This window comes from Streptomyces sp. NPDC002825 (genome assembly GCF_040295385.1).
GTDB lineage: Bacteria > Actinomycetota > Actinomycetes > Streptomycetales > Streptomycetaceae > Streptomyces.
Genome location: NZ_JBEOVH010000001.1, coordinates 381987 through 437994, shown reverse-complemented (window position 1 = coordinate 437994; position 56008 = coordinate 381987). Strand labels below are relative to the sequence as shown.

Genomic DNA, 56008 nt, shown 5'->3' with positions numbered 1-56008 from the left:
GCGCTCGTGATCCTCGACGAGCCGACCTTCCCGGGCTGCCTGATCAAGTGCCGCGCCATCGGCATGTTCCGCATGACGGACGAGGCCGGCGGCGACGACAAGCTGCTGTGCGTGCCGGCGACGGACCCGCGCATGGAGCACCTGCGCGACATCCACCACGTGGCCGAGTTCGACCGCCTGGAGATCCAGCACTTCTTCGAGGTCTACAAGGACCTGGAGCCGGGCAAGTCCGTCGAGGGCGCCGACTGGGTCGGCCGCGCCGAGGCCGAGGCGGAGATCGAGAAGTCCTTCGCGCGCGCCAAGGAGCAGGGCGGCCACTGAGCCCCCGCTCTCGTGATCGTGTGAAAGGCGGTGCACCTCTTGGGGTGCACCGCCTTTCGTACGTCTGTCCCGCCCTCATACTGGAATCCACGATTCCCTGGGGATGAGGCGGAGAGAGTGGTGGCGGAGCCGGAGGGTCCCGAGGAGGCTCCTGAGGACCGGAAGCCGCAGTCGGACGAGGCGCGGAGCGCGTTCGTGCCGCCGGCCGGGGTGGAGCAGCCCGCGCCGCCCGAGGAGGAGCACGCGACCTCCGAGTTCGCCCTCCCGTCCGGTCTGGTGCCGGAGCCGCCGCAGGAGCCGGAGGGCTCGGCGTTCGCCCCGCCCGCCACGTACTCCGCGAAGACCTCCCCGCCGGCGTTCACCCCGGCCTACGGGGTGCCGCTGGTGCGGCTGCCGCAGGACGCTCCGTGGCAGGACCGGATGCGGACCATGCTGCGGCTGCCGGTGGGTGAGCGGCCGGTGCCGGAGTCGCCGCGCAAGGAGGACGAGTCCGGGCCCTCGGTGCCGCGCGTGCTCGACCTGACCCTCCGCATCGGCGAGCTGCTGCTCGCGGGCGGGGAGGGCGCGGAGGACGTCGAGGCGGCGATGTTCGCGATCTGCCGCTCGTACGGTCTCGACCGGGTCGAGCCGACGGTGACCTTCACCCTGCTGTCCGTCACCTACCAGCCCTCGCTCGTGGACGACCCGATCACGGCGAACCGGACGGTACGGCGCAGGGGCACGGACTACACGCGGCTCGCGGCCGTGTACCAGCTGCTTTCGGACATCAACGCGCAGGCGCACGAGGTGACGCCCGAGGAGGCGTACCGGCGGCTCGCGGAGATCCGGCGCAACCGGCACCCCTACCCGGGCTGGGTCCTGACGGCGGCGGCGGGCGTGCTGGCCGGTGCGGCCTCGGTGCTGCTCGGCGGCGGTCCGACGGTCTTCTTCGTGGCGGCGCTCGGCGCGGTCCTCGGCGACCGGCTCGCATGGCTGTTCGCGGGGCGCGGGATGCCGGAGTTCTACCAGTTCCTTGTGGCGGCGATGCCGCCGGCGGCGATGGGCGTGCTCCTGACGATGCTGCACGCGGACCTGCGCCCCTCGGCGGTGATCACCGGTGGCCTGTTCGCGCTGATCCCGGGGCGGGCGCTCGTCGCGGCCGTGCAGGACGGTCTGACCGGTTTCTACATCACGGCCTCGGCCCGGCTCCTGGAGGTCGCGTACTTCTTCGTCGCGATCGTGGTGGGCGTGCTGTCGGTGCTGTACATCGCGGTGCAGTTCGACGCGCAGCTGAACCCGGAGGGGGCGCTGCGGGCGGTGGAGCGGCCGGTGACGCAGATCCTTGCGTCGATGGTGCTGTGCGCGACCTTCGCGATCCTGCTGCAGCAGTCGCGGGGGACGGTGCTGTTCGCGACGCTGAACGGCGGGGTGGCCTGGGTGGTCTACGCGTCGATCGCGGTGACCGCGGAGGGTTCGGCGGTGATGGCGACGGCGGTGGCGGCCGGTCTGGTGGGCCTCTTCGGGCAGCTGATCGCCCGCTACCACCACACCTCGTCGCTGCCGTACGTGACGGCGGCGATCGGGCCGCTGCTGCCCGGTTCCGCGACGTACTTCGGGGTGCTCGCGATCGCCCAGAACAATCTGGACCAGGGCTTCGCCTCGCTCGCGAAGGCGTCGGCGCTCGCCCTGGCGATCGCGATCGGCGTGAACCTGGGAAGCGAGCTGGCCCGCCTCTTCATGCAGGCCCCGGGCGCGGCGGCGGCACGGCGCGCGGCCAAGCGCACCCGGGGTTTCTAGCCTCGGTTCCTACCGCTTGGCGTGGCGGCCGCGGGCGGACTGCGGGTTCGGGACGCCGGGGGCGTCCTGGTCGCTGTGCGGCGGGTTCTTCTTCGCCTGGGAACGGGCCCGGAGGAGCTCGATCGCGACCGGGATCACGGAGATCAGGACGATCCCGACGAGGATCATCTCGATGTGCTTGTGGACGAACTCGATCTTGCCGAGGGAGGCGCCGAGCAGGGTCACGCCCGCGCCCCACAGCAGACCGCCGATGACGTTGAACGTGATGAACGAGCGGTAGTTCATCTTGCTGACGCCCGCGATGATCGGCGTGAACGTCCGGACGATCGGGACGAAGCGGGCCAGGATCAGCGACTTCGGGCCGTGCTTCTCGAAGAACTCGTGCGCCTTCTCGACGTTCTCCTGCTTGAAGAGCTTGGAGTCGGGGCGCTTGAAGAGGGACGGCCCGACCTTCCGGCCGAAGAGGTAGCCGACCTGGTCGCCGAGGACGGCCGCGGCCACCACCAGGGTGCAGACCAGCCACAGCGGCGTGTCCAGCTTGTTCGTGGTGACGAGCAGGCCGGTGGTGAAGAGCAGCGAGTCGCCGGGCAGGAAGAACCCGATGAGGAGGCCGGACTCGGCGAAGACGATGACCAGGACACCGATCAGACCAAAGGTCTGGATCAGATAGTCCGGGTCCAGCCAGCTCGGTCCGAGGGCAAGCGTGTTCACGGGTTCCGGGCTCCTGCGGTCGGTGGGGGCTTGGGGGACGGCTGGCCCCAAGCTATCAACGCGGGCCGGAGGCCCCCGGTTCCACCCGGTCCCCACGGGATGCGGACCCGGCCCGCGCCCCCGAGGGTGGGGGCAGGAGGTGCATGCCGATGGGCATCGACGAGTACGGGGGCGGCCAGGGGCCCCACCCCGAGGTCCTGGTCGTGACGACGAACGACGTGCCGGGCTACGAGGTCCGGCAGGTCATCGGCGAGGTCTTCGGACTCACCGTGCGCTCGCGCCATCTGGGCAGCCAGATCGGCGCCGGCCTGAAGTCCATGATCGGCGGTGAGCTGAAGGGCCTGACGAAGACCCTCGTGGAGACCCGCAACCAGGCGATGGAACGCCTGGTGGAGCAGGCCAGGGCGCGCGGCGCGAACGCCGTGCTCATGTTCCGCTTCGACGTGACGGAAGCCGCGGACGTGGGCACGGAGGTGTGCGCCTACGGCACGGCGGTGGTGATCGGGCCGCGCGCCTGAGGGTCACCCCGTCCGACGTGCGGCGTTCGCCCGGACCGCCTCCCTCAGGTGCTCGGGGAGGCCCGGGTGGATCGACTCGTAGAACGCGTGGAAGTTCTCGTCGGCGACGTACATCTCGGCGAGCTCCACATGGGTCCTCGGGTGGCACTCGAAGAACCAGGTGGTGAGGTGGCGGCGGTGGGCCTCGGCGAGGTCCATCGCCTCCTCGGACCCGGGGTCCGCGCCCCCGGCCATGAGGGCGGCGTAGGCGGCGCCCCAGGCGTCCACCTCGTCCTTCATCCGCTGCCACTCCTCCTTGCCGTACCCGGCGGCCCGCGCCCGGGCCTGCTCGTGGGTGGGGGTCCCCCCACGCCCTCCAGGGCGTAGGGGGAGCGAGCCGCCCCAGCGGCGGGCGGTCTCCTCCGCGAACCGTTCGGGGTCCTTGTCCCCGAAGACCTCGAACTTCTCCTCGGGGGTCAGGTTGATGCCCATCTTCTTCGCCTCCATGGCGTGCTCGACGGCCGCCGCCATCCTCTGCAGCTCCCCGATCCGCGCCGTCAGCAGCGTGTGCTGCCGCCGCAGGTGTTCCTGCGGGTCGGCGTGCGGGTCGTCGAGGAGGACGGCGACCTCTTCGAGGGGGAAGCCGAGCTCCCGGTAGAACAGGATCTGCTGGAGCCGGTCGAGGTCCGCGTCGTCGTAGCGGCGGTGCCCCGCCGTGCTGCGGCCGCCCGGCGAGAGCAGCCCGATCGCGTCGTAGTGGTGCAGCGTGCGCACCGTGACCCCGGCGAAGCCGGCCACCTGTCCCACGGAGTAGCCCATCGGCCGTCCGCCCCTTCTCTGTCGGTACGCCGTTCAGCCTGGGTCCTGACGCGACGTGAGGTGCAAGTGCCGATCCGGGAGTTGCCACCCACACCGTTCGGGATGTTGTGTTCCTTTTGCTCACATATGGTGGGGCGGTGGCCACCGATCAAGCTCCGCCTCCCGCCGCACCCGTGGAGGCGTCCGCCCGGCTCCTGCTCCCCCAGATCCTCCCGGCACTCCTCGTCGGCGTGGCGACGAGCCTGCTCTTCCTCGGGATCAGCGCCCTCGCGGAGGAGTTCCAGCACGTGCTCTGGAACGACCTGCCGGACGCGCTCGGCATCGGGAACTACTCCTCCCTCTGGATGATCACCATGCTCACGGCGACGGGCGTCGCCGTGGGACTCGTCGTGTGGAAGGTGCCCGGCCACGCCGGACCCGACCCGGCCTCCGAGGGGCTCGGCGGAGCACCGCTCGCCCCGGGCGTGGTGCCGGGGCTCCTCGTCGCGAGCACCCTCTCGCTGGCCGGCGGCGTCAGCCTCGGCCCCGAGAACCCGATCATCGCCGCCAACATCGCCCTCGCCTTCTGGCTCGGCAGCAAGGTGGCCCCCGTGGTGCCGGGCGCGGCCTGGGTCGCCCTCGCCTCGGCCGGCACCGTCGGCGCCCTCTTCGGCACCCCCGTGGCGGCCGCCCTCGTCCTCTCCGAGGCCCTGACCGCGCAACCGGGCCGCGGCTCCCTCTGGGACCGGCTCTTCGCCCCGCTCGTCGCCGCCGGCGCCGGCGCGGTGACCACCCAGCTGCTCGCCGAACCCAGCTTCGACGTGGGCCTCCCGCCCCTCACCGACCCCGGTTACGGCGACGTTCTCGCCGCCCTGGTCATCGCCTCCGCCGCGGCCCTCTTCGGCCTCGCCTCCTGCTACCTCTTCCCCCACGTCCACGCCGCCTTCGGGCGGCTGCGGCACCCCATGCTGATGCTGCCGCTCGGCGGCCTCGTCCTCGGTCTCCTGGGCGCCCTCGGCGGGCACCTGACGCTGTTCAAGGGCCTGGCGGAGACCAAGGACCTCACCGCCGGGATCGGCGGCTGGTCCTCCGGCGAGCTCGCCAAGTTCGCCGTCGTCAAACTCCTCGCCCTCGTCGTCGCCGCCTCCTGCGGCTTCCGGGGCGGCCGGATCTTCCCGGCCGTCTTCATCGGCGCCGCCTTCGGACTGCTCATCCAGGCCCTCGTCCCCGAGATCCACCCGGCCGTCGCCGTCTCCTCCGCCGTCCTCGGCGTCCTGCTCGCCACCACCCGGCAGGGCTGGATCAGCCTCTTCACCGGCGCCGTCCTGGCCTCCTCCCCGGCGATGCTCGCCCTCCTCTGCCTGGCTTCGCTCCCCGCCTGGCTCATCGTCACCGGCCGCCCCCAGCTCGAACTCGACCACCAGGGCAACGCCCTGCGCTGACCCCCGCCGCATGCCGCCGCTGTACTGCCGGACGGGCTTGCGGCCGGTGTCCCCGAGGCCGAAGCGCTCCAGGAGCTCGTCGGCCCGGGTGCCGGCGCGCCGGGCGCCGAGGTGGTGGAGCCTGCCGAACATCTCCAGGTTCTCCCGGCCGCCGAGCTCCTCGTCGAGCGCGGCGTGCTGCCCGAGGAGCCCGATCCGCCGCCGTACCTCCCGGGCACCCGTCCGTACGTCGTGGCCCGCGACGCGCACCAGGCCCTCGTCGTGCCGCAGCAGGGTGGCCAGGATCCGTACGGTCGTGGTCTTGCCCGCGCCGTTGGGGCCGAGCAGACCGTGGACGGTGCCCCGTCCGACGGCGAGGTCGAGCCCGTCCAGGGCGCTCTTCTCCCCGTACCGCTTGCGCGCGCCCTCGACGAGGACCGCTTCCGATGTCATCGGCTTCCTCCCCAAAAAGCTTAGTCAAGTTTGACTAGTATTTGCCGACGGAGGACCGCATGCCCTTCCGAGGCACTAATCAAACTTGATCAGCTCGCGTACGGGTTCTCCTGGCCCTCCGCCAGCACCCCCACGAACGGGTCGCCCTCGCCCGCGAACACGTACGCCCCGCCCTCGATCCGCTCGATCAGGCCGAGCGTCCACTCCTTGCCCGCGTCCGCCGAGTGGACCCACATGTGCATGATCTCGCCGATGTGCCCGAGCTGCTCCGGGCCGCCCTCCGGCGTGTAGTACCCCGTGACCGCCGACCGCCACTCGTCGAGCGCCCGCACCCGCCGGCGCAGCAGCTCCGCCGCCTCCTCACGGGGCAGGTCCACCATGAAGCCGATGGCTGCCGACAGGACGTCCATCTTCTGGTCGTACGTCGTCAGCGCCTCGCGCAGCAGCGCGAAGTACTCCTCCGTACCGGCCTCCGTCAGCTCGTACTCGACGCGCGGCGGCCCGCCCACCGCGCTCGGCGCGACCTCGTGCGCGTGCAGCAGCCCCTGCTTCGCCATCTGCTTCAGCGCGTGGTAGATCGAGCCGGGCTTGGCGTGGGACCACTCGTGCGCGCCCCAGTACTCCAGGTCGCCCCGCACCTGGTAGCCGTGGGCGCGGCCGTGCTGCTTGACCGCGCCCAGGACGAGAAGTCGGATGGCTGACATGCGTCGATGTTAGTCAGCCGTGACCGGGCGGCGCCGATCCGCCCTGCGCCGCACAGCGCCGCCGCGCCCGGCCTACGCGGCGCCGTTCTCCTCGGCGATCAGGTCGAAGGAACCCTTGCCGTCCAGGGACTCGCGGATCACGTCCGCGTGGCCCGCGTGCCGGCCCATCTCCTGGACCAGGTGCAGCAGCATCCAGCGGACCGAGACCCGCCCGTCCTTCGGGAACCAGGGCGCGGGCGGCAGCGGGAAGGTGTCGTCCAGGCTGGGCGCCGAGCGGACGAAGGCCTCGGTCTGCTTCGCGACGTCCTCCCAGAACGCGAGGACGTCGGGGATCGACTCCCCGTCCACGAGCCGGAAGGCCTCGCCCCAGGTCTCCTCCGTGCGCTGCCGCTCGTTCGGCCGCTCCTGGGCGAGCCGCAGCCAGTTCAGCTCCACCTCGGCGACGTGCTTGACCAGCCCGGAGAGGCTGAGTTCGCTGGCGCTGGGGCGGCTCGCCGCCTGCTCCTCGGTGAGTCCGAGGAGCGAGCGGCGGAGCGCGGCGCGCTGGGCCTCGACGAAGTTGAGGAACGCGCCGCGCTCGTCGCCGGGGGCTTCCGCGGGAACAAGGGCAACCATGGTGTCCGCCTTACGTAGCTGGGCTTCTTTCGACAACCACCACGCTACGGAGGCTTGCGGACAACTACTGTCCTAGAAGGGGAAGCGGCTTCGGCCGTGCTGGATCGAGATCCACTTCTGGGTGGTGAAGGACTCCACCATCGCCTCGCCGTTGAGCCGCCCCACGCCCGAGTGCTTCTCGCCGCCGAAGGGCACGATCGGCTCGTCGTGCACGGTGCCGTCGTTGATGTGGATCATGCCGGTGTGGATGCGCTTGGCGACCCGTACACCCCGCTCGATGTCCCCGGTGTGGACGGCGCCGCTGAGCCCGTACGGGGTGTCGTTGGCGATCCGTACGGCCTCCTCCTCGCCGTCGAAGGGGATGATCAGCGCGACCGGGCCGAAGATCTCCTGGCTGAGGACCGGGGCGTCGGCGGCGAGGCCGGTGAGGACGGACGGGGAGACGACGTTCCCCTCGACCGTGCCGTGCAGCAGCGCCGTCGCGCCGGCCGCCACCGCCTGGTCGACGACCGAGGAGACGGACTCCGCCTGCTGGGAGTTGATGAGCGGACCGATGTGGGTGGCGGGGTCGGCGGGGTCGCCGACGCGCAGGGTCTTCACCTTCGCCACGAACTTCTCGGTGAACTCCTCCTCCAGGCTGCGGTCCACCAGGACGCGGTTGGCGGCCATGCAGACCTGGCCCTGGTGCACGAAGCGGCTGAAGACGGCCGCGTCGACCGCGTAGTCGACGTCGGCGTCGTCGAGGACGATCAGGGCGCTGTTGCCGCCGAGTTCGAGGACGGCGTGCTTGAAGTTCTGCGCGCAGACCGTGGCGACGTGGCGGCCGACCTTGTCGGAGCCGGTGAAGGAGATGACCTTCGGGACCGGGTGCGTCAGGAGCGCGTCGCCGATCTCGGCGATGTCGGTGACGACGACGTTCAGCAGGCCGGCCGGGAGACCGGCCTCCTCCAGGACCTTCGCGACCAGCGTGCCGCCGCAGATCGGGGTGTTCTGGTGCGGCTTGAGGACGACGGCGTTGCCGAGCGCGAGCGCCGGCGCGACCGACTTGATCGAGAGGAGGAAGGGGAAGTTGAAGGGGGAGATGACGCCGACGACGCCGACCGGGACGCGGTAGACGCGGTTCTCCTTGCCGTCGACCGGGGAGGGCAGGATGCGGCCCTCGGGGCGCAGCGCCAGCTGGATCGCCTCGCGCAGGAACTCCTTGGCGAGGTGCAGCTCGAAGGCCGCCTTGAGACGGGTGCCGCCGAGCTCGGCGACGATCGTCTCGGCGATCTCCTCCTCGCGGTCCTCGATGATCCGCAGCGCGCGCTCGAAGACCAGCCGGCGGGTGTACGGGTTGGTCTCGGCCCACGCGGTCTGGGCGCGCTCGGCGGCGCGGTAGGCGCGGTCGACCTCATCGGCGGTGGCGACGGTGATGGACGCCAGCTTCTCCCCGGTGTACGGGTTGAAGTCGATGATGTCCCACGAACCACTGCCGGGCTTCCACTCGCCGTCGATGTACTGGTGGGCCAGGTCGGTGAAGTGCGACATGGTTGAGACCCCTCTACCCGCTACCTGCAGTGCGACTGATGTGGCGTCATCGTACTGATGTATCAGGAGAGTTGAAGGAGGCCTCGGAGAAGGTCACGGCTTTCGGCCGGATCCGGCCCGTCCTTCTGGAGCTTCTCCATCACCCGCTGGTACTGGGCGACTTCCTCGCGCTTGTCGAGGTAGAGGGCGCTGGTGAGCTGTTCGAGGTAGACGATGTCAGAGAGGTCGGACTCGGGGAAGCTCAGCATCGTGAAGGTGCCGCTCTCGCCGGCATGACCGCCGAAGCTGAAGGGCATGACCTGCAGGGTGACGCCCGGGTGTTCGGAGATCTCGATGAGATGCCTCAACTGCCCCTGCATGACCGACCGGTCACCGTAGGGGCGGCGCAGCGCCGCCTCGTCGAGGACGGCGTGGAACTGCGGGGCGCGTTCGGAGACGAGGACCTTCTGGCGCTCCAGGCGCAGGGCGACGCGTCGGTCGATCTCGGAGCGCGGGGCGTCGGGCATGCCCCGGCTGACGACGGCGTGGGCGTACGCCTCGGTCTGCAACAGGCCGTGGACGAACTGCACTTCGTAGACGCGGATCAGGGAGGCGGCGCCTTCCAAGCCGATGTACGTCTGGAACCAGCCGGGCAGGACGTCGCCGAAGCTGTGCCACCAGCCGGCGACGTTGGCCTCGCGGGCGAGTCCGAGGAGCGCGCCGCGCTCGGTCTCGTCGCCGACTCCGTAGAGGGTGAGCAGATCCTCGACGTCCCTGGCCTTGAAGCTCACCCGTCCCAACTCCATACGGCTGATCTTGGATTCGGACGCACGGATCGAATAACCGGCAGCCTCACGGGTGATCCCGCGCGACTCGCGCAGCCGCCTCAGCTGGGAGCCCAGCAGGATGCGCCGCACCACGCTCCCGCTCGCTCCGCTCGATTCGCCTGCGGTCACGGCTCTTCGCCTCCCCTTTACGGTGTCGAGCCCCCGTCGAGCCCCGGATTCTGCCATCAAACGCTTCAGCGCGTACACATTCGATTACGGAAAGGCGGCGACTTCCGGGCAACCAGGCGCACATCACGGGCACAGTGCGTGCGGATCCGGGGAAGTTCCCCTCATCGTGTGGACGACTTATGCACAGATTCGGCACGTGGACGGACAGGTCCGGCGCGTGCACGTGCATCTGCCCTTGCATCCCGTGGGCGCATTCGGAACCATGGAGCCCGCGCAGCCGCGTACTCGTTCGTGTTGTCGTGTTGTCGCACCACAGTCGCGATTCCCGGGAGTGCCTCGCATGGGGACGAATGGATCGACCGTGCTCGAGCCGTTACGGCAGGGCCTTCCGCCGATCGATCCCGGCGCCGTCTCCACCTCCGCCTCCTGCGCCCTGCCCGCCCGGTACGAAGCCGTGCGCGGGGCCCGCAAGTTCACCAGCACCACGCTCGACCGCTGGGAACTGACGGAGCGCTTCGACGACGTGGCCCTGGTCGTCTCCGAGCTCGTCACCAACGCGCTGCGTCACGCGGTGCCCGCCGACGCGCAGCAGGAAGAAGGCCTGAACCCGCCGGTCCGGCTGCACCTGATGCGCTGGGCCTCGCGCCTGGTGTGCGCCGTGCGCGACCCCAGCCGGGAGAGCCCGGAGGCGCGCGGCGGCGAGGAGGACTTCGCCGCCGAGTCGGGGCGGGGTCTGTTCCTGGTGGACTCGTTCAGCGACAGCTGGGGCTGGCACCCGCTCGCCGGCACGCTCCAGGGCAAGGTGGTGTGGGCGCTGTTCCGGATCGGACCGGAGTAGCGCGCACGACATGAGGAAGGGCCCCGACGGAAACCGTCGGGGCCCTTCTCGCGTCTCAGTCACCGTCACACCAGGTGGTCGAACTCCCCGTCCTTGACGCCCAGCAGGAGAGCCTCGATCTCCGCGGGCGTGTAGACGAGAGCGGGGCCGTCGGGGTGGCGCGAGTTGCGCACGGCGACGTCACCGCCCGGCAGCTTGGCGAACTCCACGCACGATCCCTGGGAGTTGCTGTGCCGGCTCTTCTGCCACACGACTCCTCGCAGCTCCGTGGCCGCCATGCCGTTGTACGCGTGATGCGCATGATGCACTGGTAGCTCCCCGAGTTGCTTGGTGCAGGTGTCAACTTCCTCGGATCATAGCTGTGTTCATATGCGGATGCATGAGCAGATGCACGTGCACGGGGGGTGGCGTAGCGACTACGCGACGGAGCGTGCTACCGACTGGTGGAGCGTGCCTGACGGGCCATCAGCGGAGGTCAGGCGTCCAGGAACGTGTCGAAGGCCGACGCGAGACCCCTCCAGGAGTCCCGGCCCGCCGCGTACTCGGCGTCCGTGAGGAGGCAGGAGCCGAGCAGCTCGGCCAGGCCGTCCCGGTCCAGGCCGGGCGAGGTGAAGACGAGGTGCTGGCAGCGGTCGCCGTGCTCCGGGTGCCAGTCGAGGGCGGCGGCCGCCCTCCGTACCGGCGGGACCATCTCCCAGGCCGCGTCGGGCAGCGCGGCCAGCCAGGGCCCGGCGCTCTCGACGCAGAGCGCGCCGCCGGCCGCGTCCCAGGCGAGCAGGGTGTCGGGGCGGTCGGCCAGATAGAAGCGGCCGCGGCTGCGGGCCGCGGCGCAGGTCAGACCCTCCAGGGCGGCGTAGAGCCGGCCCGGGTGGAAGGGCCGGTGGTGACGCCAGACGTACGTGGCGACCCCGTGCTCGTCCGCCTCCTGCGGCAGCAGCGCGCAGGCCGGATGCTGGGCGGCGGCCGCGGCCTCCACGTCGAAACCGGCGAACACCGCCCGCGCCAGGGCCGCCCCGTCCTCGACGGGGACGCGCAGGGCGGTGGGGTGGAGCTGGTCGAGCAGCGCGCGGTCCTCGGAGTCGGTCTCCGGGCTCTCGGCGACGGCGAGCACGGGCGCGTACTCCAGCTGCCGGGCCCAGGTGTCGGCGACGGTACGGCGGTCGGTGGCGGCCGCGGCGAGGCCGGCGTCGGCGAGGTCGTCGCCGTTGCCGAGGTACGGGAGGAGCAGCGCGGGGTCGACGGCGGTGACGACGGCGCCGATCCGGAAACCGGCGGCCGCGACGACCTCGGCCATCGCCTTGGGCTCGACGGAGTCCCAGAGCTCGACGACCGCGAGCCGGGTGAGGCCGGAGTCGCGGAGCCGTTCGAGCTCGGGCACGAGGTCCTCGCGCAGGGCGCAGCAGGCGCAGTCGTCGACGAGCGGCGCCTCACCGGAGGACAGGACGCCGGTGGCGTCCCGGACGGTACGGGCGACGGTCCCGGTCTCCGGGGCCGTCGCGAGGTCGTGGTGGAGCGCCACGCTGCCGGGGACGACGGCCAGGAGCCGGTCCACGGCAGCGCGGCGGGCGTCGGAGTGCAGGCCTCCGACGAGGGCGACGGAGAGCATCAGGGCGCCTCGCGCCGTCCGTAACGCTTCTCGAAGCGCTCGACGCGGCCCGCGGTGTCGAGGACGCGCGCGGTGCCGGTGTAGAAGGGGTGGCTCGCCGAGGAGATCTCGACGTCGACGACGGGGTAGGTGCGGCCGTCCTCCCACTCCACGGTCCTGTCGCTGGTGAGCGTGGACCGGGTGAGGAAGGCGAAGCCGCCGGCCTTGTCGCGGAAGACGACGGGCTCGTACGCGGGGTGGATGCCGGGCTTCATGGGGTGGTTCAGCGCTCCTCTCGGAAGTCGACGTGACGGCCGGCGACCGGGTCGAACTTGCGCAGGGTGAGCCGGTCGGGGTCGTTGCGGCGGTTCTTGCGGGTGACGTAGGTGAATCCGGTTCCGGCGGTGGAGCGGAGCTTGACGACCGGGCGGAGTTCGTTGCGTGCCATGGTGTGTAGAGTAAATGAAAATGAATCCCATTGCCAACAACTCTGTCGGCGTCCCGAGGAGAGGTAGGTCACCCTTGTCCGCCCACTGCCAGCTGACCGGCGCACAGCCCGGATTCGGCAACCGGATCTCGCACTCCCACCGGCGCACCTCGCGCCGCTTCGACCCGAACATCCAGAGCAAGCGGTACTGGCTGCCGAGCGAGCGCCGGTACGTACGGCTGACGCTGAGCGCCCGGGCGATCAGGACCGTCGACACCATCGGCGTCGAGGCGGCCGTGGCCCGGATCCGCGCGCGCGGAGGGAAGGTCTGATGGCCAAGCGCAGCAAGATCGCCCGCAACGAGCGGCGGAAGACGGTCGTGGCGCGGCACGCCGAGCGGCGGGCCGAGCTGAAGGAGATCATCCGGCGCCCCGCCACTCCGGCGGCCGAGCGCGAGGCGGCGGTCCGCGAACTGTCCCGCCAGCCCCGGGACGCGAGCGCGACCCGCCTCCGCAACCGGGACGCGGTGGACGGCCGCCCCCGCGGGCACCTGCGGAAGTTCGGCCTGTCGCGGGTACGACTGCGGCAGCAGGCGCACGCGGGGTTCCTGCCGGGGGTACGGAAGGCGTCCTGGTGACGGGAGGCTTCTGCAGGGTGGCCAGGACCGTGCGGCCCCGGCGCCGGTGAGCTCGACGCGGCCCGCCGCCCGGGTCCCGTGACAGAGGCCCGAGTGGAACGCCCCCGCATCCTCAACTCCCGCCCACGCGTGCGGATGCCATGCCGTCGAGGTCAGTGGCCGCGCCCCGACTCCGTCAGGGCCGTCGTGAGTTCCTCCAGGGTGTCCAGGAGCAGGACGGCGCCCTTGTCGAGGAGGAAGTGGTCCGGCGGTTCGGCGGACCAGGCGGTGACCGTCCCGCGCAGGTCGTCCCAGTGCGGCTCCCTGCGCTCCCGTACCTGCTTCGCGCCCCGCTCCGTCGACCGGTGCAGGGACTCCGCGAGGGTCGCGGCGGCGGGTACGGGCGGGGCGCCGCGCTCCGGGAGGTGCGCCTCCAGGAGCATCGCCACCCGGCCGAACTCCGCGAGCGCGTGCTCGGCCTGCTCCACCGCCGCGTGCGAGAGGCCCCGGTGCCGGACCGGTTCGTGGGTCGCCCGGGCCACGGCCTCCTGCCAGGCGACGCGGGCGGCGCGGGTCTTCAGGAGCGCTTCCCGTACGTCGGGGCTGGCCGGCCCGGCCGGGTCGGCGTACCCGGCGGCGACGACGGCCGCGTACGCCCCGACCGACGCCAGCCAGTCCGCGAGCCGGCCGCGCAGCCGAGGCGTCTCCCAGGCCGGGTAGACGGCGTACGACAGCATCGCGAGGGCCCCGCCGAGGAGGGTCAGCAGGACCCGTTCCCGTACGGTCTGGGTCAGGCCCGCGCCGTCCATGCCGAGCAGGAAGACGACGTACGCGGAGACGAAGACCTGGCCGGCCGCGTACCCCGTCCGCATCAGCAGGTACATCCCGAACGCACAGACCACCGCGAGCGCGGCGGACAGGTACATGCCCGGGTGCGCCGACCGCACCACCGCCGTCGCCAGGGCCACGCCGACGAGGGTGCCGCCGAAGCGGGCCACCGAGCGCGCGTACGTCTGCGAGAAGTCGGGGCGCATCACCATCACCGAGGCCATCGGGGCCCAGTAGCCGTGGCCGAACGGCAGCCACGTCCCCAGCAGGTAGCCGGCGGCCGTGACCGCCGAGACGCGGACCGCGTGGCGCAGGACCGGGGAGTCGGGGCGCAGTTCGGCGCGTACCTTCGCGAGGACGACGGGGGCGAGACGGAGCAGGGTGGGGCGGCTGCGGGCCCCCTGGGCGTACGGCTCCGACGTCTCCGTACGCGGCTCCGCCGTCTCGACGACATCGCCGAGCAGCGCCGCCAGACGGAGCGCCGCCCGGCGCGACGGGCCCCTGAGGATCGCGCCGGTGTCCGGGGTGCGGAGGGCGGCGAGCGCGGGCGGGGGCAGGGTGACCGGTTCGCCGTGCCGGATCGCGTGCGCGGCGGCGTCCAGGACCTCGGCCGCCGCGCCCAGCAGCTCGCGGACCCGGGCCCGTTCCGGCCCCTCCTCCGGCACGCCCACCGCCGGGTCCGCGAGCGAGGCCAGGACCGGGCGGATCCGCTCCGCGAGGCCGCGCGCGCCGTGCAGCTCCGCCGGGCGCGTACGGGCCTGGCGGGGCGTCACCGCGGCGGCGTTGCGGGCCGTCATGAGCGGTACGGGGTCGAACGGGGCGACCGGGTCGTGGCGGAGCCGGCGGGCGTAGTCCGCCTCGGCGGCCAGCGCGTCCGCGAGGGCGTCGCGCTGGGCGCCCCATCGGCGGACCGGGAGGAGCACCACCAGGGCCGCCTGGACGACACCGCCCGCGAAGATCATGACGGCGTGGCCCGCGGCGGTGGCGACGGAGGTCGGGAGGGTGACCGTGACCAGCATGATCGCCACATTGGAGGAGGCGATGATGCCGGCGGTCGGGCCTGCGGCCCAGGCGAGGCCGGAGAGGAACGTCCAGAGGAGCAGCAGGGCGAGGAAGAAGGCGGTGTGGGCGCCGGTCAGATAGCCGAGGAACGTCGACACGGCGAGGCTGGCGCCGGAGGCGAGGGCGAGGGTGGGGCGGGGGCGCCAGGAACGCTGGAAGGTGGCGATGGCGGCCTGGAAGGCGCCGAAGGCGGAGGAGGCGGCTACGGCTGGGCCGAAGAGGGCGAGCGAGAACCCCACGACGAGGGCGAGGCCGAGGGCGCCTCGGGCGGCGATGGCGGGTTCGAGTCGCCGCCGCTCTACGGTGAGGCCGGAGCGGGCGGTCTCCTTCAGCGCCCGGAGCCAGCTCATACGCAGAGCGTATCCACGAACCGGACATTTCCCCGCCCGTCGTGGGCAGGCGTTCCGCCGGGCGGTACCCACCCCCGTTGTGGGCAGGCGTTCCGCAAGGGGCGAAGGCCGGGGCACCGCCCAGCCGGGCGCGGGCCCACACGGGGCGTGGGGCGGAAGGGCGTGCCTACGGCAAGTGGGGGCGGTTCGGGTGGAGGCCGGCGTGGTCGGCGGCCGTCGCGCCGTGCGTCCAGCCCGCCTCGTCCCACGCCGCCCGCACCCGCGTCGTCCGCGTCTCCGGGAAGAGCTCGTCCGTGCGCGCCGTCACCGCCAGCTCGCGCGACGCGAGGGCCGGCAGCAGCGTCGGCGCCTCGGCCGTCACCCGGCGGGACGTCGCCGCCAGCCGCGCGCCGAGACGGTTCGCGTACGCGAGGAAGAACGACTGCCGGAAGGACTTCGTGCGCTTCCGCCCGCCCGCCCGCTGCTCCGCCTCCGCCCGCGTCATCGCCGCCGTCCCCTGCACGAGCAGCGAGGTGTACAGCAGCTCCACCGGTTCCAGGTCCGCCTCGAAGCCGACGACCGTCGAGAAACCGTACGTCTCGTTCCAGACGGCCCGGCAGTGGTTCGCCGTCGCCACCGCGTCGAGCAGGATCGCCTTCGCCTGCTCGTACGGCGGCTCCACCCCGACCCGGATCGCACCCGGCGTCTCCGGGGACGGCGCGCCCGCCGCGAGCGTCGCCTCGTCCAGGCTGTGCCGGGCCATCAGCTCCTGGGCCTTGGCCGTCAGCGCCTCCGCCTCCTCCGGATACCCCGTCGCCTCCGCCTTCGCGAGCAGCGCCCTGATCCGGCTCAGCATCCGGGGCTCGCCCGCCACCGCCGGCGGCAGCGCCTCCCCCGGCACCGGGCCGACCGCGTCCAGGCGCGGCAGCCGGACGAGCAGCCGGTACAGCTCCAGGACGGTCGTCGCCCGGGAGAAGCGGTCCGTCGGGCGCCCCTCCGCCGTGTCCAGGTCGTCCAGCTGGGCCTGCCAGCGGTGCGGGAGCCGTTCGTAGCCCGCGGTCTCCGCCCTGATCAGCCCCGCGAGCAGCCGTACGTGCTCGTCCGCAAGCTCGCGCCGCGCCATCCGCACCAGGTCCGCGGGCTGCCAGCCCCGCACCCACAGCGTCCGGACGAACTCCTCGCCCCGGCGCGCCAGCTCCGCGTCAGCGCCCGGGGCGGCGGCCAGGAGCGAGGCCGCCATGTCGAGGGAGCCGTCGTCGGTCGCGTACAGCGCCTCGAAGGCCTTGTCGATGGTGGTGCTCACGCCGTGCCCCTCGTGTCCCGTTCCTCGCGCGACCGGGCGATCACCGCGCAGAAATCGGCGCCGCTGTCCAAGGGCTCGGTGATTGCCTCCGTGTGCCCCTCTGACATCACTGTGCCTCCTTCCGCACGCCTGGCCGCCCGGTCGCGATGCTCTTCGACCGGTCGCGATCGTCCCCGATCGTTCCCGATGGTCTCAGCCTTCGCTCCACCTGGGGGAATCCCTGGCGCCCTCGGCTCACTCGGCGTGAGCCGAGCCCGGGGGTAGGGCCGGCACCACCCCCGGGACGCCCCTTGGTGGTCGTGATCGGCGCGCGCCGGGACGGTTGGCTCGAACCATGACTTCGCATGCCGCCGTACGGCTCCGCCGACTGACCCGGCACCACCGTGACGTCCGCGCCCTCGACGGCGTCGACCTCGACTTCGCCACCGGGACCTTCACCGCCGTCATGGGGCCGTCCGGCTCCGGCAAGTCCACGCTCCTCCAGTGCGCCGCCGGACTCGACCGGCCCACCTCCGGGACCGTGGAGGTCGGCGGCACGGCACTGGAGGGACTGAGCGAGCGGCGCCTCACGCTGCTGCGGCGGGACCGGATCGGTTTCGTCTTCCAGTCCTTCAACCTGCTGCCCTCCCTGACCGCCGCGCAGAACGTGGCCCTGCCCCTGCGGCTGGCCGGCCGGCGGCCGTCCCGTACGGAGGTGCGGGAGGCACTCGCGCGCGTGGGGCTCGCCGGCCGGGAACGGCACCGGCCCGGCGAGCTGTCCGGCGGCCAGCAGCAACGGGTCGCGATCGCCCGGGCGCTGATCACCCGGCCCGCCGTCCTCTTCGGCGACGAACCGACCGGCGCGCTCGACTCGACGACGAGCCGCGAGGTGCTCGGCATGCTGCGGGAGCTCGTCGACCGCGACGGCCAGACGATCGTCATGGTCACCCACGACCCGGTGGCGGCGTCCCGCGCGGACCGGGTGGTCTTCCTGGTTGACGGCAGGGTCGCGGCCGAACTGCCGGACCCGACGGTGGAGACGGTCGCGGCGCGGATGACGGCGCTGGAGACGGCGGACCGGGCCGCCGGTGCCGGTGCCCCCGCGGGGAGGGTCTCGTGCTGACCGTCGTCCTCTCCGGGCTCCGGGACCGCTGGGCCTCCTTCCTCGGCGGGTTCGTCGCGCTCGCGCTCGGTGTCGGGCTGCTCGCCACCACGGGGCTGGGGCTCTCCGCCACTTCTCACGCGCCCGAGCGTTCTCCCCAGCGGTTCGCGTCCTCGCCCGTCGTCGTCCAGGGCCAGGACCGGCTGACGCTCGACGTGCGGCGCGGGCCCGACACCGTGCCCGTGGAGCGGCGTCTCGACCGTCCACAGCCTGTGGACGACGGACTGCTCCACGAGCTCCGCGCCCGCTGGGCCGTCACCACCTCCGGCGGCCCCGACGCCGTCGGCGTCGACGCCCCCGCCGCCGAGGTCCGGGCACTCGTCGGCGACCGCGCCCGGGTCCTCACCGGGAGCGGGCGCGCCCAGGCCGACGCCGACCCCGAGCGGGACGCCCGGGCCCTCGTCGGCCTGGCCGCCCTCCTCGGCACCTCCGGCGGCGTCACCGCCTTCGTCTCCGTCTTCGTCGTCGCCTCCACCTTCGCCTTCGCCGTCGCGCTGCGCCGCCGCGAGTTCGGGCTGCTCCGGACCGCGGGGGCCACCCCCGGCCAGGTCCGGCGGCTCCTCCTCGCCGAGGCGGCGGTACTCGGCGCGCTCGCGTCCGCCGCCGGGTGCGCGCTCGGCGCCCTCGGCGCGTCCCTCCTCGCCCGGACCCTCGTCGACGGCGGCCTCGCGCCCGCGTGGTTCACGATCGGCGGGCCGTCCTGGCCCTACCACGCGGCCTTCTGGACGGGCGTGACGGTCGCGCTCGCCGGGGCCGTCGCCGCGTCCCGGCGGGCCGGGAAGGTCGGTCCCACGGCGGCGCTGCGGCAGGCGGACGTCGACGCCGACGCCCTGCCCCTCGGCCGGGCCGTGCTCGGTACGGGCCTGCTGGCGGCCGGGCTCGGACTCCTCGTCTGGACCTGCGCCACCGAGCCGTCCGCTCTGCTGAGACGGAAGACGTACACGACCCTGCCGATGCTCCTGATCACCGGCCTCGCGCTGCTCTCCCCGCTCCTCGTCCGGCCGGCGGCCCGGCTGCTGCGGGCGCGCGGGGCGGTGGGGACGCTCGTACGCGAGAACAGCGCGGCCGCCGTACGCCGTACCGCCGCCGTGGCCGGGCCCGTCCTCGTGACCGTGGCGCTCGCCGGGACGCTGTTCGGCTCGGCAACGAGCGTCACGCGCGCGAAGGAGGTCGAGGCGCGGGCGCAGACGGCGGCGGAGTACGTGGTGAGCGGGGAGGACCTGCGGCCGGTGACGGCGCCGCCCGGGGCGGTCGTCTCCCCCACCGGGGCGACCTCCCTGTTCGTACGGGACGGGGACGAGGCCGTCGTGAAGTACCGGGCGCGGGCGGTCGCCGACCCGGCGGCCTTCGCGGAGCTGGCCCGGCTGCCGGTGACCGCCGGGGACCTACGGGACCTGGACGACCGGTCGATCGTCGTGAACGAGGAGTTCGAGCGGCACCGGGTCGGCGAGACGGTGGAGGTGTGGCGGGCGGACGGGAGCGGTCCGGTACGGCTCCGGGTCGTGGCCGTCCTCGCGCTCGGGACCGGCGGCAACGGGCCGTACGTCACCCTGGCGAACGCGCCGGGTGCCTCCGTCGACCGGATCGACGCGCGCGGGACGGGGCGGGCGGCGCTGAAGGCCGGCGGGGGAACCGTGCACGCCGACGCCTTCGAGCCGCCCGCGCCGGGGAACCCCCAGAGCCGCCTGGGCATGCTCCTGGTCCTGGGCATCGCCCTCGTCTACACGACGATCGGCCTCGCCAACACGCTGCTGATGGCGACGGCGGTACGGGGCGGGGAACTGGCCTCGCTACGGCTCGCCGGCGCGACCCGGGCGCAGATCCTGCGGGTGGTGACGGGCGAGGCGACGCTGGCGGTCGCGATCGGGACGCTGCTCGGGCTGGCGGTCACGGCCCTCGTCCTGGGCGCCCTGGGAGCGGGCCTGGCGGCCCTGTCGGCCCCGGTGGCCCTGGCGCTGCCGTGGGCGCAGGTCGGGGCGGCGGCGGGCGTGTGCGCGGCGGTCGCGGTCGCCGCGTCGGCGGTCCCCGCGTGGCGGCTCACGCGCTGAGCGGCGATGGTGGGACGACGGGACGGTGACCGGGGTCGGAGCCGGGTCACCGCCCCGCCCTCGCGCCCGGTGGACGCCCGGCTGCCGTCGTGCGCGGCCCGCCTGTCTGGTCGCCCCGCTACGCGCGCCCCGCCCTCGCGCCCGGTGGACGCCCGGCTGCCGTCGTGCGCGGCCCGCCTGTCTGGGCGCCCCGCTACGCCGCGCCCGTGCGGGCTGCCCTGGGGAACGGCGCCCCGGTCCACCCCCGTGCGACCGGCGCCCCGCTCCGGGCCTCCCCCCGGCGTGTGCCCGCGCCCCGGCTGGGCGGCGCCCCACGCGCCGTGTGGGCCCGCGCCCGTGTGGGCGGTGCCCGCTGCCGTGTGGGCAATCGTCCCGCCCGAGCAGGGGGACCCCCATCGCCCCGGCGGAGCGCATGCCCACAACGGCGGGGCACGGCCCGCCCGGGCGCAGGTCACCGCGTGGGCGTGGCGCCCCAGTCCCTGGCCAGCACCGACCAGATCTCCTCGTCGTGGCGCCTGCCCCGGTACTGGTAGCTCTCCCTCAGGACCGCGTCCCTCGTCATGCCCAGCCGTCGCGCCACCGCGATGCTCGGTCCGTTGTCCGAGGAGACCACCCACTCGACCCGGTGGACGCCCCGTACCGTGATCGCCCAGTCGATGAGCGCCCGTGCCGCCCTCGTCACCAGGCCCTTGCCGACGCCCGCCGGCTCCAGCCAGCAGCCCGCCTCCGCCGTGCCGTCCGTCAGGTCGAGCTTCCGGAGGATCACCGCGCCGACGAGCGTGCCGTCGGACCAGATGCCGTGGATGCGGCCGGTGTCGGCCGCCGCCCTCTCCGCGTACGCCCGGAGGAAGGCCCGGCTGGACTCCAGGTCCGTCACCACGTCCGGGAGCCCGTTCCGCGCGCCGATGAACTCCCGTCCCCGGTCCATGTGCGCGAGGAACTCCCCGGCCTGCCACGGTTCGAGCGGGCGCAGCTCCGCGCCGTCGTCGCCCAGGGACATCGCGTACATCGGCATCGCCTTTCTCCGTCACGAAGGGATCAGGACGATCTTCCCCCGCACGTGCCCCGACTCGCTCAACTCCTGCGCCCGCGCCGCCTCCTTCAGCGGCAGCGTCTGCGCCAGGCGGACCGCGAGCGCGCCCTCCGCCGCCAGCCGGGCCTGCGCCGTGAGCCCCGCCCGTACCGCCTCCGGCTCCCCCGCGACGCCCGAGAAGACGATGCCGTGCTCCTCCGCGTCCGTCGCCGCGATCGTCACGATCCTCTCCTTCGCCGCGTCGCCGCCGCCGAGCAGCTCGATCGCGACCGGCAGGACCCCGTGCCCGGCCGCGTCGAAGACCGCGTCGACGCCCTCCGGGGCGGCGGCCCGCACCCGGTCGGCCAGCCCGTCCCCGTACGCCACGGGGATCGCGCCGAGCTCCCGCAGGTACGCGTGGTTGGACTCCGAGGCGCTGCCGATCACGGTGACCCCGGCCGCGACCGCGAGCTGGACGCCCACCGAGCCGACGACGCCGGCCGCGCCGTGCAGGAACAGCGTCTCGCCCGCCCGCACCCCGAGCAGGTCCAGGACCCGCTGGGCGGTCTCGCCGGCCACCGGCAGGCTCGCGGCGGCCTCCCAGGACAGCCCGGCGGGCTTGGGGGCGACGGTGCCGGCGATGGCGTACTCGGCGTAGGCACCGGTCTTCGTCCAGCCGAGGACCTCGTCGCCGACGGCCAGGCCGGTGACGCCCTCGCCGAGCGCGTCGACGGTGCCGGCGAACTCCAGGCCCGGGACGGCGGGGAAGGTCGTCGGGTAGAACGCCTCCATCCAGCCGTAACGCCGCTTCCAGTCCACCGGGTTGACCCCGGCCGCCGCCACCCTGACCCGCACCTCGCCCGGGCCGGGCTCCGGCTTCGCGACGCCGGCCTCGTGGCGCAGCACCTCGGGGCCGCCGAACTCCTCGTACACGATCGCTTCCATCTCAGCCTCCGCTGCTGCCCGTTCGGACCTCGATCACTTCGACGCCCTCAAGACTGCGCCGGGGGCCGACCTTCCCCCGCCCTCCCAACGGCCAGTCCCACCTGGCCGGAAGACGGGCCGTCAGCAGGCCCGCCCGCACTACGCTGAACCGCATGGACGCGCTCACCCTGACCACCGCGTACGAGATCATCCGGCAGCCGCTCGGGGAGATCCTTCCCAAGGTCTCCGCCGCCCTCGCCCCGCTGGTCCCGCACGCCGACGCGGCCGAACTCTCCACCCACTGCGCCCACTCGCCCTTCAAGGCACTCGGCGGTACGGAGCTGATGACCGCCGCCGAACTGACCCCGCTGCTCGCGGCCGGCGTCCCCGGCGCGCCCTGGCAGGGCCGCGCGACGATCGGCGGCCGGGAGCGCGAGGTCGTCGCCGTCACCAGTCACGCGACCCGGCGAGGGGCGGTCCTCGTGCTCGTACGGGAGGACGGCGCCGCCCCCGTCGACGCGGACGTCCTCGACGTCGCCCAGGCACTGTGGGACCTGGTCACCGGGCACTTCGACCGGTTCGCGACGGAGGCGATGCCGGGCGCGCTGGCCCGCTCACGGGCCGCGGCCGACACCCGGGCCCGGGTCATCGCCGAACTCACCGGCGCGCACGCGGCGGCGCTCTCCGGGGTCCTGGGGGTGCTGCGCAGCCGGGCCCTCGACGACACGACGGCCCGGACCACCGCCACCGACCTGGCCGCGTCCGCGCTCATCGAGATGCGGGCCGAGCAGCGGCGGGACCGGGCGCTCGCCGAGGAGCCCGCGGAGGACGCCTTCGAGCGGCTCGCGGGCGAACTGCGGCCCATGCTCCGGCACAGCAAGGTCCGGCTCGAGCTCGGCGCGCCCGACTCCGACCGGTCGCTCGCCGCCGACGTCGCGCACAGTGCGCGGGCCATCGTCCGGTCGCTGCTCCTCATCGTCCTCGAACAGGACTCCGTGCGGCGTGTCCACGTCGGCTGGCAGCTCACCGAACACGAACTGCGGGCCACCGTGCGCGACGACGGCGCGGGCGCGCTCGCCCCCTGCGACCTGGGCGCCGGAACGATCCGCGACCGGCTCGACGTGCTCGGCGGGCGGCTCGACATGGACGCGGTGCCCGGCTGGGGCACGACGATCACGGCGGCGATCCCGCTCGCGACGCCGGAGGCCCCGGTCGAGGCGGCGCATCCGCTGACCGGGCTGGGCGGGCGGGAGGTGGAGGTGCTGCGGCATCTGGCGCTGGGGCATCGGAACCGGCGGATCGCGGAGGAGCTGCACATCAGTGAGTCGACGGTGAAGTTCCACGTGGCGAACATCCTGAACAAGCTGGGTGTCGACTCCCGTGGCGAGGCGGCGGCCCTCTTCCACGCAGCGGCGTAACCCCCGCCCCGTTGTGGGCAGGCGTTCCTCCCCCAGACTTCGTCCGGGAGGTGCCCCCAGGGCGGAACGGGTGGGCACAACGGACGGCGCCCTTGCCGGCGCCAGAGGCTCCCGCGCCTGAACCCGCACCCTCTTGTGCGGCGCGCGGTCGGTGCGGGTCAGGGCGCGGAACGCGGAGGCGCCGCTGAGGGCGCCGTCCCGTGTGCCCACCCGTCCCGCCCAGCGGGACGATTGCCCACACGGGCAGCGGGGCACCGCCCCGGGCGTGGCCTGGGTTCGCTGTCAGTGGCGGCTGTCAGACTCGCGCGTATGAGCGAGAGGTGGGCCCTGGGGCCCGACGGCGAAGGGGACGGTGCGGTGCTCGTGCCCCTGGGGGCCGACGGGCAGCCCCAGGGGCCCGTGCGGCGCGAGCCGGATCTCGTGGCGGCCGTGCGGGCGCGCCCCGAGGTCGCCCGCTGGGTGTGGCGGTCGACGGCCGAGGTCTACCCCCGGCTTCTCTCCGCCGGCGTCCGCGTCGAGCGCTGCTACGACATCGAGGACGCCGAGCAGCTCCTCCTCGGCCACGAGGGCCGGCTCGGCGAGCCGCGATCGGCGACGGCGGCCCTGGCGCGCCTGAGGAACGAACCCGTACCCCCCGATCCGCCGCAGCGCGCCGCCGAGCCCGGTTCGCAGGACTCGCTGTTCGAGCCGCGTCCCACCGCCTCCGTATCCTTCGACGGGCTCCTCGCCGTCTATGCCGAGCAGCTGCGCCGCCATGACCGGGCCGAGCACCCCGGCCGGATGCGGCTGCTGACCGCCGCCGAGTCGGCCGGGATGCTGGTGGCCGCGGAGATGCACCGGGCCGGGCTCCCGTGGCGCGCGGACGTGCACCGGGACCTGCTGAACGAGCTGCTGGGCGAGCGGTACGCGGGCGGGGGCGAGCCGCGCCGTCTGGCGGAGCTGGCCGACGAGGTGTCCGCCGCGTTCGGCCGCCGGGTCCGTCCCGATCTGCCCGCCGACGTGGTGAAGGCCTTCGCGCGGGCCGGGATCCGGATCAGGTCGACGCGCCGCTGGGAGCTCGCCGAGATCGACCACCCGGCGGTGGAGCCGCTCATCGCGTACAAGAAGCTGTACCGGATCTGGACGGCCCACGGCTGGTCCTGGCTGGCCGACTGGGTCCGCGACGGCCGCTTCCGGCCCGAGTACCTGCCGGGCGGCACGGTCAGCGGGCGCTGGACGACCAACGGCGGCGGCGCCCTGCAGATCCCCAAGGTGATCCGGCGGGCGGTCGTCGCCGACGAGGGCTGGCGGCTCGTGGTCGCCGACGCCGACCAGATGGAACCGCGCGTCCTCGCGGCGATCTCCCGCGACCCGGGTCTGATGGAGGTCGCGGGGCACCCAGACGACCTGTACACCCGGCTGTCCGACCGCGCCTTCTCCGGCGACCGCGACCACGCCAAGATCGCGCTGCTCGGCGCGATCTACGGGCAGACCAGCGGCGACGGTTTGAAGAACCTCGCCGCCCTCCGCCGCCGCTTCCCGCGCGCGGTGGCCTATGTCGACGAGGCCGCGAAGGCGGGCGAGGAAGGCCGGCTCGTACGGACCTGGCTGGGCCGGACCAGTCCGCGGGCGGTCGGCTCGGGCGAGGACGAGGAGGCCGGGATCCCGCAGGAGAGCGCCGAGCCGGAGCCGGCAGGCGGCGAGTTCGTCCCCGGGTACGCCTCGGGGAACGCCCGGGCCCGCGGCCGGTTCACCCGTAACTTCGTCGTGCAGGGCAGCGCCGCCGACTGGGCGCTCCTCATGCTGGCTGCGCTGCGGCGCTCCCTCTCGGGGATGCGGGCGGAGCTGGTGTTCTTCCAGCACGACGAGGTGATCGTGCACTGCCCCGCGGAGGAGGCGGAGGCGGTGACGGAGGCGGTCCGGGCGGCCGGGGACGAGGCCGGGCGGATCGCGTTCGGGGACACACCGGTCCGGTTCCCGTTCACGACGGCGACGGTCGAGCGCTACTCGGACGCGAAGTAGGGCCTGCGGCACGGATCCCCCCGGTCCGTACCGCAGGCCCTCCCGCCGCCCCTACTGCAGCGGCAGCTTCCGCCACTTCGGGCTCAGCGCCAGAGCCTGCAGCTGCTCCATGGTCAGCGCGGGCTCGGCGCGCGTGGCGGCCTCGTGCTGGGCGCCCGAGTTGAAGGCGGAGACCCCGACCCGGAAGCCCTCCGGGCTCAGGGTGTCGACGCTCCACCACACGACCCCGGCGCCGCCCTTCTCGCCGGGCTGCTGCGTGGCCCTGACCTTGGTGCCGTCGGGCAGGGTGACGACCCCGGCGCCGGTGAAGAGCTCGGCGACGGCCTTCCCGGCGTCGGGCTGGACGTCGACCCCGACGAGGCTCTTGCCCTTGCCGTCGTCGACGACGACGTAGCCGTGGCCGTCGCCCCCGCCGTGGGACGTCACGGTGACGCCCTTGGGCAGCAGGGAGCGCAGGGTGGCCTGGACGGCGGCGGCGCTCGGCACGGCGGGCAGGCGGACCGCCCCGGGGGCGGGCTTGTCCTTCGGGACGCTCAGCTGCTTGAGCAGCGGCCGCCAGCCCTCGGCCGTGACGAGCTCCTTCAGCTGGGTGCCGCTGAAGGGCGGGTTCTCGCGGGTGATCGCGGCGCCCTTCTCGGCGGCGGCGTTGTACTCGTTCGCGTCGACGACGAAGCCGTCCTTGGTGAGCAGCACCGCCCGCCAGTTCTTGGTCTCCTCGCTCCTGTCGGTGTACTCGTACCCCTCGATGAACATGAACCGGTCGCCACCCGACAGCCGCCCGTCGGTGCACCTGTCGTAGCGGACGACCACCTTGTCGGGGCAGGTGACCTGGTCCGAGCCGGCCTCGCCGGCCTCACCGACCCGGGAGAGGGCGACGCTGACGCCCGCCTTGCCGTGGCCGTCGTCGTAGACGCCGGTGACCGACTGGCCCCGCCCGTCCAGGTCGGTGAACTTCCACTGGCCGGCCGGGGTGTTGGCCTTGAGGACGGCGGCGAGGTCCTTGACCGCGAGCTGCTCCCCCGGCTGCTCCTTCCCGGAGCCGGCGGTGCCGTTCGTCTGCCGGAGCTGCGGGGGCGCCGCCACCGAGGTCGTCGTCGCCGACCCGTCGGGGCCGAGCAGCGCGCCGCCGTACACGCCGCCGATGCCGACGGCCGCGAGCGCGAGGCCGCCGCCGGTCACCGCGAGGCGGCGGCGCACCAGGCGGCGCCGGCCGCGCTGGAGCCCGCCGGCGATCAGCTCGCGCCGGTCGTCGGCGGAGAAGCCGTCGCCGGCGCTGCGCAGGACCGCGCCGAGCTCCTCCTCGAAACGCTGGGTTTCTTCGTTCTGGGGCATGCCGAGATCACCGTCTCCGGTCGGTAGGAAAAGCGGGGAAAGTACGTGGTCAGCGGGCGGCGAACTCGGCGACGCTGCCGCCGAGCCGTTCCCGGAGCTTCGCGAGCGCGCGCACCGAGCGGGTGCGTACGGCGGCGGAGCTGACGTGCAGGGCCTCGGCGGTCTCCTCGATGCTGCGGTCCTCCCAGTACCGCAGGACGACGACCGCGCGGTCCTTGGGCGCGAGGCCGGCGAGCGCGTCGAGCAGCGCGATCCGCAGGGCCGGGTCCTCGCCGTACTCGGGGGCGCGGTCGGGCAGCTCGCCGAGGGGGCGCTCGGTGGCCGAGCGGCGCCGCTGGTGGCTGAGGAAGGCGCGTACGAGCACGGTCTGGGCGTACGCGGCGGGGTTCCCGATCCGCGCCATGCGGCCCCAGAGGGCGTACATCCGGCCGAGGGTCTCCTGGGTGAGGTCCTCGGCGAGATGGGTGTCGCCGCTGGTCAGCAGACAGGCGGAACGGAACAGGTGCCCCGTGCGTGCGGAGGCGAACTCCAGGAACTCGTCCGCGCGGGACTTTCTCATGCCCCTCCTTCCCTCGCGGTCACGTGGTGTGGCCGGCGTACACCTCACTGACGCGATGGGGGGACGGAAATGTTTCAGTCCGACGTATCCGAAGAAGCGGAACCGGGTAATCCTGTTGGTATGAACACTCTCAGCGCAGCAGAGAACCTGGCCGCTGGGGTTTGGCAGTCAGGTCTGGCCCAGGTCATCGGCGGGCTCGTCGTCGTCTTCGTCCTCATCGGCGCCTTCTGGCTCGGCATCCGGATCAACGCACGCGAATCGAAGACGCCGAAGCCGGAAGAACAGCCGCACCGGCCCGACACCGGGGCACTGCCCGGCGAGGTGGCCGAGTACCGCAGGCCGGCCGAGATGCCGCAGACCGACGGCGAGCACCGGCTCATGCCCTACCAGCTCAAGGATTCCGGCACCGAGACCTCACCGGACCCGCCGTCCGAGGAGAAGCGCAAGTGGGGCGGCATCTCCAGCGGTGGCTTCGGCAGCGGAGGCACCGGGCACGGCGACTGACCGACCCCGGACCCTGACACCTGGCCCCTGACCCAGAAAAGCCCAGCCGTACTCGGCTGGGCTTGGTCCGGCTCCGGTTCCGGTTCCGGCTCCGGCTCCGGCTCCGGCTCCGGCTCCGGCTCCGGCTCCGGAACACCAGCTCTGGTTCCGGTTCCGGCTACGCCCGGGCGGGTTCACCGCCCAGGATCCGCCCCGCCCGCTGCGCGATGTGCGCCGGCGGGGCGAAGTCCGGCGCGAGGACCGGGTCGACGACCGGCTCGCCGAAGGTGGTCACCACCGGCAGCACCCCCGCCCACAGGCCGAGCGCCGCGTCCTCGGAGTCGCCGTCGTCCGGCGGGCCGGCGGCGGTCTTCACCGAGGCCTCGGTCAGGTCGAGCGCGAGGAGCGAGGTCGCGGCCAGCTCCTTGCGGCTCGGCTGCCGCGCGTACTCCCACTGCCCCGGGGTGCTCTGCTCGGTCAGGGCCCGCAGGCCACGGAGCTTCTCCTCCGGGTCGGTGACGATCTCGGGCACGCCGTAGACCATCGCGCACCGGTAGTTGACCCCGTGCTCGAAGACGGAGCGGGCGAGGACCAGGCCGTCGACGTGCGTGACCGTGACGCAGACGGTGGTGTCGGGGGCCTGGACCAGGCTGCGGCTGGCGACCGAGCCGTGCACGTAGAGCCGGTCGCCGTCCACGCCGTACACGGTGGGCACCACCATCGTCGTGCCGTCGACGGTGACGCCGAGGTGGCAGAGGAAGCCGGCGGCGAGGACGGCGTCCAGGTCGGCGCGCCGGTGGCTGCCCTTGTGGCGCATCCGGCGCAGCCGGGTTCGCTCGGTGACGGCCAGCTCGTCGTCGAGCCCTGCGGTGGTGCTGCTCATGAAGACCTCTCGTTCCGTGCGGGTGTACGTGTTGTACGGGGGATCAGCCCGTCACCGCCACCGACTTCCGCCTGTCGGAACGCCGGCCGTCGCGACGGCTCGCCACGAGGGAGTCGCAGATCTCGCCGGCCCGCACCGCGGCCATCGACAGCAGGTTGGCCGTGATGCCGTGCGAGTGCTCGGTGCCGCCCATCAGGTAGATCCCGGCCTCCACCTCGGGCGCGGTCTCCACCCGGTAGTCGCGGCGCACCCGCAGCCGGCCGTCCTCGTCGCGCGCGCAGGCGGCGTCGAGCGCGCCGAGCAGCCGGCCCGGGTCGGGCTCGGAGTAGCCGGTGGCGTAGACGACGGCGTCCGCCTCCATCGTCTCCGTCTCGCCCGTGGCCAGGTTCCGCACCTGGACGCGGACGCCGTCGGGACCCTCCTCGACCTCGGTGAGCCGGGTGACGCCGAGGATCCGCAGCCGCTGCTCGCCGCGGACCTTCTCCTGGTACGAGCGGCGGTAGAGCTCCTCGATGAGGTCCATGTCGACGACGCCGTAGTTGGTGTTGCGGTGGTAGTCCATGAGCGTGCGGCGGACGGCCGGCTCGGCGCCGTGGTAGAGGTCGACGGCCTCCGGGTCGAAGATCCGGTTCGCGTACGGGCTGTCGTCGGCCGGGCTGTAGCCGTACCGCGTGTGGACGGCGACGACCTCGGCCCCCTCGTAGGTCCGGTGCAGGTGGTCGGCGATCTCGGCGGCGCTCTGCCCGGCCCCGGCGACGACGAAGCGGCCCGGGTTCTCCGTGGGCAGCGCGGCGAGCCGGTGCAGGAACTCGCTGCTGTGCCAGAGGCGTTCGGAGGAGGAGACGCCCTCGGGGAGCCGCGGCACGAGGCCGGTGCCGATGACGAGGTTCCGCGCCCGGTACGTCACGGCCGCGGCCTCCCCGACGGCGGCGACGTCGACCTCGACGACGGGACCCGCCGCGCCGGCGGGCCGGATCGCGGTGACCTCCAGTCCGTAACGGACCATGTGGTCCACGCCGTTGGCGGCCCACTGGAGGTAGTCGTGGAACTCCTCCCGGGTCGGGAACAGCATCTTGTGGTTGATGAAGTCGACGAGCCGGCCACGGTCGTGGAGGTACGGCACGAAGCCGAAGCGGCTGCGCGGATTGCGCATCGTGGCCAGGTCCTTCAGGAACGAGACCTGCATCGTGGCGTCCGGCAGGAGCATGCCCCGGTGCCAGCCGAAGTTCGGCTGCTTCTCCAGGAAGACGGCCGTGAGCCGCTCGTCGGGCGCGGCCTGCTCGTTGTACTCCTCGATGGCGATCGCGAGGGCGAGGTTGGCGGGCCCGAAGCCGACACCGACGATGTCGTAGACGGGAGTGGTCTCGTTCGTGGTCTCGTTCATGACTGACTGCCTTTCGGTGGACGGAGGTTCAGGAGGTGCGGGCGCGGCCGGTGAGGACGGCGCAGCCGGCGGCGAGGAGCAGGGCGAGCAGCAGCCCCGTACCGGCGAAGGAGAGGAAGACGGCCGCGATCAGCAGGGTCACGACGGCCGTCGCGCGCAGGGCGCGGCCGGTGCCGCGGGCCCGCAGGGCGGCCGCGGCGGCGGCCACGTACAGGAGCAGGAAGGCGCTGCTGGTGACGACGAGCACCAGTTCCTCGCCGGTGCCGGTCAGGGTCAGGGTGCCGAGGACCGCCGCGTACGCGAGGGCCAGGGCGACGGTCGCCGGCACCGGGCGGTCGGCCAGGGCGCGCGGCAGGATCCGCTCCCGGGCGGCGGCCCGGACGACCCTCGTCGCGCCGAGGACCCAGGCGTTGGTGGCGACCACCGCGAGCCCGAGGGCGAGGAGATCGCCCGCGATCGCTCCGGCGTCGCCGAGCGAGGCGCCGAGGAGGGCGGTGATGACGACGGGCTCGTCGCCGGGCACGGCCAGGTAGGCGGCCGTCACCGCCGCGTACAGGAGTCCGACGATCGGCACCGCCCAGCGGATCGCCCGCCGGTAGCTGCGGGCCGGGTCGTCGACCTGCTCGGCGAGGGTGGAGACGTTCTCCCAGCCGAGGAAGGAGAAGAAGGCGGTGACGACGGCGATGCCGACGCCGCCCCAGCCGTGCGTGAGGAACGGTGTGTACTCCCCCGCGTCGAACCGCGGCACCGCGAGCACCACGGCCCCGCCGAGGCCGAGCAGCAGCACGACCAGGGCCGCGGCCTGCACCCGGGCACCGGCCGTGAGGCCGAGCAGGGTGAACGCGGCGGACAGCGCCATGAAGCCGATCGCGATCGGGTACACGGGGCCGTCGGGCTGGCCGATGAGCCCCAGCAGGCAGCGGGCGGACACGATGCCCATCACCGGATTCCCGATGACGTACGTGGCGACGAGCAGCAGCGCCGCGGCCCGGCCCGGGCGGCGGCCGAAGCCGGCCTCCACCATCGCGGCGAGGCCGGAGGCGTCGGGGCGCCAGGCCGACATCTCCGCGAAGAAACGGGCGAAGGGGTACGAGCTGAGCGCGAGCGCCAGCCAGGCGAGCAGCGCGGCGGGGCCGGCCTGCCGCTCGGTCAGCCCCGGCACCAGAAGGATGCCGGTCCCGACGAGACTGCTGACGTAGAACACGACGAGTGCGCGCACGCCGAGGGCGGTAGGGGTGTGCGCGGCCTCGGGCCGCCGCAGCAGATCGGTCATGGTGTCACCTCCAGTTGATTACGGGCATGCGCCCCACCCCGTTGTGGGCATGCGTTCCTCCCCCAGACTTCGTCCGGGAGGTGCCCCCAGGGCGGAACGGGTGGGCACAACGGAACGGCGCCCCTGCCGGCGCCAGAGGCTCCCGCGCCTGAACCCGCACCACAGGTGACGGCGCACGGTCGGTGCGGGTCCAGGCGCGGAACGCGGAGGCGCCGCTGAGCGCGCCGTCCCGTGTGCCCACCCGTCCCGCCCTGCGGGACGATTGCCCACACGGCAGCGGGGTACCGCCCGCCCAGGGCGCGGGCCCACACGGGGCGGGGGCACCGCCCGCCCCTGGCGCGGGGCCCACACGGGGCGGAGGGGCGCCGCCCGGCCGGGCGTGGGGTCCACACGGGCCCGGTCACTCGCCCCCCAGCACGTCCAGCGCCTCCGCCGCCGCCAGTTCCGCCGCCGCCGGGGCCGTCTTGAAGCCCGCGCCCGACCAGCCCGTCGCGAGGACGATCCGGCTGTCGGCACGTTCGCGGCCCAAATGGGGGCGGGAGTGCGGGGTGTAGAGGTCGACGCCCTGGCGGCCGCCGAGGAAGCGGGTCGCGGGGTCGGCGAGCCAGGGCCACCGCGCGGCCCCCCCTTGGCGTATGTACGCCACGTGCTCGTCGGTCAGCGTGGCGAGCCCGCCCGGGGGTAGGTCCCACTCGTCGACCGGCCGCCCCGCCATGTAGCCCCCCGCCGCCTCCCCGGTGAGCTGCGGCCGCCCCCACACCCCGCTCACCATGTCGACGACGGTCGGCAGACCGGCCGTGGCGGGGTGGTGGAAGAAGCCGTACCGGATGGCCTTCGTGCGTCCGGCGTCCGCGCCGCTCAGCCGGTGTCCGGCGATCTCCCCCGTACCGCCGCCGGCCGCGAGCACGACGGCGTACGCCTCGACGGGCCCGCCGGGTTCGAGGAGGACGCGGACCCGGTCGGCCCCGGGCGGGGCGTCGAGTGCGCGGACCCGGGCCGGCAGCAGCCGGGCCCCGTGGGCGAGGGCGCGGTCGCGGTAGACCCGCGCGGTGCGGGGCGGGTCGGCGTACCCGGCCTCGGGTTCCCAGACGGCGGCGGTGACGCCGTCGACGGAGAGCCCGGGGAAGCGGGCCCCGAGGACGTCCGGCTCCAGCAACTCGGCCGGCACACCGGCCCCGTTGAGCTCCGCCACGCCCTTCTCGGCCTGCTCCAGATCGGCCTCGCCGCACAGGACGAGCGACCCGGTCGTCATGAAGCCGTACGGTCCCGGCGCGAGCGCGGCCGGTCCCCAGGCGAGGTGGTGGCTGCGGAGGGCGAGGCCCCGCAGGTACGGGTCGGCCTCGAAGGACCGGACGAGCCCGCCGGACCAGGCGGTGGCGTGGTCCTGGCGCCCGTCCATGGGCGCGACGAGCGCGACCCGAGCCCCGTGCCGGGCGAGCACGGACGCCGTGGCCGCGCCGACGACCCCGGCGCCGACGACGATGACGTCATAGGCCCGCCCGTGCCGCCCGGCGGTACGGGGAGGAACCACGGAAGCCTCCGGCACCGAGACCGCCGGCACCGGCACGAAGTCCCAGCCCACGCTCCCCGCCTCGGGCTCCCCGAGCGCGGTGAACCCCCGGTCGGCGTGGGCCCGTACGGCCGCGAGGAGGGTGCGCCCGGTGCGCCCGGCGTCCTCGGAGAGCGCGGCGGTGGCGGCCGCGAAGGCCGCGTCCACGTGCGCTTCCGGCCCGCCGCGCATCCGGGCCACGGAGGCGGCACCGGCAGGCGGGCCGAGCAGTTCCGCGAACTCGTCCACCGCGCAGTCGTCGGTGAACCAGAACGTCCCCTCGAACCCGGCCGCCCGCCACTCCCGCCCCACCCGCGCGGCCCCCACATGGGTCCCGCAGACGACGAGCGCGGTGACGTCCCGGGCACCGGGCCCGTCGACGTCGAGGACGTCGAGCAGCGGGGCCTCGGCCAGGGCGGCCGGCACGGGCACGGCGCCCGTCGCGGGCCCGCTCCCGTCGGACACCACGGCCCCCGACGGGAGCGCGGGCCGCGCGACCGCCGACGCCTCCCGTACGAGAAGCGCCAGCCGCTCCCCGTACGCGCTGCCGTCGTGCGTCACGGCGGCCCTGGTGTGGCCCGCCTCCCGTACGGACGCGAGCAGGTCCGCGGCCTGGGCCCGGTCGTCCGGGCACCAGCGCAGCAGCGTGCCGGCGCTGTCGGCGAGCAGGTCGGGCGTGGTGGCCAGCGGAAGGAGGACGGGGAGTCCGGCCGCCCGGTAGACGGGGAGGGCCGCCGCCGCGCCGGCGCTGTTGAAGTGCCCGACGACCAGCGCGTGCCGGCCCTCGGCGACGACCGCCTCGGCGATCTGCCGGGCCGTCTCGGCCTCGCCCCGGTCGTCGTACAGCTCCCAGTTCACGGCCGTCCCGTACCGTTCTGCGGCCCGCTCCAGGTGCTCGCCCCAGGCGGCCCGGGGCCCCGAGAAGGGCCCCACGACGGCACCGCGGGGCAGGACCTCCGGCGCCTCAGGCACTGAAGACCGCCCCGGGCCAGGCCGCCACCGGCGTCCCCGGGGCGAGCGGCGCGAGGGCCTCCGCGTCGACCCGGCGCGGTTCCGGCGCGAGGCCGAGGAGCGCGGCGAGGCGGGCGGAGCCGTACGGGAGGGCGGGCGCGGCCCAGGCGGACAGGGCGGCGGCGACGGCGAGCTGCGCGGAGAGCGCGGAGCGGTAGCCGGCGGCGCCGTCCGGACGCTCGCCCTCGAAGCCGTTCACGTACCCGAAGTCCTCGGCGAGGCGGACCACTTCGTCGAGCAGCGCGATCGCGCGCCGCGCGTCGTACCCCTCGATGCCGTACGCCTCCCGCAGCTGTGTGACGGTCTCGGTGAGCCGACCGCGCAGCCGCTCCCAGGCCGGTCCCCGGGGCGCCTCGGCGGGGGCGGCGCCGCCGGACTCGGCGACAGCGGCGAGCAGCCGGCCGAGCCAGCCGTCCCAGTGCCCGGCGAGCCGCTCGCGGCTGATGGCGAGTGCGGCCGAACTGAAGCTGGTCTGGCGGCCGTTGGGGCGGTCGGAGAGGACGTGGTAGCGCAGGACGTCCGCGCCGGTCCGGGCGAGCTCTTCGTGCGCCCAGATGGCGTGGCGCCGGCTGGTGGAGAACTTGAGCCCTTCGAGCCGGTAGAACTCGTTGACGACGAACGCGCGGGGCAGCGCGATCTCCGGGTCGTACGCCCGGAAGGCGGCGGGGAACAGCAGGGCGTGGAAGTAGCCGTTGTCGAAGCCGAAGAACTGGACGGGCGCGGGGGCGGGTCCGGTCTCGCCGGCGCCGGTCCACTCCAGGAGGTAGCCGGGGGCCATCTCGAACCAGACGTAGATCCGCTGGTCGGTGAAGCCGGCGACGGGCACCGGCACGCCCCACTCGGAGGGGTGGCTGACGGCGATCTCGGGGAGCCCGTCGGCGCGCATCCGCTCGCAGAGGGAGCGCAGGTGCGGCGGCATGTCGACCTGGTCCCAGAAGGCGGTGAGTTCCTGCTCCCAGGGGGCGAGGGGGAAGTAGAGCCGCTCGCAGTCGCGGAGTTCGGGGGTGGCGCCGCAGCCGGTGCAGACGGGGTCGGTCAGGTCGGCGCAGTCGTTGGGGCGGCCGCAGGGCTCGCAGGCGTTGCCGTTGGAGCCGGATCCGCAGTGCGGGCAGTCGCCCTTGAGGTAGGCCTCGTACAGCCAGCGCTCGCAGCCGGTGCAGTACGGCAGCGGTCGCGTACGGGCGACGATGTGCCCGGCGTCGTACAGGCGGGCGAAGAAGTCCTGGACGGCCGCCTGGTAGCCGGCGTCGCGGCGCGGGCGGACGATCGCGTCGAAGTCGGCGCCGGCCTGCCGCCACACGGACTCGATGGAGGCGCCGTAGCCGTCGGCGACCTCGTCGCCCTTGCGTCCGCCGTCGTTCAGGCCCCGGACGGGCACGTAGCTCTGGTGGTCGTCGAGACCGGTGGTGTAGCGGACGGGGCCGGTGCCCTCGGCGGCGAGGAAGCGGCGCAGGACGTCGCCGGCGAGGTAGGGCCCGGCGAGGTGACCGATGTGGAGGTCGCCGTTGGGGGTGGGCGGGGTGGCGGTGATCCAGTGGGCGGTGGTGTCGCTCATGCCGCGACCTCCTCGGTCTCGGTCTCGGTCTCGGTACGGATGGCGGGCTCGCGCAGCGGCCAGTAGAGGGAGACCCAGCTCAGCTCGGTGTCGCCGGCGTTGTGGACGACGTGCTCCTGGTTCCTGGGCAGCACGACGATGTCGCCCGCGCGGAACGGCGGCTCCAGCGTCCCGTCGAGGGTCACGCTGCCGGTCCCGGACAGGATGATCATGACCTCGTCCTGGTTGTGGCAGTCGGGCTCGGAGTCCCCGCCGGGCTGCAGGAAGCAGGCCATCGCGCCGACGGGCGGCTCGGCGTCCCCGCCCGGCCACGGGACGAGCCGCTGGCAGGCGAGCCCGAACTCCTCGGTGGCGGCACTGCGGTCGATACGGAAACGGCGCTCGGCCATGGGGGCGGCTCCGGGGCTCGGATTCGGGTTCGGGTTCGGGTTCGCGTTCGGGGGGCGGTCGCGGTACGGAGTGGGGGCGAGGGCCGGTTCTCCCGGCGGCAGGATGGGCGAGGTGAAGGGCATACGGGTCTCCTGGAAGGGCGGGTGAGGAGGGCGACTTCAGGAAGGAGAGGGCGGTCAGAAGGCGGTGTGCGACCCGAGACCGGTCACCGGCACCGGCCCGAGACCGGTCACCGATGTCACCGGGATGCGGGCGAGGCCGGCCATGACCTGGCGGGGGCCGGCCCCCCACCCGTACCGCTGCTTGAGCGGCGCGACATGGGTGGCGATGAGCGTGAGGAGCGGCGCGAGGTCGGCGGGTGTGGCGCCGAGGAGGGCGAGCAGTTGCTCGGTACGGGTCAGGCCGGCGCCCGGGCCGATCCCGTGCACGGCGGCGTCCTGCCAGGTGGCTCCGGCGCTCCGGGCGACGACGGTGTTGTGCAGGGCGAAGCCCTGGTTGTCGCGGGCGTGGATGCCGACGGGGGCGGACACGGCGGCGCGGGTGGACTGGACGAGTTCGATGACGCGCTCGGGGCGGAGCGAGCCGAGGGAGTCGACGAGGAAGACGGCGTCGAGCGGGCCGAGTGCCGCGCTGTCGCCGAGGCAGCGGTCGAGTTCCGGGTAGGAGGCGAGGTCGATGTGGGTGAGGAAGAGGCAGACGCCGAAGCCGGCGTCCCGCAGCCGGTGCAGCGGGGCCGCGGCGCGGGCCACCCGGTCGTACCGGACGGCGAGGCGGACCAGGCCGACGGGCAGGGGCCCGGTGGCCAGCGTGTCGGCGATCCGCCCGGCGGAGGCCGTGGCGGCGGCGTCCGTGGCGGGCAGGCCCGCCGTGTCGAGGAGGACGGAGAAGCGGGGGCCGTAGCGCTCGGGGAGCGGGACCGGCAGCAGCGCGCCGGGCGGGGCGGAGCGGTCGGCGGGGTCGTGGACGCTGCCCAGCTCGATGACGTCGATGCCGAGCCGCGCGCAGACCGCGAGGTAGTCGGCGGCCAGCGCGGGGGGTACGGGTCCGCCGGTGAGCCGTCCGCCGGTGCGCAGGGTGCAGTCGAGCAGGGTCATCGGGGTCACCCCCAGCCGGTGTCGTTCGTGCCCGTGCCGGCGGCGGGGGCGCCCCAGCCGGTGTCGTAGGTGCCGGTGAGGACGGCCGCGCCCCAGCCGGTGTCGTCGGTGCCGGTGGTGACCTGGTCGGTGGTGACGGTGGCGAGGCCGGCGAGGCCGACGACGAGGGTGGTGAGGAGGGTGCTGCGGATCCGCCGCTTCATGTCGCTGCTCTCTTTCCGCTTCCGCGAGGAGTGAGTCGTGGGTTCTCAGGGGGGTTTGCGCGCTTCGCGGGCTGTGCGAGCTTGGTGCGCTTTGACCTTGTGGGCGGTGATACGAACGTAGCGAGGGCTGCATGGCTATGGGGCGGACCGCATGGCTCATTAGGCTGCATGGCAGCAAGAGGACGCCGTCATAAACGGGGGAAAAGGTGGCGATAGAAGACATAGAGCAGGCCGAGGGCGACGCCGAGAGCCCAGAAGTCACCGCCCTGGCCGCGATCGCGGCGGCGGCCCCTCCGCCCCCGGCACCGCCCTCGGAGCCCACCGGGCACGCCGGGGACTCCGCCGGCTCCGACGCTCCCGACGACCCCCTGACCCGCGTCTACACCACCCTCCTGGCCCGCGACCCGGCCCTGGAGCCCGCGCACCCCGCCGACCTCGCGGCCGAACTGGCCCTGCCGCCCGCCCGGGTGGAGTCGGCCGTCTCGTCCCTGCTCGACATGGGCCTGCTGCGCCGGACGCCTGAGCGGGCCGTGCTCCCGGTGGCGCCGGACGAGGCCGTGCAGCGCACCCTCGGCCCGCTGGAGCGGGAGATGCGCGCCCGCCGCCAGCACATGGAGCGCACCCGCGAACAGCTGATGGCCTTCATGCCGCTGTACGAGTCCCACCTCCTCCGGCTGACGCACCTGCGGCAGGCGGAGTACGTGGAGCTGCTCACCGATCTGCGTGCCGTACGGGAGGCCATCACCGAACTGGGCCGGACCTGCGAGCGCGAGGTCATGACGGCGCAGCCGGGCGGCGGCAGGCGCGCCGAGGTCCTGGAGGAGGCGGTGGCCCGCGACGAGGAGCTGCTGCGCCGCGGGGTCCGGATGCGGGTCCTCTACCAGCACACGGCCCGCTTCTCCTCGGGGACGTGCGCCTATGTGGAGCGGGTCGGCAGGCTGGGCGCCCAGGTCCGCACCCTGGACGACGAGTTCCCGCGGATGCTCGTCTTCGACCGGGCGACGGCGGTCATCCCGGTCCCGGACGACCCGCACGCGGCGGTCCTGATCCGGGAGCCGCACGTGGTCGCGTTCATGGTGGGCGCGTACGAGCGGCTGTGGCTGGAGGCCCTGCCGTTCGAGACGGAGTGGGACCGGCAGACCATCATGGACATCTCCGACGAGCTGAAGCAGACGATCGTGCGACTGCTCACGGAGGGCCTGACGGACGCGGCGATCGCCCGCCGCCTGGGCCTGTCGGTCCGCAGCTGCCGCCGGCACGTCGCCGACGTGATGGCCGCACTCGGCGCCGAGAGCCGCTTCCAGGCCGGCTACCTGCTCGCCCAGCAGGAGCGTGAGCAGCCGAGCGCCTGAGGAGGAGCGCGGGCCGCTCGCCGCCGCCGAAGGAGGCCTCCGGCCGCTTGCCCGGCAGGAGCGCGAGCGGCCGGCCCCGAGGGGGCCTCCGGGTCACCCGTACGTGGTGAAGAGCGGCTCGCGGACACCCGCCGTACACCGTCGGGGCATAGGGTCCGTGCAGACGACACAGAGACGACGAAGTCAGGGTGGACATGAGCGACTTGGCGACCGGGGAGCGATCCGACGGGGCGGGCCCGGAGGGAGGCACTCCGGACGAGGACGCCCCGGCGTCCGGCCGCGCCCCGAAACGGCGCCGCCCCTTCTGGATCGAGCTGCCGTTCCTCGCCGGGATCGCGCTCGTCCTGGCCTTCCTGATCAAGACGTTCCTGCTCCAGGCGTTCCTGATCCCCTCCGGCTCGATGCAGAACACCCTCCAGGTGGACGACCGGGTCCTGGTCGACAAGCTCACCCCGTGGTTCGGCTCGGAACCGGACCGTGGCGAGGTCGTGGTCTTCCGCGACCCCGGCGACTGGCTGGCGGGACAGCCGGTGAAGCGGCCCACGACGGTCCAGAAGGCCCTGGGCTTCGTCGGGCTGATGCCGGCGGCGGACGAGAAGCACCTGATCAAGCGGGTCATCGGGGTGGCCGGCGACACGGTCGAGTGCGCGGGCGAGGGCCCCCTCAAGGTGAACGGCAAGCCGCTGACGGAGCCGTACGTCTTCGCGGGGAACACGGCGTGCAGCACGGACCCGGGCGGCCAGTTCAAGGTCACGGTGCCCGCCGGCAGCCTCTGGGTGATGGGCGACCACCGGCAGGCCTCGCAGGACTCCCGCTACCACCAGGAGGACCCGCGGGGCGGCATGGTGCCCCTGACGGACGTGGTGGGCCGCGCCGTCGTCGTGGCCTGGCCGATCTCCCACTGGTCGACCCTGCCGGTACCGGACACCTTCGAGCAGCCGGGCCTCGCCGACTGACGGAGCCGCAACGGCAGGCTGTGCAGGGGACGTTCCACATCACGGGACACACCCTGAGGGGAGCCCCTCGGCGATAGCCTGACGTCCGGTCAGTTCACCTGTCCCGGGGAGGGGGTTCCGCATGGCCGTGGCCATGTACCAGGCCGTCCAGCTCGCGCGGAAGAACGAGAAGCGGTACGAGAAGCTGCGCGCCCGCCGCGGAAAGCTCGACCGGCACATCGTGCAGGAGAGCGCGGCGCAGGAGGCGCAGCGGCAGGCCGCCTACGACCGGGCGCTCGTCCCCTTCCGGGACGCCTTCGAGCGGCTCAAGCGCGTGGACCTGGCCGAACTGTCCCCGGTGGAACCGGCCGGGCACGCGACCGCCGACGTCGAACTGCGGGAGATCCAGCGGCTCGCCGTGTCCGCGATCGGGTCGATCGTCGGCGGCGGAGCCACCGGAGCGGGCGTCGGCGCGGCCACGTACATGGCCGTCGGGGCCTTCGCCACCGCCTCCACCGGCACGGCCATCTCCGGGCTCTCCGGGGCCGCCGCGAGCAGCGCCACCCTGGCCTGGCTGGGCGGCGGTTCGCTCGCGGCGGGCGGCGGAGGGGTGGCCGCCGGGACGATGGTCCTGGCCGCGGCCGTCGCCGTCCCCGCGCTCCTCGCGACCGGCGTCCTCCTCGAATGGCGGGGCCGCTCCGCCCGCGAGGACCAGCAGAAGCTTGCCGAGGAGCTGGAGGCGGCGGAGTCCGAACTGACCGAGGCTCGCCGGACCCTGTCCGAGGTGTTCCGGCGCAGCCGGGAGATCCGCCTCGTCCTCAAGGACCTGTGCGCGGCCATGGAGGAGCGCCTTCCGGCCTTCGCGGAACTGGTCGCCGACCACGACGACTACGGCGCGTACGACGCGGGGCAGCGCGCCCGGGTCAAGGAGCTGTTCGACCTCGCCTGCACGACGGTCACGGTGATGGGGGCCCCGCCGGCCGGAGAGGACGGCCGGGTCACCGAGCTGTCCGGCCGCGTCGTCGCGGAGGCCCGCGCCCACCTGGCCGAACTGGCCGCCGCCGCATGAGCGGTACGTCTCTGCCGGGCGCCGCCGACCAGGCCGCCTGGACCGTCGCGGACGCCGCCACCCGCCGGCTGGCCGAGGCCACCGTCGAGACGCTGCGCACCCGGGAGACGGTGGAGCGGCTGGCGCGCCGGTACGTCAACATCGGCAACGCCCAGCGTGCCGGCCACCTCTTCGAGGTGCGGCACGCGCTCTCCTTCAACCAGAACGCGATCCGGGCCGGCGCCTCGGTCCGGGCCGTGGTCACGGAGTGGGCCGAGGGCGGCTCGCAGACGGCCGCGGCCGACCTGTGGCTCGTCGACCGGGGCCGGCTCGTGGGCCAGGCGCAGGCCAAGCTGATGGACGGCGTCCCGGGGACCGCGCACGGCCTGGCCCGGCCGCACTACGAGGGGATGACGCGGCTGGTGGCGGGCGACCGGGTCGCCGCCGTGGACAGCCTGCTCGAACGCCGGCTCACCCTGTCCCCCGAGGGCGTGAGGTTCGCCGACTACGCCGACGCCCACGCGCATCTCAGCGACCGGCTGACGCACGGGAACGTCACCTCCGACCCGGTCGACCTGGCCGACGCACACCGCTCGGCCCTCGACCCGGCGCGCTGGGCGCGCGGTGAGGCGGTACGGACGGCCGGCCGGGAGGCGGCGGCCGCGGCGGGGTCGGCGGCGGCGGTCGGCGGACTGGTCACCGGGGCCGTGTCCGCCGCCGGGCAGCTGGCGCGGGTGCGGGCGGGCGAGACCTCGGCCGCGGCGGCGGCCCTCACGGCGGCGGCTTCGGCGGCCCAGGGCGCGGCGCGGTCCGGGTCCGTCGCGGGCCTCGGCTCGGTGATCCGCACGGCGGCGCGGGCGGGGCGGCTGCCCGCGGTGCTGGGCGGTGGGGACCTGGCGTTCGCGACGGCAGGAGCCGCTTACGCGGTGGCGGAGGCGGGGGTGGCGCTGGCGCGCGGCCGGATCGACGCGGGCGAGTTCGCGTCCCGCAGCGCCCAGGCCACCCTGCAGACCGGCCTCGGCTGGGCCTGCGGGGCGGTGGCGCAGACGGTGATCCCGGTGCCGGTGGTCGGGGCCCTGGTGGGCGGCCTGGTCGGCCAGGCGGCCGGCACCCTGATCACCCAGGGCCTGCAGGCCGCCGTGGTGGCCGTCCGCGGCACGGGCGATCCGGGCGCGGAACTCCTGGAACGGGAACTGCTCACGGCCTCCCTGGCCACGGGCCTCCTGGGCACGGCGACGTCCGCCCTGGGTCCGAGGACCTACGCGTCGGCCGTCGTGCTCCCGGCCCTGGAAACCGCACGGAACCACCTCACGGGCCCCGACCCGGCGACGGCCCTGTCCGCCCTGTCGACCCTGACGGCGACGGAGTCCGGCCGCCCGGTCTTCCTGACCCCGGAGGAATTCGACGTCTGGATGTCCGACGAGGCCGCCCCGCTGACCCTCGACCCCAACTGGTGAGCGTCCGGGGCGGGTCGGCCATGCACGGTGATCACGCCGAGGCGTCCCGGCCGGCCTCCCTGTCGACGGACCCGCGGACAAGCCGCGCCGGTCGGCCTTTGGCCCACCACCGCCCGATCGCGCCCGTCACCGATCCTCGAGATCTCCGGCTGCAGCACCCGTGGCCTCACCGGCCGCTGCGCCGGCCAAGCGCGATAAACAACCGCGACCGCGCCGATTGAGGTTTATTTGAGCTTTCCGGCAACGGGATGTTGAACAGTTGACTAAAGCGACTCCGAAACGCCTTAGTAATACAGTTCGCCCAGGCCGATCGTTGCCCCTGCCGATCAATACATGTAGTGTTGTTCACGGCCCGGAGCAACTGACCATTGCGAACCGGGTCGAATGCGCAGGACCGAAGAGTGATGCTTTTCGTTACGGGGGTAATGGCAATGCACGGTGGCGATTCGGGCGGATACGGCGGCGGCGACAGCGGCTCCTCCGGCATCGCGGGCGCATCCGGTTCCAGCGGAGGCCCTGAGCAGAGTTACCGCGAAGACGTGCGGGGCTGGGCTCCCGTCTTCGGCATCTCGGCGGCCGTGATTGTCATCGGCCTGCTGATCGCCTTCCTCATCAAGTAAGCACAGGACCCGCTCCCCGCGTCGTGTTCGCGGGTCGAGCCCGGGTGCGCCGGAGACGGTTCGACGGATCGCCGTGCGACGAATCGATTCACCGCTCCCTCCCCGCCCCGACGGCTCCGGGCGTCGCTTGCTCGTCCATTTCCCTACGCGATTTCCCGCGCGCTTCCGCGCCTTTCGCGTAATTCAGCCTGCCCGGCACCCGCCATAAAGACGGCCGGGCTTTCTACGCCATATTCCTGCACCGCAGTCGAATATGGGTAATTCCGCGCCCTGGCGCGCACAGAAAGGGGGTGAAGAAGAAATGGAGAACACCACGGAGATCGTGGATGTCCACGAGGACATCGCCATCGAGGAGCTCGCCGACACCGCCGGCGCCGGCACCGCGTTCTGCATCGGTTCCGCGGGCTGCCCCAGCTCCGCCGGTACCGCGTCCAGCTTCGGCTGACGGATGACGCGTCCCACGGACACGCTCACCAGCACATGACCCACGTAACCCAGACGTGCGGCTCCGCCGCACACAGCGCAGAAAGGAGCTGAAAGCACCATGGAGAACGTTGAGATCGTCGAGGAGTTCGACGACATCGCCATCGAGGAGCTCGGTGACATGGCCGGCGCCGGTGGCACCACCAACACGGGTGGCACCTTCGGGTCGACGACCTGCCCCGCCTGCATCGGCACCGCCTTCAGCTGGAGCTGACCGACGGCCTCGTGCCCCCCACCGACCGGTGACGACCTGCCGGAAGGGAGGTGAACACAGTGAACGAGACCCTCAACGACGCCGACCTCGACCTCTTCGAGGACGTGGCGATCGAGGAGCTGTCCGACGCCAGCGGCGCGGGCTGGTGCGTCGGCTCGGCCGGGACCTTCGGCTGCCCGAGCTCTGCCGGTACGTACGGAACCACGACGTCGCACTGACCATGCACACCACTCGTCAAGGGGGAACCCGCATGAACCACGAGCAGCAGCTCGTGCAGGGCGACGACGCCCTGCTCGCCGAGGACATCGCGATCGAGGACCTGACCGACGCGACCGGAGGCAGCTTCTGCCTCGGCACCGTCGGCTGTGCCGGCTGCCCCAGCTCCGCGGGCACCGTCGGTACCGCCAGCTCGCACTGACGCGAGCACTGACGCGTCCGGCCGTCGCACGACGGATCCGGAAACGATCCCACGAAGGGAGGTGTGAACCATGACCGCTCTCGACACGATCAACGCCGAGATCGACACCGATGGCCTCGTCGCCGAGGACATCGCGATCGAGGAGCTGACCGAGGCCGGCGGCACGAACTGCTTCGGCACGCTCGGCTCCGCCGGCTGCCCGGTGTGCTTCGGCACGTACGGCTGCGCCACCTGACGCACCAGCGCCGGTGAGCGCACCAGGGCGCCGCGTCCCCGCCCGTCCGACGCAACCGGACGGGCGGGGCCGCGGTCCCCCATTCTCCGCCCAACACGTTCGACCGACCAGCCTTACGGGGGAATCCAGGCCATGCCGACCAGTGAGAGCGCGCGCCGGGTGTGGCGCTGGTTCGCCATGCGCGAGAACTGCGCCGAGGACAACACCGACCTCTTCGCCACCCTCGCGGTGGAGTCACCGGTCGTCCACTTCCCGGGGCTGTGGGTCGTCTCCCGCCACGATCTGGTCACCAAGCTCAGCAACCACCCCGCCTTCACCATGGTGAGCCCGGACTTCCCGGCCGAGATCCGCGAGGGAAACCCGGAGTTCACCGCGTTCTTCAGCCGCTCCATGTCCGTGCGCGCCCCGGAGGACCACCGTCGGCTCCGCGGCGTCCTCGCTCGGGAGTTCAGCGCTCGGAACATCGAGCGGTTGCGCGAGCGGATCGACACGATCGTGGACGGACTGCTCTCCCCGCGCGCCCACGGCGCGCCCTTCGACTTCGTCGCCGAGGTCGCCGTACCCCTGCCGTCCCTCGTCACCGCGGCGCTGCTCGGCCTGCCGGAGCAGGACTGGCCGCAGGTCACCCGTTGGGCGCGGGGGCTGCTCGCGCAGCTCGGGAAGTCATTCCCGGGCGTGGTGCAGACCGCCGACCCCATCTCCGTCACCGGATTCCGGGAGCTGCGCGCGTACGTCTCCGACACCGTCGACGCACGGCACGGCGGCGGCGAGGACGTCATCTCGCGGCTCAACCAGGCGGCCGTGGCGGGCCAGATGAGCCGCGACGAGGTCATCGACATGGTGCTGCTCCTCTTCATGACCGGAGTCGACACGGTCACCAGCGGCCTCACCAACGCCCTGGCCTGTCTGCTCACGCGGCCCGGCGACTGGCAGCGGGTCGTCGACGACCCCCAGCACTGCGCCGGACCCGCCTGGGCCGAGTCGCTCCGCCTGCTCACTCCCGTCACCTTCGGCGCCCGGATGGCCGCCGAGGACACCCACGTCGGGCCACTGCACTTCCGCGCCGGCGAGGTGGTGCTGCTCTCGTTCGCGGCGGCCAACCTCGACCCGCGCCGCTTCGAGGATCCGCTCGCCTTCCGCTGGGACCGCAACCAGAGCGCCTCCCTGGCCTTCGGGCACGGCGCCTACTTCTGTCTCGGCGCGGGGCTCGGCGGCCTCCAGGCCGAGGCGACGCTGAGCCGGCTCGCCCGGACCGGCGTCGAACTGGCCACTCCCGTCGACCGCCTGGACTGGCGCGCCGAGCTCACCTTCAACAGTCCCGCGGAACTTCCCGTTCGGGTGGGCACGGCGGCCGGCGAAACGGCCGTGGCTCGGGCAGCCGCGATCTCCGGCGCCGCGACCGAGGCCTCCGGATGAGCAGCCCGACGACCCTCACACGGCGCGTCCGGCCCGTACGGACCCGGCACGTCCGGCAGGTCGAGGAGGCCGACTGCGGGGCCGCGTGTCTCGCCGCCGTGCTGTCCTGGCACGGACGTCATGTGCCGTGGCCCGAGCTGCGCGCCGTGTGCGGCGGCGGCCGGGACGGGCTCACGGCGGCCACGCTGGTGCGGGCCGCCGCCCACTACGGCCTGAAGGGCGCGGGGAAGCGGGTCAGGCTGTCCGGCGACGACCGTGCCGACGCGCGGGCGCTACGGGGCCTGCCGACGCCCGCGATCCTCTTCGTGGGAGGCAACCACTTCGTGGTCCTCGACGAGGTCGGCGAAGCCGGCGAGGTGCGGCTCAACGACCCGGCCGCCGGCCGCCGCCGACTGACCGTCACCGAATTCCGCGCCCTGTTCAGCGGCATCGCGCTCGTCTTCGAACCGACCCCGGACTTCCGGCCCGGCGGCGCGCCCGAGCGGCTGCGCACGCACGTGCGGGCCTGGCTGGCTCCACACACCGGCCTGCTCGTCGCCGCCGCCGTGGCGGGCACCGCCATGTCGCTCGCGGCGCTCGGCACCGCGCTGCTGCTGCGCACCCTGATGACGGCCTGGGCCGATCCCGCCGCGGACGCGCCCGCCTGGCCGCTGTGGGCGATGGCCGGGGCGGCCGGCGCCCTCCTCGGCCTCGGCTGGCTGCAGAGCCGGCTGCAGTCGGCGCTGCTCGGGGCCGTCTCCCGGCGCCGCTCCCAAGAGTTCGTCCGCACCCTGCTGCGACTGCCCCCGGCCTTCTTCCAGCGGCGTTTCACCGCCGGGATCGCGGCCCGGGTGCAGATCGCGGACACCCTGGCCAACCAGCTCACCACCTTCGCCGTGCCCGTGCTGGGCGCCACCGTCACCCTGCTCGTGATGGCCGGGGCGCTGCTGTGGCTCGCGCCCGGCCTCGCGCTGCTCGCCTTCCTGGGGACGGGTCTCGCGCTCTTCGTGTCCCGGCGCTCCTCGGTCGAGGAGGAGGAACGGCAGAGCCACGCTCTGGCCGAACAGGCGGCCCGTGAAGGCGATCTGATGACCGGCCTCGGCATGCTCGACACGCTCAAGGCGGAGGCCGGTACGTCCGGACTGCTCGATCGCTGGCAGGGCGGCCACGCCCGCGGCCTGCTCACCGAGCACGCGTCCACGGCCGCGGCGCAGCGCGCCCACGGCGCGGTGACCGCCGTCAACGCGGCCGTGTCCGCGGGTGTGGTGATCCTCGGCGCGTTCCACGTGCGCGACGGGCAGCTGCCGTTCCCCGATCTGATGGCCGTGATCCCCCTGGTCGGTGTCTTCCAGGCGGCGGCAGCCGTCCTCGGCGGGGGCGCGCTGCGGGCCGGGGCGCTGCGCGGCGGTTTCGCGGCCTACGCGGACGTCGTCGCGGAAGCCCCGCAGGCCGGTGACGCGCGGACGGAGAAGACGGTGCACCGGAAGCACACCGGCCCGGGGCGGCTCGCCGTGCGCGATCTCGTCTTCGGCTACGACATCAACCGGCCGCCGCTCGTCACGGGCGTCGGCTTCGACCTGGAACCCGGTGAGCGGCTGGTCGTCGTCGGCTCCTCCGGGAGCGGCAAGTCGACCCTCGCGCGCCTGCTCACCGGCGGTGCCGAGCCGTGGGCCGGGTCACTGACTCTGGACGGCGCGGACGTCGCCGCGCTTGGACCCGGCACGATCGGATACGTCAGCCAGCACCCGGTGTTCTTCGAGGGGACCGTCGCCGAGAACATCACCTTCGGCGACGCGACCGTCCCCGCCGAACGCGTCGACGAGGCCCTGCGGATCGCCTGTCTCCACGAGGTGGTCGCCCGCCGCGGCGGGGCCCGGCAAGCCCATGTGGCCGCGGGTGCGCGGAACTTCTCCGGTGGGGAGCGCCAGCGGCTCGCGCTCGCCCGTGCCCTGTGCCGGCGGCCGGCGCTGCTCGTGCTCGACGAGGCCACCAGCGCACTGGAGGCCCCGCTCGCCGCCCGGGTCGACACCCTGCTGCGCGCCTCGGGCACGACGACCGTGACCGTCGCCCACCGTCTCGACACGGTCCGCGCGGCCGACCTCGTGCTCGTGCTCGACGCGGGACGGCCGGATCAGTACGGGCGGCACGGCGAACTGGCCGAGGCGCCGGGCTCGTACCGCACGCTCCTGGAGACGGTCCGATGACGGTCTCCACCGCCCCGGGTGCGGCCTCCGAGGCCGTCCCGGAGACCTCCGACTGGGCCGCGTACCGGCACGCCCTCCGCCCGCTCCTGATCGCGCTCGGCGCCTCGCCCGAGGCCCTTCCCGCCGAGCCGCCGCCCGGTGCGGATCCGGTCGCGCTCGCGGTGGCCCGCTGCGGTGTCCGCGCCCAGCGCGCGCCACTCGCCGAGGCGCTGACCTGGCGGCCCGGGAACCCGGTGCTCGCCCTGCGCGGCGACCTGCCGGTGGCACTGCTGCCCGCCCCTCGTGGGCGCCGGCTGCTCCAGGCCCCGGGTCACGGCGCACCGCGCCCGCTCACGCGGGCCGATGTCGCCGGGTGCGCGGAGACGGCCTGGGTGCTGCACCGCCGTCTGCCCCTGGCGGGGAGCGTCCGCGGCCGGCTGCTGCGCCACGCGCTGCACGGCGCCGGCCCGGCTGTCGCCGCCACCGTCACGACCGGTCTGCTCGCGGCCGTCGCCGCCTTCGCGGTGCCGATCGGCTCGCTGCTGCTGCTCACCGCCGTACTGGGCGGGGACGACGCCCTCTTCGGCTGGGCGTGCGCTGCCGTCGCCACGGCCGTGCCGCTGGGCTGGTTGCTCGGCGAGCTCCGCGACCGTGCCTCGGCCCGGCTGCAGACCTCCGCGCAGGGTGCCGTGGAACCCGCCGTGTGGGATCACGTGCTGCGCCTGCCGCTGCCGTTCCTGCGCGGCTACCCGCCCGCCCGGCTGCTGCATCACGCGGGCGGTGTCGGCCGGCTGCGCGGCCTGTTGGGAGCCTCGGGCCTGGATGCGCTGCTCGGCGCGGTGTTCTCCGCGGTCGGCGTCGGCCTGCTCATGGCCGTCGACGTCGTCCTCGGCCTGGCCGCCGTGGTGGTGTCGCTGCTGCTCCTGGCCTTGGTTGCCTGGCTGTCCTGGCGCCAGCAGAAGCACGACCTGCGGGTGTACGACGCCGTGGAGGACGTCCAGGCCGCCATGTACCCGGCGCTGCTCGGCATCGAGGAGGTCCGCGCCTACGGGGCCGGAGACCTCGTCGTACGGCGCTGGCAGCGAGTGTTCGACGAGCAGAAGCGGGCCGACGAGGCGGGGCTGCGGTACGCGGAGGCGGCTGCGGGGATGATCGCGGCCACTCTGCCGCTGATGCTCGCGGTCCTGCTGCCCGTCGCCCTGTGGCGACAGGCGGGTGCCCACGGCCTGTGGGCGTCGTCCTTCGCCGCCGTCCAGCTCAACCTGGCGCTCGGGCGGCTGCCCTCGATCCTGCAGGCGGCTTTCTCGGTGCGCACCACCCACGCGCGGCTCGTGCCGTTGCTGACCGCGGCCCCGGAGTCCGGGACCGGAAGCGGGCTCTCCCGTCCGCTCTCCGAGCCGCTCTCCGGCCGGTTCGAGCTGCGGAGGGTGACCTTCGGGTACGAGGACGGCGCGGCGCCCGTGCTGAACGGGCTCGACCTGGCCGTCGGCCCCGGCGAGTTCCTGGCCGTGGTCGGGGAGTCCGGTGCCGGCAAGTCCACCCTGCTGCGGCTGCTGCTCGGCCTGGACGCCCCGGGCTCCGGCAGTGTGCTGTTCGACGGGCGGGACCTGCGGGAGCTCGACCTGGACTCCGTACGCCGGCAGATCGGGTACGTGCCGCAGGACACCAAGGTGCTGCGCGGCGACGTCCGGTCCGTGATCCTCGGCACGCATGCCGGGACCGGGGCCGGGTTCGGCGACGCCGAGGTATGGCGGGCCGCCCGGCTCGCCGGGATCGCCACCGACATCGCTGCGCTGCCGATGGGACTGGACACCCGGCTCACCGACGGGCACACGGGCCTCTCCGGCGGGCAGCTGCAACGGCTCCTGATCGCCCGCGCCCTGGTCGGCGCGCCCGGGTTGCTGCTCCTAGACGAGGCGACGAGCGCCCTCGACAGCGCGACCCAGGACGGGATCAGCGAGGCGATCGGCGCGCTCGGCATCACCCGGGTCGTCGTCGCCCACCGGCTGAGCACCATCCGGCGCGCCGACCGGATCGTGGTCGTCGCCGACGGACGCGTCGCGGAATCGGGGGACTTCGACTCCTTGCTGGCCGCGGGCGGCCGCTTCGCGCGGCTGGTCGCGGACTCCCTCACGTGACGCCGGTCCCTCACGCGGCCGCACCGCGCGGCGCTCAAGCAGTCAAGCACTCAAGCACTCAAGCACTCACTCAAGGCTTCACGCAGGAAAGAAGAAAGGCACAGGGTATGGGGACAACGACCAGGTTCAAGCGGTTCGTGCTGAGCACGACCGTCGACGGCGACGGGGTGTACCTGACCACCGAGCGCTCGGGGCAGATCCGTCTCGAGGGCCGGATGATCGAACTGATGGCCCCGCTCCTGCAGGGCGGCCACAGCCGTGACGACATCGTGCGGGCGCTGGCGGAGGAGTTCCCCGCCGCCCGCGTGGAGCGCGCGCTGGACAAGCTCGTCGCCGCCGGCCACGTCGTGGAGGCGGACGCCGCCGTCGACCCGAGGGCGGCCGGCTACTGGGAGCTGCTCGGCGTCGACGGCGACCGGGCCGCGCGGGGCGAGGGCGGCGGCAGCGTCGACGTCGTGACGGTCGGCGAGGTGGAACGGTCCTGGTTCGAGGAGGCCGCTCGGCAGTACGGCGTCCGGATCGCCGACGCCGCCGAGAGCGCCCTGACCGTGGTGGTCACCGACGACTTCCTGCGGCCCGAGCTCGCCGAGCTCAACCGGCAGGCGCTGAAGAGCGGAAAGCCGTGGCTGGCGGTCAAGCCCGTCGGCTCCATGGTGTGGGTCGGCCCGGTGTTCCGGCCCGGAGCCGGCGCCTGTTACGAGTGCCTGCGCATCCGCCTGGCGAACAAGCACATGCTGACCTCTTACCTGCGCCAGCGCGGGGTGCTCACCGGGCCGCTGGTCAACTCGGTCACCGATCTGCCCGGCACCGTCCGCATCGGCACCGGCATGGCGGCGCTCGAGGCGGCCAAGTTCCTTGCCGGCGCGACCGGTTCAGGACAGCTGGAGGTCCCGCGCGACCAGGTGGTCTCCTTCGACACGCTCACCCTGAAGACCGAGCACCACCCGGTCGGCCGACGCCCGCAGTGCCCGGAGTGCGGCGATCCCGACCTGCAGGCGGCCCGGCAGCGTGCCCCGCTGGAGCTCACGAGCCGCGGCAAGGCCGCGGCCACCGACGGCGGCCACCGGGCGAAGAACCCACAGGAGTTCCTCGACACCTTCCAGCACCTGGTCAGCCCGATCAGCGGCCCGGTCAGCAGCCTGGTCAAGGTGCCGCTCGACGTGGAGGGCCTGCACACGTACACCGCGGGCCAGAACTTCGCCGTGCCGATGTCCAACGCGGCCGACCTGCGGGCCGGACTGCGCAGCGCCAGCTCCGGCAAGGGCATCAGTGACCTGCAGGCCCGGGCGAGCGCGCTGGGCGAGGCGATCGAGCGCTACTCGGGCGTCTTCCACGGCGACGAGGCCCGCATCACTGCCAGCTACGCCGAGCTGGGACCCGCGGACGCCATCGAGCCCAACGCGCTCCACCAGTACAGCGACGCCCAGTTCGCCCAGCGCGACGAGTGGAACGCGCGGCCTTCGCACTTCCACTGGGTGACGCAGAAAATGGACCCGGAACAGCAGGCCGAGTGGTCGCCGGTCTGGTCGCTCACCGAGCAGCGGCACAAGTACCTGCCGACGTCCGCCCTCTACTTCTCGTACGCCAACGAGAAGCGGCTCTACAACGCGGGCGCCAACTCCAACGGCTGCGCAGCCGGCACCACCCTCGAGGACGCGATCCTGCAGGGCTTCTTCGAACTGGTCGAGCGGGACAGCGTCGCCATGTGGTGGTACCACCGGCTGCGGATGCCGAGGATCGACCTGGACAGCTTCGACGACCCGTACTTCCGGCAGTGGCAGCAGCGCTACCGCTCCCTGAACCGGGAGACGTGGGTCCTCGACGTCACCAACGACCTCGGCATCCCCACCGTCGTCGCCGTCTCCTACCGCACCGACAAGCCCGCACAGGACATCCTGTTCGCGCTCGGCTCGCACTTCGACGTCCGGATCGCCATCGGCCGGGCCCTGTCGGAGATGAACCAGTTCCTGCCCGCCGTGATCGGCATGAAGGCGGACGGCACCGGCCGGTACGCGTACGACGACCCGGACCAGCTGCAGTGGTGGCGCACGGCCACCATGGACAGCCAGCCCTATCTGCTGCCCGCCGACGGCGCCGTGCGCACCGCCGCCGACTACGTCCCGCACCTCTCGGACGACCTGCGCGACGACGTGCTGCGCGCCCAGAAGACCGTCGAGGACAAGGGCCTGGAGATGCTCGTCCTCGACCAGACCCGCGTCGACATCGGGCTGCCCGTGGCCAGGGTCATCGTCCCCGGGATGCGGCACTTCTGGCCGCGCTACGCGCCCGGCCGGCTCTATGACGTTCCGGTCGAGCTGGGCTGGCTCGACCGGAAGCCGACCGAGTCCGACCTCAACCCGATTGCGATGTTCCTGTGACGATCACCAGTGACACCACGCACACCCCGCTCACCGAGGGCGTCGTCTTCCGCCAGGGCGTCGTCTGCGAGGACCGGGACACCACCGTCCTGCTCGGCCTGCGCAACCAGACCGGCTACCGGCTCACGCACGTGACCGGAGGCATCGTGGCCCTGCTGCACCGGCTCACCCGGGAAGCGGTGCCCGCGGACGCGCTCGGCGCCGGCCTCGACGAGCGGGAGCTGCGTCAGCTGCCGCGCCTCCTGGAGCGCATCGCGCCGTTCCTGGCCCGGGCCCAGTTGCTCGGCGACACCCCGCTGATCTCCGTCGAGGCGACAGCGCCCGGCGCCCCGTACCGGGCGGTGGCGGTCGGCGCGGACGATCCGGTGCGGCTCTCGAAGTTCACGCTGCTGCGCCGCCGCGAGGGCGCTCTGGTCCTGGAGACGCCCCTGACGGCCTTCCGGTGCGTGGTCCGTACGCCGGCCGCCGCCGCGGTGGTGAGTGCGCTCGCCGAGACCGGCAGCGCCACCGCGCTCGGCTCCGCCGGCCTGCCCGCGGACGGGGTCGCCGAACTGCTCGGGCACCTCGTCGGGGCCGGGTTCGCCGACCTCGGTGTGCGGGACGGCGACGGATCCGGGGCGCGTTTCCCGGCCGACGACGACGAAGTGCTGCGCCAGTGGGACGTCCACGACCTGTACTTCCACTCGCGCAGCCGGCTCGGCCGGACCGACGAGCCGTACGGCGGGCGCTTCCCGCACGTCGGCACCATCGAGCCGCTGCCGCCCGTGCGCCCCGCCCACGCCGGTGAGCCGGTCGCGCTGCGCCGCCCGAAGCTCGACGACATCCTGTCCCGGGACCCCAGCCTGATCGCCGCGATGGAGGGCCGCCAGTCGATCCGCGGTTACGGTGAGAAGCCGCCGCACATCGACCAGTTGGCCGAGTTCCTCTACCGCGTCGCGCGCGTTCGCGGCGTCTACGGTCCCCGCCCGGACCAGAAGATGCCGTACGCGGGCTCCACCCGGCCGTACCCGTGCGGCGGCGCCGCCTACGAGCTGGAGCTGTACCTCACCGTCCGCCGCTGCGAGGGCCTCGACGCGGGCGTCTACCACTACGACGCCCAGGAGCACGCGCTGCGCCTGGTCAACGCCGACGCGGAGACCCGGGGGCGGCTTCTCGACCTGGCCTCGCTGTCCACCGGCGGCGAGGCGGTGCCGGACGTGCTGATCACGGTGACGTCCCGCTTCCAGCGCCTGTCATGGAAGTACCAGTCGATCGCGTACGCGGTCACCCTCAAGCACGTCGGCGTGCTCTACCAGACGATGTACCTGGTCGCGACCGCCATGGGCCTGGCCGCGTGCGGTCTGGGCAGCGGGAACTCCGAACTCGCCGAGCGCGCCTTCGGTCTCGACCCGCTGAGGGAGTCCGCCGTCGGCGAGTTCATCCTCGGCAGCGCGCCGGAAGTCCGGCCCGAGCCGGAGAGCGCGCGGGGCGCCGTCGACTGGCGGCCCGGCCTCGACCCGCAGTGGCAGCAGGACGTCCGCCGCCTGCTGCCCTGACCGAACCCCGAACACGCCCCGGCCGAACGGACGTCGGCCGCACACACACCGGCCGGACCACACACAACGGCCCTGACGAGAGGAATCCCACCGGTGACGGAGATCGCGCCCCTGATCGTGTCCCGTGTCTGCGGGCTGCCCGCCGCCGCCGTGGACGCGCTGCGGGCCGAGGGGACCGTCACGGGCGTACGGCGGGCGCTCGACGCCCAGGAGCGGGCCCGGCGGCTCGCCGAACCCCTCGGCGACGCGCTGCACGCCCTGGTGCCCCGGCCCGACCTGGACGGCCGGACCCGCCGGACCGTGCTGCGGCTGCGCCGGGACGTCCACAACCTGCGGACGGGCCCGGGCACGCGGACGGCGGCCGGCCTCGTCACAGGGCTGCTCGACGCGGAGCCGGCGCGGCTGCTCGCCGACTGGCAGGACGCGCTGACGGTCGGCGAGACGGCGCTGCGGGAGGCCCGCGAGGCGTCCGGGCCCGAACTGGAGGCCGCCGGGCGAGCCCTGCTCGGCGCGCTGCGCACGCCGTCGGTGGCCCGGGGCTTGGCCCTGGCCAGCCCCGACTTCACCCGGGAGCTGCTGAAGCACCCCGAGGACGGCGCGCCTTCGTGGGACTCCCGGCTCGCCCGTACGGCGACGGCCTATCTGACCCGTACGGCGCTGAAACCCAGCCCCTTCGGCACCCTCACCACCGTCGGGGTCGACGGGACCGGCGATTCCGGTGCCCGCCACGCGGTCTCCTCCTCCCGGGCCGCCGCCCTGCACCTGTTGCACACCTGGGCCGCCGCGCCCGGTGCCCCGGACCGGATCCGGCTGCTGCCGCATCCCGGTGTCCGGGACGGCCGCGCCGCGCTGCCCCTGTACTGCCACGCGGGAGGCGTGTTCCTGCGCGAGGACGAGATCACCGACGTGTCGGCGGCCCGGCGGTTGTGGTCGGACCTGCCGGCCGGACCCGTGTCACCGGAGGAGGCTGCCCGGCTCCTCGGCACGGGCCCGGAGGAGATCGCCCGGCTCGTCGCCATGGGACTGTTGCTGCCGGTGACGCCCTGGGCGCTGCCGGACGGGCGGCACTTCACCGCGCTCGCCGAGTCGGCCGGCCCCGTCCGGGACCTGGTCGCCGACGCCGTACGGGTCCTCGCGGACGCCGAGGCGTGCCTCGGTCCGGACACGGGCTCGGCCGAGCGGGCGGCGGCGACCGTGCGGGCCCGCACCGCCCTGGTCGACGCCTACGCCGCCCTGCGCCGCCGCCCGCCGGACTGGCTGCCGTCGGCCGGCCTGCTGCACGAGGCCGTCGCCCACGGACCGGAGGACGGCGCGCCGCTCGGCCCGCACGCACGGGAACGGCTGCGCGAGCTGGGTGCCGGACTACACGGCTGGGTGCGCAGGTCGGCGCTCTACGACCGGATGGTCGCGGAGTTCGTACGGCGGTACGGCGCCGGCGGCAGCCATGACCTGCTCGGCTTCTGCTACGACTTCCTCACCGCCGACCCGTTCCGGTCCACGACGACCGGCACCCGCGAGCAGGTCGCCCCGGCCCCCCGGACACCTCACGGGCACGGCACGCTGGCGGCGCCCGCGCAGACGGTGTTCTTCCAGACCGCGGACGATCTGCTCGTGGTGAACCGGGTCCACAGCGGCTTCAGCGGGATGGTCGCGCGCTGGGCCGCGATCCCCTCGCTGCACGACCGGATCGACACGGCGATCACCGAGTGGACGGGCGCCCTGCACCCCGGCTGCCGGGTGTACCAGCTGTCGGCGCACGCCGACTGGATCGAGTTCCAGCGGCCCGCCGTGCGCGGTCCGCAGCGCGTTGGCTGGGGCCCCGAACTGGCCGAACACGGCCGCGACGCACAGGATCTACGCGGCTTCGCCCTCGCCCACGACCCGGCCACCGGCACCCTCCAGGCCACCGCGCCGGACGGGCACCCCGCGGCCTTCGCCTACCTCGGCGCCGTACCGCCCCGGTCTTTGCACGGCGTCGACCGACTCCTGGCCACCCTCAGCGACCCGTGGACGCTGGCCGGGCCGGCCGCGGCCGGCGACGGCAGCGGCTGCCAGCCGCGGCTCCAGCGGGGAGGGATCGTGCTGCGCCGCGCCACCTGGGAGTTCCCGCCCGACCGGGTGCCCGTGCCGGACCGGCGGCAGCCGCCCGTGGACTTCCTCGTGGCCGCGGAGCGCTGGCGCCGCGAACAGGAGCTGCCCGAGGAGGTGTTCCTCACCCAGGTCTCCCCCGGACAGCACCACAAGCCCCAGTGGGTCGGCTTCGCCCACCCGCACTCCGTCTGGTCCGCGTTCCGCCGGATCGACTCCACCACCACGGCCGTCCGCCTCACCGAGGCCCTCCCCGCCCGCCGGCAGCACCCCACGGCGCCCGGAGCCGACGGAGGACCTCGCGCCACCGAATACATCGCCCTGCTGCGCCAGGCCGCCCCTCTTCAGGACACGTGATGACCGATCGGCACGACCGGACCGACTGGCTCTACTACCGCGTCTACGTCGCGAGCATCCCCGAGATCCGCCACCTGGTCGAGGAGGTTGTGGCCCCCGCCGTGGGGGAGTTCACCGCCGACGACCCCGAACTGCACTGGTTCTTCCTGCAGTACGTCGACCT

General features: G+C 73.8%; 53 protein-coding genes and 1 pseudogene (2 of these 54 only partly in view). 29 read left to right on the top strand and 25 right to left on the bottom strand.

The annotated features are described in order from the left end of the window. Together ABT041_RS02060 and ABT041_RS02055 are read left to right on the top strand one after the other, a co-directional pair. A protein-coding gene (locus tag ABT041_RS02060; protein ID WP_123453014.1) for an inorganic diphosphatase crosses the window boundary here: on the top strand, positions 1-321 show its 3' portion. The gene continues 171 nt to the left of window position 1, outside the view; only the last 321 of its 492 coding nucleotides appear in the window; its start codon lies beyond the left edge, outside the window; it ends in the stop codon at positions 319-321. 117 nt (positions 322-438) lie between these two features. Continuing rightward, positions 439-2097: a threonine/serine exporter family protein gene (locus ABT041_RS02055; RefSeq protein ID WP_351177422.1), complete on the top strand. Its 1659-nt coding sequence runs from the start codon at positions 439-441 to the stop codon at positions 2095-2097. A gap of 9 nt (positions 2098-2106) precedes the next feature. Here ABT041_RS02055 and ABT041_RS02050 read toward each other — a convergent pair whose 3' ends face one another. Further along, positions 2107-2808: a DedA family protein gene (locus tag ABT041_RS02050; protein WP_351177419.1), complete on the bottom strand. Its 702-nt coding sequence runs from the start codon at positions 2806-2808 to the stop codon at positions 2107-2109. Positions 2809-2957: 149 nt separating this feature from the next. Between ABT041_RS02050 and ABT041_RS02045 the strand changes: the two genes are divergently transcribed. Continuing rightward, entirely contained in the window at positions 2958-3326 is a 369-nt protein-coding gene (locus ABT041_RS02045) for a YbjQ family protein (RefSeq protein ID WP_351177667.1), read from the top strand. A gap of 3 nt (positions 3327-3329) precedes the next feature. On the opposite strand, the gene ABT041_RS02040 is transcribed toward ABT041_RS02045, so the two are convergent. Continuing rightward, positions 3330-4124 carry a MerR family transcriptional regulator gene (locus ABT041_RS02040; protein WP_351177416.1) on the bottom strand — a complete coding sequence of 265 codons (795 nt, stop codon included), beginning with the start codon at positions 4122-4124 and terminating at the stop codon, positions 3330-3332. A gap of 137 nt (positions 4125-4261) precedes the next feature. Between ABT041_RS02040 and ABT041_RS02035 the strand changes: the two genes are divergently transcribed. Further along, complete coding sequence (locus tag ABT041_RS02035; RefSeq protein WP_351177413.1) at positions 4262-5545, top strand: ion channel protein; 1284 nt, start codon at positions 4262-4264, stop codon at positions 5543-5545. On the opposite strand, the pseudogene ABT041_RS02030 reads toward ABT041_RS02035, so the two are convergent. The 5 genes and pseudogenes from ABT041_RS02030 to ABT041_RS02010 form a co-directional block, all read right to left on the bottom strand. Then, positions 5516-5977 (bottom strand): annotated as a pseudogene (locus tag ABT041_RS02030) (ABC transporter ATP-binding protein); the annotation flags it as partial. The gene ABT041_RS02035 and the pseudogene ABT041_RS02030 overlap by 30 nt on opposite strands. 89 nt (positions 5978-6066) lie before the next feature. Then, positions 6067-6681, bottom strand: coding sequence for a PadR family transcriptional regulator (locus ABT041_RS02025; RefSeq protein WP_351177410.1), 615 nt, complete (start codon positions 6679-6681; stop codon positions 6067-6069). 72 nt (positions 6682-6753) lie between these two features. After that, complete coding sequence (locus ABT041_RS02020; protein WP_351177407.1) at positions 6754-7296, bottom strand: DinB family protein; 543 nt, start codon at positions 7294-7296, stop codon at positions 6754-6756. A gap of 72 nt (positions 7297-7368) precedes the next feature. Beyond that, positions 7369-8826: an aldehyde dehydrogenase family protein gene (locus ABT041_RS02015; RefSeq protein WP_351177404.1), complete on the bottom strand. Its 1458-nt coding sequence runs from the start codon at positions 8824-8826 to the stop codon at positions 7369-7371. A gap of 62 nt (positions 8827-8888) precedes the next feature. Beyond that, entirely contained in the window at positions 8889-9761 is an 873-nt protein-coding gene (locus ABT041_RS02010; RefSeq protein ID WP_351177401.1) for a Sco1979 family transcriptional regulator, read from the bottom strand. 340 nt (positions 9762-10101) lie between these two features. Between ABT041_RS02010 and ABT041_RS02005 the strand changes: the two genes are divergently transcribed. Next, positions 10102-10599 (top strand): ATP-binding protein, encoded by a 498-nt coding sequence (locus tag ABT041_RS02005; RefSeq protein ID WP_351177398.1) that lies wholly within the window; start codon positions 10102-10104, stop codon positions 10597-10599. Between the two features lie 65 nt (positions 10600-10664). Here ABT041_RS02005 and ABT041_RS02000 read toward each other — a convergent pair whose 3' ends face one another. The 4 genes from ABT041_RS02000 to rpmG all read right to left on the bottom strand — a co-directional run bounded on the left by ABT041_RS02000 (position 10665) and on the right by rpmG (position 12632). Then, complete coding sequence (locus ABT041_RS02000; protein ID WP_063992029.1) at positions 10665-10877, bottom strand: DUF397 domain-containing protein; 213 nt, start codon at positions 10875-10877, stop codon at positions 10665-10667. A gap of 197 nt (positions 10878-11074) precedes the next feature. Next, positions 11075-12205, bottom strand: coding sequence for a CobW family GTP-binding protein (locus tag ABT041_RS01995; protein ID WP_351177395.1), 1131 nt, complete (start codon positions 12203-12205; stop codon positions 11075-11077). Further along, entirely contained in the window at positions 12205-12459 is a 255-nt protein-coding gene (locus ABT041_RS01990) for a type B 50S ribosomal protein L31 (RefSeq protein WP_351177392.1), read from the bottom strand. The genes ABT041_RS01995 and ABT041_RS01990 overlap by 1 nt, the downstream gene beginning before the upstream one ends. 8 nt (positions 12460-12467) lie before the next feature. Continuing rightward, entirely contained in the window at positions 12468-12632 is a 165-nt protein-coding gene (gene rpmG / locus ABT041_RS01985; protein WP_225801770.1) for a 50S ribosomal protein L33, read from the bottom strand. A gap of 74 nt (positions 12633-12706) precedes the next feature. Here rpmG and rpmB point away from each other — a divergent pair, with 74 nt between their 5' ends. Next, positions 12707-12943, top strand: coding sequence for a 50S ribosomal protein L28 (rpmB, locus tag ABT041_RS01980; RefSeq protein ID WP_351177389.1), 237 nt, complete (start codon positions 12707-12709; stop codon positions 12941-12943). Beyond that, positions 12943-13248, top strand: coding sequence for a 30S ribosomal protein S14 (gene rpsN, locus ABT041_RS01975; RefSeq protein WP_351177386.1), 306 nt, complete (start codon positions 12943-12945; stop codon positions 13246-13248). Before rpmB ends, rpsN begins: the two co-directional genes overlap by 1 nt. 152 nt (positions 13249-13400) lie before the next feature. Here the strand turns inward: rpsN and ABT041_RS01970 are convergent, their stop codons facing one another. Both ABT041_RS01970 and ABT041_RS01965 read right to left on the bottom strand, forming a co-directional pair. Further along, entirely contained in the window at positions 13401-15467 is a 2067-nt protein-coding gene (locus ABT041_RS01970) for an FUSC family protein (protein ID WP_351177383.1), read from the bottom strand. Between the two features lie 166 nt (positions 15468-15633). Continuing rightward, the gene (locus ABT041_RS01965; protein WP_351177380.1) at positions 15634-16749 is read right to left on the bottom strand and encodes a DUF2786 domain-containing protein; all 1116 of its coding nucleotides are present in this window, start codon (positions 16747-16749) and stop codon (positions 15634-15636) included. 334 nt (positions 16750-17083) lie between these two features. On the opposite strand from ABT041_RS01965, the gene ABT041_RS01960 reads away from it, so the two are divergent. Further along, the gene (locus ABT041_RS01960) at positions 17084-17851 is read left to right on the top strand and encodes an ABC transporter ATP-binding protein (RefSeq protein ID WP_351177377.1); all 768 of its coding nucleotides are present in this window, start codon (positions 17084-17086) and stop codon (positions 17849-17851) included. Further along, the gene (locus ABT041_RS01955) at positions 17845-19938 is read left to right on the top strand and encodes an FtsX-like permease family protein (protein WP_351177374.1); all 2094 of its coding nucleotides are present in this window, start codon (positions 17845-17847) and stop codon (positions 19936-19938) included. Before ABT041_RS01960 ends, ABT041_RS01955 begins: the two co-directional genes overlap by 7 nt. Before the next feature lie 451 nt (positions 19939-20389). Here ABT041_RS01955 and ABT041_RS01950 read toward each other — a convergent pair whose 3' ends face one another. Together ABT041_RS01950 and ABT041_RS01945 are read right to left on the bottom strand one after the other, a co-directional pair. After that, the gene (locus tag ABT041_RS01950) at positions 20390-20947 is read right to left on the bottom strand and encodes a GNAT family N-acetyltransferase (RefSeq protein WP_351177664.1); all 558 of its coding nucleotides are present in this window, start codon (positions 20945-20947) and stop codon (positions 20390-20392) included. Positions 20948-20965: 18 nt separating this feature from the next. Further along, the gene (locus ABT041_RS01945; protein ID WP_351177371.1) at positions 20966-21895 is read right to left on the bottom strand and encodes an NADP-dependent oxidoreductase; all 930 of its coding nucleotides are present in this window, start codon (positions 21893-21895) and stop codon (positions 20966-20968) included. A 152-nt stretch (positions 21896-22047) separates the two neighbouring features. On the opposite strand from ABT041_RS01945, the gene ABT041_RS01940 reads away from it, so the two are divergent. Further along, positions 22048-23292, top strand: a complete 1245-nt coding sequence (locus ABT041_RS01940; RefSeq protein ID WP_351177368.1) for a LuxR C-terminal-related transcriptional regulator — start codon at positions 22048-22050, stop codon at positions 23290-23292. 309 nt (positions 23293-23601) lie between these two features. After that, positions 23602-25293 carry a bifunctional 3'-5' exonuclease/DNA polymerase gene (locus ABT041_RS01935; RefSeq protein WP_351177365.1) on the top strand — a complete coding sequence of 564 codons (1692 nt, stop codon included), beginning with the start codon at positions 23602-23604 and terminating at the stop codon, positions 25291-25293. 51 nt (positions 25294-25344) lie between these two features. Here the strand turns inward: ABT041_RS01935 and ABT041_RS01930 are convergent, their stop codons facing one another. Beyond that, on the bottom strand, positions 25345-26625 hold the full coding sequence (locus tag ABT041_RS01930) for a hypothetical protein (protein ID WP_351177362.1): 1281 nt from the start codon (positions 26623-26625) through the stop codon (positions 25345-25347). Positions 26626-26674: 49 nt separating this feature from the next. Then, positions 26675-27184 (bottom strand): SigE family RNA polymerase sigma factor, encoded by a 510-nt coding sequence (locus ABT041_RS01925; RefSeq protein ID WP_351177359.1) that lies wholly within the window; start codon positions 27182-27184, stop codon positions 26675-26677. Between the two features lie 120 nt (positions 27185-27304). On the opposite strand from ABT041_RS01925, the gene ABT041_RS01920 reads away from it, so the two are divergent. Next, positions 27305-27688: a DUF6479 family protein gene (locus ABT041_RS01920; protein ID WP_351177356.1), complete on the top strand. Its 384-nt coding sequence runs from the start codon at positions 27305-27307 to the stop codon at positions 27686-27688. Positions 27689-27845: 157 nt separating this feature from the next. On the opposite strand, the gene ABT041_RS01915 is transcribed toward ABT041_RS01920, so the two are convergent. The 8 genes from ABT041_RS01915 to ABT041_RS01880 all read right to left on the bottom strand — a co-directional run bounded on the left by ABT041_RS01915 (position 27846) and on the right by ABT041_RS01880 (position 37009). Further along, on the bottom strand, positions 27846-28550 hold the full coding sequence (locus ABT041_RS01915; protein ID WP_351177353.1) for a pyridoxamine 5'-phosphate oxidase family protein: 705 nt from the start codon (positions 28548-28550) through the stop codon (positions 27846-27848). Between the two features lie 43 nt (positions 28551-28593). Beyond that, positions 28594-29934 carry a lysine N(6)-hydroxylase/L-ornithine N(5)-oxygenase family protein gene (locus tag ABT041_RS01910; RefSeq protein WP_351177350.1) on the bottom strand — a complete coding sequence of 447 codons (1341 nt, stop codon included), beginning with the start codon at positions 29932-29934 and terminating at the stop codon, positions 28594-28596. A gap of 28 nt (positions 29935-29962) precedes the next feature. Next, on the bottom strand, positions 29963-31207 hold the full coding sequence (locus ABT041_RS01905) for an APC family permease (protein WP_351177347.1): 1245 nt from the start codon (positions 31205-31207) through the stop codon (positions 29963-29965). 400 nt (positions 31208-31607) lie between these two features. Further along, a complete protein-coding gene (locus ABT041_RS01900; protein WP_351177344.1) occupies positions 31608-33728 on the bottom strand; it encodes an FAD-dependent oxidoreductase in 2121 nt (706 codons plus the stop codon). After that, complete coding sequence (locus tag ABT041_RS01895; protein ID WP_351177341.1) at positions 33721-35322, bottom strand: class I tRNA ligase family protein; 1602 nt, start codon at positions 35320-35322, stop codon at positions 33721-33723. The genes ABT041_RS01900 and ABT041_RS01895 overlap by 8 nt, the downstream gene beginning before the upstream one ends. Further along, the gene (locus ABT041_RS01890) at positions 35319-35834 is read right to left on the bottom strand and encodes a cupin domain-containing protein (RefSeq protein WP_351177338.1); all 516 of its coding nucleotides are present in this window, start codon (positions 35832-35834) and stop codon (positions 35319-35321) included. Before ABT041_RS01890 ends, ABT041_RS01895 begins: the two co-directional genes overlap by 4 nt. 54 nt (positions 35835-35888) lie before the next feature. Then, positions 35889-36806, bottom strand: a complete 918-nt coding sequence (locus ABT041_RS01885) for a hydroxymethylglutaryl-CoA lyase-like TIM-barrel protein (protein WP_351177335.1) — start codon at positions 36804-36806, stop codon at positions 35889-35891. Between the two features lie 5 nt (positions 36807-36811). Next, positions 36812-37009: a hypothetical protein gene (locus ABT041_RS01880; RefSeq protein WP_351177332.1), complete on the bottom strand. Its 198-nt coding sequence runs from the start codon at positions 37007-37009 to the stop codon at positions 36812-36814. A 206-nt stretch (positions 37010-37215) separates the two neighbouring features. Here ABT041_RS01880 and ABT041_RS01875 point away from each other — a divergent pair, with 206 nt between their 5' ends. The 17 genes from ABT041_RS01875 to ABT041_RS01795 all read left to right on the top strand — a co-directional run. Continuing rightward, on the top strand, positions 37216-38361 hold the full coding sequence (locus ABT041_RS01875) for a LuxR C-terminal-related transcriptional regulator (RefSeq protein WP_351177329.1): 1146 nt from the start codon (positions 37216-37218) through the stop codon (positions 38359-38361). Positions 38362-38555: 194 nt separating this feature from the next. Beyond that, positions 38556-39317 (top strand): signal peptidase I, encoded by a 762-nt coding sequence (gene lepB, locus ABT041_RS01870; protein ID WP_351177326.1) that lies wholly within the window; start codon positions 38556-38558, stop codon positions 39315-39317. A gap of 121 nt (positions 39318-39438) precedes the next feature. Then, positions 39439-40365: a hypothetical protein gene (locus ABT041_RS01865; protein WP_351177323.1), complete on the top strand. Its 927-nt coding sequence runs from the start codon at positions 39439-39441 to the stop codon at positions 40363-40365. Beyond that, entirely contained in the window at positions 40362-41801 is a 1440-nt protein-coding gene (locus tag ABT041_RS01860; RefSeq protein WP_351177320.1) for a hypothetical protein, read from the top strand. Before ABT041_RS01865 ends, ABT041_RS01860 begins: the two co-directional genes overlap by 4 nt. Positions 41802-42232: 431 nt before the next feature. Then, a complete protein-coding gene (locus ABT041_RS01855) occupies positions 42233-42421 on the top strand; it encodes a hypothetical protein (RefSeq protein WP_351177317.1) in 189 nt (62 codons plus the stop codon). A gap of 301 nt (positions 42422-42722) precedes the next feature. Continuing rightward, the gene (locus ABT041_RS01850) at positions 42723-42866 is read left to right on the top strand and encodes a thiocillin family RiPP (protein ID WP_351177314.1); all 144 of its coding nucleotides are present in this window, start codon (positions 42723-42725) and stop codon (positions 42864-42866) included. A gap of 99 nt (positions 42867-42965) precedes the next feature. Beyond that, positions 42966-43118: a RiPP peptide gene (locus ABT041_RS01845; RefSeq protein ID WP_351177311.1), complete on the top strand. Its 153-nt coding sequence runs from the start codon at positions 42966-42968 to the stop codon at positions 43116-43118. Between the two features lie 59 nt (positions 43119-43177). Next, on the top strand, positions 43178-43336 hold the full coding sequence (locus ABT041_RS01840) for a thiocillin family RiPP (protein WP_143687330.1): 159 nt from the start codon (positions 43178-43180) through the stop codon (positions 43334-43336). Positions 43337-43368: 32 nt separating this feature from the next. Further along, positions 43369-43536 carry a thiocillin family RiPP gene (locus tag ABT041_RS01835; RefSeq protein WP_351177307.1) on the top strand — a complete coding sequence of 56 codons (168 nt, stop codon included), beginning with the start codon at positions 43369-43371 and terminating at the stop codon, positions 43534-43536. 70 nt (positions 43537-43606) lie between these two features. Then, the gene (locus tag ABT041_RS01830; RefSeq protein WP_351177304.1) at positions 43607-43771 is read left to right on the top strand and encodes a thiocillin family RiPP; all 165 of its coding nucleotides are present in this window, start codon (positions 43607-43609) and stop codon (positions 43769-43771) included. A 132-nt stretch (positions 43772-43903) separates the two neighbouring features. Next, positions 43904-45187, top strand: coding sequence for a cytochrome P450 (locus ABT041_RS01825; RefSeq protein ID WP_351177301.1), 1284 nt, complete (start codon positions 43904-43906; stop codon positions 45185-45187). Continuing rightward, positions 45184-47370, top strand: coding sequence for an ATP-binding cassette domain-containing protein (locus tag ABT041_RS01820; protein ID WP_351177298.1), 2187 nt, complete (start codon positions 45184-45186; stop codon positions 47368-47370). The genes ABT041_RS01825 and ABT041_RS01820 overlap by 4 nt, the downstream gene beginning before the upstream one ends. After that, the gene (locus ABT041_RS01815; RefSeq protein WP_351177295.1) at positions 47367-49487 is read left to right on the top strand and encodes an ATP-binding cassette domain-containing protein; all 2121 of its coding nucleotides are present in this window, start codon (positions 47367-47369) and stop codon (positions 49485-49487) included. Before ABT041_RS01820 ends, ABT041_RS01815 begins: the two co-directional genes overlap by 4 nt. Before the next feature lie 107 nt (positions 49488-49594). Beyond that, a complete protein-coding gene (locus ABT041_RS01810) occupies positions 49595-51865 on the top strand; it encodes a TOMM precursor leader peptide-binding protein (RefSeq protein ID WP_351177292.1) in 2271 nt (756 codons plus the stop codon). Further along, a complete protein-coding gene (locus ABT041_RS01805; protein WP_351177289.1) occupies positions 51862-53400 on the top strand; it encodes a SagB/ThcOx family dehydrogenase in 1539 nt (512 codons plus the stop codon). The genes ABT041_RS01810 and ABT041_RS01805 overlap by 4 nt, the downstream gene beginning before the upstream one ends. Before the next feature lie 93 nt (positions 53401-53493). Then, positions 53494-55845 (top strand): hypothetical protein, encoded by a 2352-nt coding sequence (locus tag ABT041_RS01800; protein ID WP_351177286.1) that lies wholly within the window; start codon positions 53494-53496, stop codon positions 55843-55845. After that, positions 55845-56008, top strand: the start of a protein-coding gene (locus tag ABT041_RS01795; protein WP_351177283.1) for a lantibiotic dehydratase C-terminal domain-containing protein. Its footprint extends 727 nt past the window's final position; 164 of the gene's 891 nt are visible here — the first part of the coding sequence; it begins with the start codon at positions 55845-55847; its stop codon lies off the right edge, out of view. The genes ABT041_RS01800 and ABT041_RS01795 overlap by 1 nt, the downstream gene beginning before the upstream one ends.

Coding starts and splice junctions, on each gene's coding strand:
- ABT041_RS02045 (WP_351177667.1), top strand. CDS start 2,958: ATGGGCATCGACGAGTACGGGGGCGGCCAGGGGCCCCACCCCGAGGTC.
- ABT041_RS02040 (WP_351177416.1), bottom strand. CDS start 4,124: ATGGGCTACTCCGTGGGACAGGTGGCCGGCTTCGCCGGGGTCACGGTG.
- ABT041_RS02025 (WP_351177410.1), bottom strand. CDS start 6,681: ATGTCAGCCATCCGACTTCTCGTCCTGGGCGCGGTCAAGCAGCACGGC.
- ABT041_RS02020 (WP_351177407.1), bottom strand. CDS start 7,296: ATGGTTGCCCTTGTTCCCGCGGAAGCCCCCGGCGACGAGCGCGGCGCG.
- ABT041_RS02015 (WP_351177404.1), bottom strand. CDS start 8,826: ATGTCGCACTTCACCGACCTGGCCCACCAGTACATCGACGGCGAGTGG.
- ABT041_RS02005 (WP_351177398.1), top strand. CDS start 10,102: ATGGGGACGAATGGATCGACCGTGCTCGAGCCGTTACGGCAGGGCCTT.
- ABT041_RS02000 (WP_063992029.1), bottom strand. CDS start 10,877: ATGGCGGCCACGGAGCTGCGAGGAGTCGTGTGGCAGAAGAGCCGGCAC.
- ABT041_RS01995 (WP_351177395.1), bottom strand. CDS start 12,205: ATGCTCTCCGTCGCCCTCGTCGGAGGCCTGCACTCCGACGCCCGCCGC.
- ABT041_RS01990 (WP_351177392.1), bottom strand. CDS start 12,459: ATGAAGCCCGGCATCCACCCCGCGTACGAGCCCGTCGTCTTCCGCGAC.
- rpmG (WP_225801770.1), bottom strand. CDS start 12,632: ATGGCACGCAACGAACTCCGCCCGGTCGTCAAGCTCCGCTCCACCGCC.
- rpsN (WP_351177386.1), top strand. CDS start 12,943: ATGGCCAAGCGCAGCAAGATCGCCCGCAACGAGCGGCGGAAGACGGTC.
- ABT041_RS01970 (WP_351177383.1), bottom strand. CDS start 15,467: ATGAGCTGGCTCCGGGCGCTGAAGGAGACCGCCCGCTCCGGCCTCACC.
- ABT041_RS01960 (WP_351177377.1), top strand. CDS start 17,084: ATGACTTCGCATGCCGCCGTACGGCTCCGCCGACTGACCCGGCACCAC.
- ABT041_RS01950 (WP_351177664.1), bottom strand. CDS start 20,947: ATGTACGCGATGTCCCTGGGCGACGACGGCGCGGAGCTGCGCCCGCTC.
- ABT041_RS01945 (WP_351177371.1), bottom strand. CDS start 21,895: ATGGAAGCGATCGTGTACGAGGAGTTCGGCGGCCCCGAGGTGCTGCGC.
- ABT041_RS01940 (WP_351177368.1), top strand. CDS start 22,048: ATGGACGCGCTCACCCTGACCACCGCGTACGAGATCATCCGGCAGCCG.
- ABT041_RS01935 (WP_351177365.1), top strand. CDS start 23,602: ATGAGCGAGAGGTGGGCCCTGGGGCCCGACGGCGAAGGGGACGGTGCG.
- ABT041_RS01930 (WP_351177362.1), bottom strand. CDS start 26,625: ATGCCCCAGAACGAAGAAACCCAGCGTTTCGAGGAGGAGCTCGGCGCG.
- ABT041_RS01925 (WP_351177359.1), bottom strand. CDS start 27,184: ATGAGAAAGTCCCGCGCGGACGAGTTCCTGGAGTTCGCCTCCGCACGC.
- ABT041_RS01920 (WP_351177356.1), top strand. CDS start 27,305: ATGAACACTCTCAGCGCAGCAGAGAACCTGGCCGCTGGGGTTTGGCAG.
- ABT041_RS01915 (WP_351177353.1), bottom strand. CDS start 28,550: ATGAGCAGCACCACCGCAGGGCTCGACGACGAGCTGGCCGTCACCGAG.
- ABT041_RS01910 (WP_351177350.1), bottom strand. CDS start 29,934: ATGAACGAGACCACGAACGAGACCACTCCCGTCTACGACATCGTCGGT.
- ABT041_RS01905 (WP_351177347.1), bottom strand. CDS start 31,207: ATGACCGATCTGCTGCGGCGGCCCGAGGCCGCGCACACCCCTACCGCC.
- ABT041_RS01895 (WP_351177341.1), bottom strand. CDS start 35,322: ATGAGCGACACCACCGCCCACTGGATCACCGCCACCCCGCCCACCCCC.
- ABT041_RS01890 (WP_351177338.1), bottom strand. CDS start 35,834: ATGCCCTTCACCTCGCCCATCCTGCCGCCGGGAGAACCGGCCCTCGCC.
- ABT041_RS01885 (WP_351177335.1), bottom strand. CDS start 36,806: ATGACCCTGCTCGACTGCACCCTGCGCACCGGCGGACGGCTCACCGGC.
- ABT041_RS01880 (WP_351177332.1), bottom strand. CDS start 37,009: ATGAAGCGGCGGATCCGCAGCACCCTCCTCACCACCCTCGTCGTCGGC.
- lepB (WP_351177326.1), top strand. CDS start 38,556: ATGAGCGACTTGGCGACCGGGGAGCGATCCGACGGGGCGGGCCCGGAG.
- ABT041_RS01865 (WP_351177323.1), top strand. CDS start 39,439: ATGGCCGTGGCCATGTACCAGGCCGTCCAGCTCGCGCGGAAGAACGAG.
- ABT041_RS01860 (WP_351177320.1), top strand. CDS start 40,362: ATGAGCGGTACGTCTCTGCCGGGCGCCGCCGACCAGGCCGCCTGGACC.
- ABT041_RS01855 (WP_351177317.1), top strand. CDS start 42,233: ATGCACGGTGGCGATTCGGGCGGATACGGCGGCGGCGACAGCGGCTCC.
- ABT041_RS01850 (WP_351177314.1), top strand. CDS start 42,723: ATGGAGAACACCACGGAGATCGTGGATGTCCACGAGGACATCGCCATC.
- ABT041_RS01845 (WP_351177311.1), top strand. CDS start 42,966: ATGGAGAACGTTGAGATCGTCGAGGAGTTCGACGACATCGCCATCGAG.
- ABT041_RS01835 (WP_351177307.1), top strand. CDS start 43,369: ATGAACCACGAGCAGCAGCTCGTGCAGGGCGACGACGCCCTGCTCGCC.
- ABT041_RS01830 (WP_351177304.1), top strand. CDS start 43,607: ATGACCGCTCTCGACACGATCAACGCCGAGATCGACACCGATGGCCTC.
- ABT041_RS01825 (WP_351177301.1), top strand. CDS start 43,904: ATGCCGACCAGTGAGAGCGCGCGCCGGGTGTGGCGCTGGTTCGCCATG.
- ABT041_RS01820 (WP_351177298.1), top strand. CDS start 45,184: ATGAGCAGCCCGACGACCCTCACACGGCGCGTCCGGCCCGTACGGACC.
- ABT041_RS01815 (WP_351177295.1), top strand. CDS start 47,367: ATGACGGTCTCCACCGCCCCGGGTGCGGCCTCCGAGGCCGTCCCGGAG.
- ABT041_RS01810 (WP_351177292.1), top strand. CDS start 49,595: ATGGGGACAACGACCAGGTTCAAGCGGTTCGTGCTGAGCACGACCGTC.